This window comes from Agrobacterium sp. a22-2 (genome assembly GCF_012276985.1).
GTDB lineage: Bacteria > Pseudomonadota > Alphaproteobacteria > Rhizobiales > Rhizobiaceae > Allorhizobium.
The window spans coordinates 54,155-110,811 of record NZ_JAAXMM010000009.1; the positions used below are offsets into that span (position 1 = coordinate 54,155).

Genomic DNA, 56,657 nt, shown 5'->3' on the forward strand with positions numbered 1-56,657 from the left:
AGCTTCGGGCACTGACGCTTCGATCGCCAAATCCCGTTTCCCAATGCCGTCACGGCCCACGCCAGACCGGAAAGGAAGACCTATGTTCGTGACACTATCCGTACTTGCGGCGCTGATCAGCGCCATGTTCGTCGCGTCCGTGGCTTCCACGGTTTCGGCTCTCCGCCGCGAACGTGACGATTTCAAAAACCTCGTCGAGCGCAACAAGGCGTTCTGACGGAACTGGCGGACGACCCAGAGCGTCGATCTGCCGGCACGACCTCCCCGCAGGGATCCACACCTGCGAGCTTGACAATCCTTGAAACTGCCCTGCCCTCGTGTCGTCCCCCATGCGGGAGCAGGTATAAAAGCCCGCCGGAAACTCTTCCGGCGGGCTTTTCCTATGGATGGATCACTCCTGCGGCGGTGTGTCGTCGGCTTCCGGCAGATCGGTTTCGCCAGCCTCGGCGACAATGGCCTCGTCTGCCAGCGCTTCGACCTCTTCGTCGCCTTCCGGCTCGCTGATGCGCTCGACCGAGACGACCTTTTCGTCCTTGGCGGTCGAGAAGATCGTCACGCCCTTGGTGGCGCGGCTGGCGATGCGGATACCGTCGACCGGCACGCGGATCAGCTGGCCACCATCGGAGACCAGCATGATCTGGTCCTTGTCCTCGATCGGGAAGGCAGCGACCAGTTCGCCGATCTCGCCGGTCTTCGAGGTGTCGGTGGCGCGGATGCCCTTGCCGCCGCGACCGGAAATGCGGAAGTCGTAGGAGGACGAGCGCTTGCCGTAGCCCTTCTGGGAGACCGTCAGCACGAATTGTTCGCGGGCCTTCAGTTCCTCATAGCGCTGGTCGTCAAGCTGACCTTCTTCCGTCACCTCTTCGCCGACCAGTGCGATATCATCCTCGTCCACGCCGCTGGCGCGCCGTTCGACGGCCGAGCGCTTCAGATAGGCTGCCCGTTCCCATGGCTCGGCATCGACATGGCCGAGGATCGTCATCGAGATGATGCGATCGCCTTCGGCCAGCACGATGCCGCGAACGCCGATCGAATTGCGGCCGGCGAAGACGCGCACGTCATCGACCGAGAAGCGGATGGCCTGGCCGAGCGCCGTGGTCATCAGCACGTCGTCGCGTTCCGTGCAGGTTTCGACCGACAGGATTTCGTCGCCGTCCTCTTCCAGCTTCATGGCGATCTTGCCGTTGCGGTTCACCTGGATGAAGTCGCTCAGCTTGTTGCGCCGCACCGTGCCGCGCGTCGTGGAGAACATCACGTCGAGATTGGCCCAGCTTGCCTCGTCTTCCGGCAGCGGCATGATGGTGGTGATACGCTCGCCGGGTTCCAGCGGCAGCATGTTGATCAGCGCCTTGCCGCGCGAGGTCGGCGTGCCGATCGGCAGGCGCCAGACCTTCTCCTTGTAGACGATGCCACGCGACGAGAAGAACAGCACCGGGGTGTGAGTATTGGCGACGAATAGCCGGGTAACGAAATCCTCGTCGCGTGTCGCCATGCCGGAGCGGCCCTTGCCGCCGCGACGCTGGGCACGGTAGGTCACGAGCGGCACGCGCTTGATATAGCCGAGATGGGAGACGGTCACGACCATCTCCTCGCGGGCGATCAGGTCCTCGTCGTCCATTTCCAGGCCGCCGTCGATGATCTGCGTGCGGCGCGGCGTGCCGAACTCATCGCGCACGGCAATCAGCTCGTCCTTGACGATAGTCTGGATACGCAGGCGCGACGACAGGATATCGAGATAATCGCTGATTTCAGCGCCGATCTTGTTCAATTCCTCGTCGATTTCGTCGCGACCAAGGGCTGTCAGGCGGGCCAGACGCAGTTCGAGGATGGCGCGGGCCTGCTCCTCGGACAGATTATAGGTCATGTCCTCGTTGATGCGATGCCGCGGATCGTCGATCAACTGGATCAGCGCTTCGACATCCGAGGCCGGCCAGCGGCGGGTCATCAACTCCTCGCGCGCCGTCTGCGGATCGGGCGCCTGGCGGATGACGCGGATGACCTCGTCGATATTGGCGACCGCAATGGCAAGGCCGACCAGCACATGGGCGCGGTCGCGCGCCTTGCGCAACAGGTACTTAGTACGCCGGCTAACGACCTCCTCGCGGAAGCTGACGAAAGCCTTCAGCATGTCGATCAGCGTCATCTGTTCCGGCTTGCCGCCGTTCAGCGCCACCATGTTGCAGCCAAACGAGGTCTGCAGCGGCGTATAGCGATAAAGCTGGTTGAGGATCACCTCGGCATTGGCATCGCGCTTCAGCTCGATCACCACGCGGTAGCCCTGGCGGTCGCTCTCGTCGCGCAGGTCGGAAATGCCCTCGATGCGCTTTTCGCGCACCAGATCGGCCATCTTCTCGATCATCGTCGCCTTGTTCACCTGAAAGGGAACTTCGGTGATGATGATCTGCTCGCGGTCGTTGCGCATCGGCTCGATCCGCGCCACGCCGCGCATGATCACCGAGCCGCGGCCCGTCTCATAGGCCGAGCGGATACCGGCGCGACCAAGGATCAGCGCACCTGTGGGGAAATCCGGGCCGGGAATGATCTGCATGAGATCGGCCAGCTCGATGGATGGGTTTTCCATGAGGGCGATACAGCCATCGATCACTTCGACGAGATTGTGCGGCGGGATATTGGTCGCCATGCCGACGGCGATGCCGCCGGCCCCGTTGACCAGGAGGTTCGGGAACTTCGCGGGCACGACGGAGGGTTCGCTCAGCGTGCCGTCGTAGTTTTCGCGGAAATCTACCGTTTCCTTGTCGAGATCGTCGAGCAGCGAATGAGCGGCCTTCTGCAGGCGGCACTCGGTATAACGCTGGGCGGCCGGCGGGTCGCCGTCGATCGAGCCGAAATTGCCCTGGCCGTCGATCAGCGGCAGCCGAAGCGACCAGTCCTGCGCCATGCGGGCCAGCGCGTCATAAATCGCCGAGTCGCCATGCGGATGGTATTTACCCATCACGTCACCGGTGACGCGGGCCGACTTGACGTATTTCTTGTTCCAGTCGATGCCCATCTCGCTCATCGAGAACAGGATGCGCCGATGCACGGGCTTGAGACCGTCACGAACGTCGGGAAGGGCGCGGCTCACGATGACGCTCATCGCGTAATCGAGATACGACCGCTGCATTTCCTCCATGATGGAAATCGGCTCGATGCCTTGCGGGAACTTGCCGCCGGAAGTGTTTTGCTCAGTCAAATCAGGTCACGATCTTTTTTCGGAATCACTGTGAAGTTTATAGCGGAAAGGGCGCGTCAGCGCCAATTTCGCCGGAGGTTTTGAACAGTCTTTTGCGGCAATGCAAAGGCACATCGCCATTTGGCCGGGGCATGCCGGATTGCCACCCTTGCCAAGCGTCAAGCACTGGCCTCACAATAAAGCGCGTCGCGATCTATCCCATACGCTCGTCACGCTTTATCTCTTTTTTGTCGCAGGTCGGTGTCCCGAAACCGGTGCCCCTTTCGGGCGACATGCTGTAGCTATCGGGCAGAGGGCGGATCATGGCAAGTGCCGAAGCACTGATAAACGCATTCACGACAATCCTGGTTACCGTCGATCCGCCGGGACTGGCGCCGCTGTTTCTGGGCCTGACCCAGGGCATGTCGCGGGCGCAGCGCCGGCAGGTGGCGGTGCGCGGCTCGATGATCGCCTTCGCCATCTTGGCGCTGTTTGCCGTCTTCGGGGCCGGCGTGCTCGGCCTGCTCGGCATCTCCATGGGCGCCTTCCGCATCGCCGGCGGCGTCATGCTGTTCTATATCGCCTTCGAGATGATTTTCGAGAAGCGGCAGGAACGCAAGGAAAAGACCACCGACAATGCCATCACCAAGGACCACATCCACAACCTGGCGGTCTTTCCCCTCGCCCTGCCGCTGATCGCCGGGCCGGGCGCCATCTCCGCCACCATCCTGCTGGCCGGCGCCATGCCGGGCGCCGTCGAGCGCGGCCAACTGATCGGCGTGATCGCCGTCTGCCTCGGCCTGGTGTTTGCTGCCCTGGTGATCGCCGACCGCCTCGACCGCCTGCTCGGCATGACCGGCCGCGCCATCCTGACACGGCTGCTCGGCGTGCTGCTGGCCGCCCTTTCCGTGCAGTTCGTCGTCGACGGGGTGAAATCCGCCTTTGCCTGAACGGGCGCGTTCCATCCGATCGAAACAGAGTATTGGAGTGTTCTGAATGTCAGTCTGGCCGGATCTTTTCACGGTTGAAGGCGATTTCGTCTCCGTCGTGCCCCTGACGATGGCGCATCATGGCGACCTTTATGAAGCAGCCGGCGACGGTGAGCTGCATCGCCTCTGGTACACGGTCGTGCCGGCGCCGGCCACAGTCGCGGCCGAGATCGAAAGGCGGCTCAGGCTTCGCGCCAGCGGCTCCATGCTGCCGTTCGCCATCGTCGACAAGGCAAGCGGCAAAGCCGTTGGCATGACGAGCTACATGAACATCGATGCGGCAAACCGCAGAGTTGAAATCGGCTCGACCTGGTATCGCCAGTCCATGCAGCGCGGGCCCCTCAACACCGAATGCAAACTGCTGCTGCTGCAACATGCCTTCGAAAGGCTCGACTGCATCGGCGTGGAGTTCAGGACGCATTTCATGAACCATCAAAGCCGCCGGGCGATCGAGCGGCTCGGCGCCAAGCTCGACGGCGTGCTTCGCTCGCATCTAGTGATGCCCAATGGCACCATCCGCGATACGGCCGTCTATTCGATCATCCCGTCCGAATGGCCCGCCGTCAAAGCCAACCTGCGCTGGCAATTGGAGAAACCAAGGCCATGAGGTCAAACTCCTAGAGAAACACCGGCAAATTCCGGCCGAACACCGTCAGCCGAAAGAAGGTTGCCGGACGCACAGGGGTATCTGGCGCCCCTGCGCGGTCCGCCCCAAAGAGGGGCGGCCTGATCAGAACGGAATGTCGTCGTCGAGATCGCGCGAGAAATTGCCGGCCGGAGGGGCGCTGGCGCCGCCGCGCGGCGCATTGCCGCCGCCGCGGGCCGGCGTTGCCTGGCTGTAATCGTCACCGCCACCATAGCTGCCGCCGAAATCGCCACCGCGGGAAGCGCCCTGCCCGTCGCCGCGACCGCCAAGCATGGTCAGGGTCGAGTTGAAGCCCTGCAGCACGATTTCGGTCGAGTAGCGATCCTGGCCGCTCTGGTCCTGCCACTTGCGGGTCTGCAGCGCGCCTTCGATATAGACCGTCGAGCCCTTCTTCAGATATTGCTCGGCGACCTTGCAGAGACCTTCATTGAAGATCACCACGGTATGCCATTCGGTCTTTTCCTTGCGCTCGCCGGTATTGCGGTCGCGCCAGCTCTCCGACGTGGCGATGCGCAGATTGGCGATCGGCCGGCCGTCCTGGGTGCGGCGGATTTCCGGGTCCGCACCGAGATTGCCAATCAGAATTACCTTGTTCACGCTGCCAGCCATAACACTCACCTTGCTGCCGCCCATCGACGGCGTCTCAAAACAGAATTCAAGCTACCTTAAACCATAACGGCTGCCGAGGGGCTGTCGTTCCTTTGTAATCCACAGCGAAAAATGTTCTTGGTATGTTCTAGCTTTCCGCTATCATCCTGTCAACCGAATCGTCGTCTCCCAGCGATTTCGGCCGACAAACGCGCATTGCGCCTCGACAGGGGCGTTCCCATGACTAAATAAGGACTGACCTCCTCCCAAACGAGCCTTGTCCATGAGCGAACTGAAGACCATTTCCATCCGCGGTGCCCGCGAGCATAACCTCAAGGGGATCGACCTCGATCTGCCGCGCAATTCGCTGATCGTGATGACCGGGCTGTCCGGATCCGGCAAATCGTCGCTGGCCTTCGACACGATCTATGCCGAGGGGCAGCGGCGCTATGTCGAAAGCCTGTCGGCCTATGCCCGCCAGTTTCTCGAGATGATGCAGAAACCAGATGTCGACCAGATCGACGGGTTGTCGCCGGCCATTTCGATCGAGCAGAAGACCACGTCGCGCAATCCGCGCTCGACGGTCGGCACCGTCACCGAAATCTACGACTATATGCGCCTCTTGTTTGCCCGCGTCGGTATTCCCTATTCGCCGGCCACCGGCCTGCCGATCGAGAGCCAGACCGTCAGCCAGATGGTCGACCGGATTCTGGCCTATGAGGAAGGCACGCGGCTGTTCGTCCTGGCGCCGATGATCCGCGGCCGGAAGGGCGAATACAAGAAGGAATTCGCCGACCTGATGAAAAAGGGGTTCCAGCGCGTCAAGGTCGACGGGCAGTTCTACGAGATTGCCGACGTGCCGGCGCTGGATAAGAAATACAAGCACGATATCGACGTGGTGGTCGACCGCGTCGTGGTGCGTGCCGATATCGCCTCGCGACTGGCCGACAGCCTGGAGACCTGCCTCAGGCTCGCCGACGGGCTGGCGATCGCCGAATTCGCCGACAAGCCGCTGCCGGCATCCGACACCTCGGCCGGCGGTTCGGCCAACAAGTCGCTGAACGACACCCATGAGCGGGTGATGTTTTCGGAGAAGTTCGCTTGCCCCGTCTCCGGCTTCACCATTCCGGAAATCGAGCCGCGGCTGTTTTCCTTCAACAATCCATTCGGTGCCTGCCCGTCCTGCGACGGGCTCGGCAGCCAGCAGAAGATCGACGAGGCGCTGATCGTTCCCGAAGCGGAACGGCGCATGAATGACGGGGCGATTGCGCCATGGGCGAAATCCTCGTCGCCCTATTACAACCAGACGCTCGAAGCGCTCGGCAAGGCTTTCGGCTTCAAGATGTCGAGCCGCTGGTCGGAACTGTCGGAAACCGCGCAGAACGCCATTTTGCACGGCACGGAAGACAAGATCGACTTTCATTATGCCGACGGCGCGCGCTCCTATACCACGACCAAGACGTTCGAGGGCATCGTTCCCAATCTGGAGCGGCGCTGGAAGGAAACCGACAGCGCCTGGGCGCGCGAGGAGATCGAACGCTTCATGTCGGCCGCCCCCTGCCCGGCCTGTGCCGGTTATCGGCTGAAGCCGGAGGCGCTGGCGGTCAAGATCAACGGCTTGCATATCGGCCAGGTCACCGAAATGGCGATCCGCAATGCCGGAAGCTGGTTCGAGGCCCTGCCTGCTACGCTCACCGACAAGCAGAACGAGATCGCGGTCCGGATCCTCAAGGAAATCCGCGAGCGCTTGCGCTTCCTCAACGATGTCGGGCTCGACTATCTCTCGATGTCGCGCAATTCCGGCACGCTGTCGGGCGGCGAAAGCCAGCGTATTCGACTGGCGTCGCAGATCGGCTCGGGCCTGACCGGCGTGCTCTACGTGCTCGACGAGCCGTCGATCGGCCTGCACCAGCGCGACAATGCGCGACTGCTGGAAACGCTGAAGCACCTGCGCGATATCGGCAATACGGTGATCGTCGTCGAACATGACGAAGACGCCATCATGACCGCCGATTACGTGGTCGATATCGGCCCGGCGGCCGGTATCCATGGCGGCCATGTCGTGGCCGAAGGCACGCCCGCCGAGATCATGGCCAACCCGAAATCGCTGACCGGCAAATATCTCTCCGGCGAACTGGGGGTCAGCGTGCCCGCGACACGGCGCAAGCCGAAGAAGGGCCAGCAGATCAAGGTGGTCGGGGCGCGCGGCAACAATCTGAAGAATGTCACGGCAGCCATTCCGCTCGGCGTGTTCACGGCGGTGACCGGTGTGTCGGGCGGCGGCAAGTCGACCTTCCTGATCGAGACGCTCTACAAGGCGGCGGCGCGGCGCGTCATGGGCGCGCGGGAGAATCCCGCCGAGCACGACCGCATCGACGGGTTTGAGTTCATCGACAAGGTGATCGATATCGACCAGTCGCCGATCGGCCGCACGCCGCGCTCCAACCCGGCCACCTATACCGGCGCCTTCACGCCGATCCGCGACTGGTATGCCGGCCTGCCCGAGGCAAAAACCCGCGGCTACCAGCCGGGGCGCTTCTCGTTCAACGTCAAGGGCGGCCGCTGCGAGGCCTGCCAGGGCGACGGCGTCATCAAGATCGAGATGCACTTCCTGCCCGACGTCTATGTCACCTGCGACGTCTGCCACGGCAAGCGCTACAATCGCGAGACACTGGATGTGACCTTCAAGGGCAAGTCCATCGCCGACGTGCTGGATATGACGGTCGAGGAAGGGGTCGATTTCTTCTCGGCGGTGCCGGCGGTGCGCGACAAGCTGCAGGGGCTGTTCGACGTGGGGCTCGGCTATATCAAGGTCGGCCAGCAGGCCAATACCCTGTCGGGCGGCGAGGCGCAGCGCGTCAAGCTCGCCAAGGAACTGTCGAAACGCTCGACCGGCCGCACGCTCTACATCCTCGACGAGCCGACCACCGGGCTGCATTTCCATGACGTCGCCAAGCTCCTGGAAATGCTGCAGGAACTGGTCAACCAGGGCAATTCCGTCGTGGTCATCGAGCACAATCTCGAAGTGATCAAAACAGCCGACTATATCCTCGACTTCGGCCCCGAAGGCGGCGACGGCGGCGGCGAGATCGTGGCGATGGGCACGCCCGAGCAGATCGTCAAGGAGGAGCGTTCCTATACCGGGCAGTTCCTCAAGGACCTGCTGGAGCGCCGGCCGATGAAGAAGGCGGAAGCGGCGGAGTGAACCGTCGCTACCAGAGCCTGTCGATGTCAAAGCCATCGAAGGCCCTGTCGGCGCTGATCAGGACGAGGGCGTCGAGGCTGGCTTGGGCGGCCAGAAGCCGGTCGAAAGGATCCTTGTGCTCGCCGGCCAATCGGCCGGCCAAGAGGGCGTGAGACGACGTGATGTCAAGGGTGAGAAAATTGGCTTCGTGGAGGACCGTATCGTAATTTTCGACAATCTCTCTGGCAAATTCCAGTTTTCCAATCCGGAGCTTGTTGGCAATTTCAAAGGGCGTGACAGAACTGACATAGCGGACGGCGTCTGCGTCATCGATGGCGGCTTTGGCCTTGGAACTCAGGTTTGGGTCTGCCAACACCCACCAAAGAAAGGCATGGGTGTCGATCAGGAAACTCATTCGCCATTGTCACCGGGAAAGGAGTATTTGCCTTCCCAGGCATCAAGCTCATCCTGGGACATCGGCTGGAGGAACAGATCCGACGGAATTTTGTCGCGCAGGTGCGCAAAGCGGCCATAGCCGCGAACCGGGTGTTTCGGCGATTGGATCGCCACCAGTTTCGCCACCGGTTCGTCGCCGCGCGCAATGACAATTTCCTCGCCCGCTTCGACGCGGGCGACGAGTTTGGACAGTTCGGTCTCGGCCTGGTGAAGGGTGACGATTGTCATTGTCCGCTCCATAACGTCTTTTACATTAGCCAATCGCCCAGCGCATTTCAACGGGAGGCATTTCATGACCACAGGCACAATTCGCACCGGCATCGGCGGCTGGACCTTCGAGCCCTGGGAAGGCACGTTTTATCCTGACAAACTCACCAAGAAGAAGCAGCTGGAGTTTGCCAGCCGCGAGCTGACGGCGATCGAGGTCAATGGCACCTATTATTCCAGCCAGAAGCCGGCGACCTTCGCAAAGTGGGCCTCCGAAGTGCCGGAGACTTTCGTCTTTTCGCTGAAGGCCAGTCGTTATGTGACGAACCGCAAGGTGCTGGCCGAGGCCGGCGACAGCATGGCAAAGTTTCTTGGCCAGGGGCTGACGGAACTGGGCGATCACCTGGGGCCTATCCTCTGGCAGTTCATGGGCACCAAGAAGTTCGAGCCGGAGGATTTCGAGGCCTTTTTGGCCCTGCTGCCGAAAAGCCAGGACGGTATCCCGCTCAGCCATGTGGTCGAGCCGCGGCATGCCTCGTTCTGCGTGCCCGAGTTCATCGACATGCTGGCGAAATACAATGTGGCGGCGGTGTGCGCCGACCATCACGACTATCCGATGTTTGCCGATGTGACGGCGGATTTCGTCTATGCCCGCCTGCAGAAGGGCAGCGACGATGTCGCCAGCTGCTATCCGAAAGATGATATCAACGCCTGGGCGAAACGCTTCAAGACCTATGCGTCTGGCGGCGTGCCGGACGATCTGCCACTGATCGCCCCTGCCCGCAAGGCAGAGGCAAAACCGCGCGATGTCTTTGCCTTCTTCATCACCGGCGGCAAGGTCAATGCGCCGAACGGCGCGCGGTTGCTGCAGAAATCTGTCGGATAAGTTGCAGCCGCCTTCCCTTTGATACAGCCGCAAGTCGGCAAATTGTGACAATGGCGATTCTGGGATATCCTGAGTCGTGTCTCTGCCTGCATCGCCATCGGATTTGCCGGAGTTTCCCTGCCATTATCAATGGAGATCGCGGCTCTCGCCGCGTTCGTCCGCAGACCGGAATTTTCATGTCAGGCATTGTCGTTTTCATCAATCTCGCCGGTGCGGTGGCGCTGCTCCTCTGGGCGACGCGCATGGTGCGAACCGGGATCGAGCGCGCCTACGGCAATGTCCTGAAGGAAAAGCTGCGGCTGGCGGTGGGCAACCGGATCACCGCGGCGCTGGCCGGCTTTTTCTTCGCCGTCGCCCTGCAGAGTGCGACCGCTGTCGCCCTGATCATTTCGTCCTTCGTGGCCGGCGGTTACGTGTCCTCGGCGATCGGCATTGCCACGCTTTTAGGCGCCGATCTCGGCTCGGCCTTCGTGGTGCGCATCCTGCGCCATGACCTGTCGCTGCTGATCCCGGTTCTGCTGCTGATGGGCACGATCGCCTTTCGGGCCTCCGAGGCGCGCGACCTGCGGCAAGCAGGCCGCATTCTGTTTGGGCTTGGCCTGCTGCTGCTGTCACTGCGGCTGATCGGCGAGGCCTCCGATCCCTTGCGCTCAAGCGAGATCCTGCCGCTGATCTTCAATTACCTGGCGCGCGACTGGATAACCGCCTTCCTGCTGGCCGCCTTGCTCGCCTGGGCCTTTCATTCCAGCGTCGCCACCATCCTGCTGTTTGCCTCGCTGGCCGATCGCGCCTTGTTGCCCGGCGCCCTGATCATCCCCATGGTGCTCGGCGCCAATTTCGGCGCGGCGGTGATCGGCGCCATGCTGACGAAAAATGCCGAGACCAGCGCCCGCATCGTGCCGCTCGGCAATGTCGCCATTCGCGGCTTCGGAACGCTGGTGGCGCTGGGTCTGCAATTTACCTTCGACCTTTCGCCGGCGCTGTTTGCCGACAAGCCGGGCGACGCCGTGGTGCTGGTCCACCTGGCGATCAACGCCGCCGTGCTCCTGCTGGGGCTGCCATTCTGCGGTCTCGTGGCAAAGGTGCTGGAAAGCCTGCTGGCAGCGCCCGCGCCGGTCAACCATGTCGCGGACAAGGACGAGCGTCTGTCTTCGCTGAACACAGCCGATCTTGCCCATCCCCGACAGGCGATCAGCAATGCGACACGCGAAGTGCTGGCGGTCTGCGAAAAGACCGAGATCATGCTGAACTGGATCTTCGAGCTCTACGAGACCTATGACCAAGCCAAGATGCAGAAGATCGCCAAGCTGGATGACGAGATCGACCATATCCACCGCGACATCAAATTCTATCTGGCCCGCATCTCCCAGAGCGAGCTGGACGAGGCGTCGGCCGCCCAGTGTCAGACCCTGCTCAGCACGACAATCAAGATCGAGCAGGCGGCCGATATCATTTCCCAGAACATGCTGACCCGGGCCGCCAAGAAGCACGACCGCAAGACGGTGTTTTCCGGCGAAGGCTGGAGCGAGTTGACCGCCATGCACAACGAGGTGGTGAAGAATGCCCACCTCGCCTTCAACCTGCTGGTCAATCCCGATGTGGAGCATGCCCGCCAGCTGGTGGCGCGCAAGGAGGCCGTGCGCAACCTGGTGCGGCTCAGCGAAGAGCAGCATCTGCAAAGGCTGCGGGCCGGCAATGTCGCCAGCTTCGAATCCAGCTCGCTGCATATCGACACGATGCGCGACCTCAAGGAAATCAACTCGCTGGTGGTGTCGATCGGTTATCCGCTGCTCGAAGGCGAAGGCATGCTCCGCCGCAGCCGGCTGTTATAGAATGCTTCTGTTTTCTTGCGCAGGTCCCGCGTCGCCTCCGATGATCGCTTGAGCGCTACAGAGCCGAAAACGGCTTGCCGGCGGCAGCCAGATCCTCGGCGGTCAGGCCCTCGCCGGCCTGCCGGGCGGCCTCGCCGTGCAGCCAGACGCCGGCTGCGGCCGCCTCGAAAGCCGGCACGCCCTGGGCCAGCAGCCCGCCGATCATGCCGGCCAGAACGTCGCCGGAGCCGGCGGTGGCAAGCCATGGCGGGGCATTGTCGTTGATCAGGGCGCGACCGTCGGGGGCCGCGATCACCGTATCGGCGCCCTTATAGACGATGACCGCATGGGCGCGGGCCGCGGCGGCCTGGGCCTTGTCGACCTTGCCGAGGGAGGTGTCGGCGGCCAGATCGGGAAACAGCCGCGCAAACTCGCCCTCGTGCGGCGTCAGCACCAGACGGGTGTCGCCGCCGGCAAAGGCAACAAACAACGACTGCGGATCCTCCTTGAAGGCCGTGATGCCGTCCGCGTCGAGAACCAGCAGGCGATCCTTCAGGGCCAAGGCAAAATCGCGCGCCTTGACGCCGACGCCGAAGCCCGGACCAAGCACGAAGGCGCCGCGGCGGCCATCCTGCAAATAGGCCTGGAGATCGGGGAGATCATCGACCGGTTTGACCATGACCGCGGTCGTCTGGGCGGCATTGGCGGCCATCGCCTCGTCCGGCGAGGCCAGCGTCACCAGTCCGGCGCCGACGCGCAGGCCCGAAATTGCCGATAGCCGTGCGGCGCCGGTGGCGGCGGATCCGCCGGAAAAGACGGTCAGGTGGCCGCGGCGGTATTTGTGGCTATCGCTCGCAGCCTTGGGGAGCTTGTCGGTCCAGACGCCGGGATGGTTCAGCGTGATGTCTCCGGCATGGGCCTCCACGAGGCGAGCGGGAATGCCGATATCGTAGACCTCGATCGGGCCGCAGAGATCGCGGCCGGGCAGCAGAAGATGGCCCGGCTTGCGGGTCATGAAGGTCACGGTGTGGGTGGCGCGGAACGCGGCACCCCGAACCATGCCGGTGCGCCCGTCGAGACCCGACGGCAGGTCGACGGCGATGACCGGCAGGCCCGCCGTCGCAACACGCTCGACAAGATCCGCTATGGCGGAAGGCACATCGCGGGCAAGTCCGGCACCGAAGACCGCGTCGAGCACCACATCTCCCTGAAGCGGTTGATACGCCTCGACCGGATGGCCGGTCAGGCCGCAGCGCATGTGGGCCTTTTGCGCATCCCCTGTCAGGCGGGCAGCATCGCCAAGGTGATGGAGGACCACGGTGGCGCCGCAGGAAGCCAGCGCGGTGGCCGCCACATAGCCGTCACCGCCATTGTTGCCCGGTCCGCACAGAACCACGAAACGCCGCGCGCCGGGATAAAGCCGCAAGGCTGCAGCCGCCACTGCCTCGCCGGCCTTGATCATCAATCCGAACGAATCGAGGCCGGAGGCCGCCGCGGCGGCATCCACGGCAGCCATGGCGTCAGGGGTCAGCAATAGCATGGGAAGCTCTGGTTTCATGCCGACACTAAACGCAAATTCCTGCGGGAAGACAACGGTTGAAATCACGAGACTTCAGGGCATATTTTATGCATTTGCCTATATTTAATACAGTAAAACCCGGCACCTGTGCAGGCGATCCGAAGGAATTGTGAACGGATTGGCAGATGCACCCCGGCTTCACAAAAATTAGGCAAATGGCTCTAGCCTTTTGCATGGGTTTCAGCGAGATTGCGTGGGGACGCGGAGTTTTTTGCATATTTCTCGCATTTCGCGGACCAAATTGGCACGTTACGTGCATCATTGCAGGGCGAGCGGGGTAGAAATCCTGCCATAATGAGGGAAGCGGAGAGAAATTTTCTCATGAAAAAGATCGAAGCGATCATCAAGCCTTTCAAGCTCGACGAAGTGAAGGAAGCTCTTCAGGAGGTCGGCTTGCAGGGTATAACGGTCACAGAAGCCAAGGGCTTCGGCCGTCAGAAGGGTCACACGGAACTTTACCGCGGCGCGGAATATGTCGTGGACTTTCTGCCGAAGGTTAAAGTTGAAGTCGTGCTGGCTGACGAGAATGTGGAAGCCGTTATCGACGCTATTCGCAACGCCGCCCAAACCGGCCGCATCGGAGACGGAAAGATTTTCGTGTCCAACGTGGAGGAAGTCGTTCGAATCCGCACCGGCGAAACAGGCATAGATGCCATCTAGTTGACTCTGGTTCCGCAACCGGAACCGGGTTCCCACATCGTCATCTCACTCAAGGAATACGATAAATGACGACCGCAAATGATATTCTCAAGCAGATCAAGGACAACGACGTCAAGTTCGTCGACCTGCGCTTTACGGACCCGAAGGGCAAGCTGCAGCACGTCACGATGGACATTTCCTGTGTCGACGACGACATGTTCGCCGATGGCGTGATGTTCGACGGTTCCTCGATCGCTGGCTGGAAGGCGATCAATGAATCCGACATGGTGCTGATGCCGGACCCCGACACCGTCCACATGGACCCGTTCTTCGCCCAGTCGACCATGGTCATCCTGTGCGACATTCTCGACCCGATCTCGGGCGAGAGCTACAACCGCGATCCGCGCGGCACCGCCAAGAAAGCCGAAGCCTATCTGAAGGCGTCGGGCATCGGCGATACGGTCTTCGTCGGCCCGGAGCCGGAATTCTTCGTCTTCGACGACGTCAAGTACAAGGCCGACCCCTACAACACGGGTTTCAAGCTCGATTCCAGCGAATTGCCGTCGAATGACGACATGGACTACGAGACCGGCAACCTCGGCCACCGCCCGCGCGTCAAGGGTGGCTATTTCCCGGTTCCGCCGATCGACAGCTGCCAGGACATGCGCTCCGAAATGCTGACCGTCCTGTCGGAAATGGGCGTCACGGTTGAAAAGCAGCACCACGAAGTGGCCGCTGCCCAGCACGAACTCGGCGTCAAGTTCGACACGCTGGTGCGCAATGCCGACAAGATGCAGATCTACAAGTATGTCGTGCATCAGGTTGCCAATGCCTATGGCAAGACGGCGACCTTCATGCCCAAGCCTATCTTCGGTGACAACGGTTCTGGCATGCACGTGCACCAGTCGATCTGGAAGGACGGCAAGCCGACGTTTGCCGGCGACGAATATGCCGGCCTGTCGGAAACCTGCCTCTACTATATCGGCGGCATCATCAAGCATGCCAAGGCGATCAATGCCTTCACCAACCCGACGACGAACTCCTACAAGCGTCTCGTTCCGGGTTATGAAGCACCGGTTCTGCTGGCCTATTCGGCCCGCAACCGTTCGGCCTCGTGCCGCATTCCGTTCGGCTCCAATCCGAAGGCAAAGCGCGTCGAAGTTCGCTTCCCCGATCCGACCCAGAACCCGTATCTGGGCTTTGCCGCCATGCTGATGGCCGGCCTCGACGGCATCAAGAACAAGATCCATCCCGGCAAGCCGATGGACAAGGATCTCTACGACCTGCCGCCGAAGGAGCTGAAGAAGATCCCGACCGTCTGCGGTAGTTTGCGCGAAGCGCTGGAAAGCCTCGACAAGGACCGCAAGTTCCTGACCGCCGGCGGCGTGTTCGACGACGACCAGATCGATAGCTTCATCGAACTGAAGATGCAGGAAGTCATGCGCTACGACATGACCCCGCATCCGGTCGAATTCGACATGTACTATTCGGCCTGATCGGCCAACCGGCAGGGGCTCATTTACGGCCCTCGGCTAAGACCGAAAAACCGGCAGGAGCTTGATGGCTCCTGCCGGTTCTTTTTTGCGCGATTGACGCCGCAAAGCATTAGATATTTCTGATTTATTGGGACGTTACCGTCACTTCTTCAGGCGCTGCTTGAGCAGATTGAGATATTCCTCGTTGGCGTCGGTCGAAGCCGGCGGTGTGGCGGGAGCCGTACAGGTCGGCTTGTAGTCGACAGCCAGCCCAACCTTCACGCAACTGCCGACCTGCCAGCCCGGCGGCAGCGCGGTCAGATCGACGGATTTCCATTTCGGATGGCCTGTTTCTTCGAGCTCCGTGAGGCCGTTGAGGATCAGGCTCGAGAAATCGGACACCGTCTTGCAGCTGTCGCGGTGATAGGCGTTTTTCTTCGGATCGTAGTCATAGGTCATCAGCACGGCCTTGACGGCGACGAGGTCGACCGGCTGGTCCATGAAGGAATAGGTGCCGGCCGGGATATTGGCAGCATTGTAGGTGGCCAGCAGCGGCGCATCGGTAATCGGCAGCAGATGAAACTTTTCCTTGTCGATCTCGGCATTGGCAAACAGCGCCGCCGGCGCACCGGCCACATAGAAAAAGGCATCGATCTCGCCGGCAAGCAGCTTCGGAAGCGCCTGGTCGGGATTGTCGGGCAGGCGTTCCACCGAGCCGATCTGCAGGATATCGAGCATCAGGGAAGCGGTCAGAAAGGTGCCGCTGTCCTTCTTGCCGACGGCGACCTTCTTGCCCTGCAGATCCTTCAGCGAAACGATGTCCTTGCGCGCCAGCACATGGACTTCCTCGTTGTAGAGAGGAAACATGATGCGCACGCCGCGCACGGCCTGCTGCACGTCCGGATCGTTGGCCTCATAGGTCTTCAGATATTCCAGCACGTCGCTCTGCACGATGCCGAACTGGGTGTTGCGGCGATTGCGCACGCCGACGAAGTTTTCCAGCGATCCCGCACTTTCAACGACATTCAGCGTCTGGCCGCAGGCCTTGCCGAGATTGGCGATATCGCGTCCGAAGCGGATATAGGTGCCGCTCGGGCCGCCGGTCATGATGTTGCGCTCGAATTCCGCGGCCATGGCGGTCAGAGGCACTAGACAGAGGGCGATGACGGCCAGCAGCAGTCGTTTTGCTATTCTAGAGATCATGGTCGCCTCTCCCGGCATTGGCTAACATTTGCTCTTCAGGTCACGCATCAGGTTGCGCAGCGTGATCACCGGCACGCGGTCGAACACGGCCTCCAGGCCGGCAGTGACGCATTGACCGGAAATCAGCATGGATTTCAGCCGATCGTAGTCCGCTTTTGACAGGCGCTCGACACCCGGCGTGTTGTTCAGCGCCTCGATGACCACCTTATCCTGGCGGCGCTTGCGATCCAGCGGAACGGGTGGCCGCTCGCGTCCCGGCTCGGCCGTCGTGTCTCGCGGAGGCTCGGTCGTCGTGTCGCGCGCCGCGGCCAGTTGTCTTTCGAGCGAGGCCATCCTTTTATCGGCGGCCGTCAATTGGTTCTGCAGATCCGCATTGGCCGATTCCAGGGCGGCAGCGTGCTCTTCGGCACGCGCCAGACGGTCGCGCAGGCGCGGCAGTTCGATGTTCGTCAGACGGATCAGCTCCTCCCGGTCGGCGCCGTCGGTTTGCCTGAGTTGCGTCGAAAGCTCCGCGACTCTCTGCTCAAGGACGACGGTTCTGGTCTCTGCCGATGTCAGGGCTTTTTCCTGAGCGGCGAGCGTAGCCTGCAGATCGCGGCGCTCGCTGGCAAGCGCTGCCAGACGCTTCTCATGGGCGTCTGCTTCCTTCTGCTGGGCAGCGCTTGCGGCCGACAGGCTTTCGCTCAGCCGGTCGAGTTCGCGGGTGCGCTCCGCCAGTCTGTCCTGCAGGTCGGCCACGGTGCTGTTGCCGTTCGACGCGCTGGCGCTCAGATCGGCCAGATCGGCCTTTGCCTGGTCCAGCTGCTTTTGCAGGTCGGCCTTTTCAGTGCTGAGCTGCTGCAATGCTTCGGTCTTGTCCTGGCCGCTGAGCCGCACGGCGCCGTAGCCGCCGCCCGCGCCGACGACGAGGCTTGCAAGAACGGCGACGATCAAGCCCATGGACGATCCGCTGCCACCGGCATTCGACGGTTGTTGATCCCTGCCCCAGTTGTTGTTGCTCACGGTCGCTCCTGCCATTGCTTCGTATCATCCCTCACCGTGAGGTAGCGCGAATTATCGGCAGGCGCAAGGAAACGGCGGATCGAGCATCAGCAGTGCTTGCGCCGGCGGCAGGGGGCGATAAGGTTCGCAGATGTTTGCCATATGCCCGAGGGCATCCTTCATTTCGTCACGCAATCCGGATCGGTTCATTTGATGAGTAACAATGGTGGCGCGCCGCGGCCGCTGGACTGGGCGCTGTATTTTCTCGCCCCGGTCTTCTTCTCCAGCAATTTGATCTTCGGACGGGGCATCACCGGCGAGATCGGCCCCTATACCACGGCGCTGATCCGCTGGGCCGGTGCGGCGCTGATCATTTCACCCTTCGTGATCGCCGACCGCAAGGCTGCCCTTGCCTTCGTTCGCCACCATACCGGTCTCTGGCTGCTGCTCGGATTTCTGGGCATGGGCATTTGCGGCGGCGTGGTCTATTGGGCGCTGACCCGGACCACCGCGTCGAATGCAACGCTGATCTACACGACATCGTCGCTGTTCATCATCCTGTTCCAGCGGGTCTTCCAGGGCCGGCCGCTGGCCGCGCGCGAACTGGCCGGTATGACGATCGCCTTTGCCGGGGTGGCCGTCATCGTGCTGAAGGGCGATCTGATGGCCGTGCTGCATTTCCGCTTCAATGTCGGCGATCTCGGCATTCTGGTCGCGGCCATCGCCTTTGCCATCTATTCGATGCTGCTGCGTCATCCAGCGACCGGCCGCGTCAAGCCGCTGGCGATGTTCGGGCTGCTGTCGCTCTCCGGTGCCCTGCTGCTGCAACCGCCTGCCCTCATCGAGTGGACGGCCGGGGCACCGCGGCCCGACAGCCTGGACGACTGGATCAAGCTCGGCGGGATCATCCTGTTTGCCTCGCTAGCGGCCTTCTACTGTTTCCAGCATGCGGTGCGCGTCTTCGGCCCGGCGCTGGCCGGGATCACGCTTTACCTGATGCCGCCGATCTCGATCGTCATGGCGGTCGTCTTCCTGGGCGAGCGGTTCGAACCCTATCACGCGGCAGGAATCGTGCTTGTCATGGGCGGCGTGATCCTGGCCTCTGCACCCATCCCGTGGAAGCGCCGCACCTGACGGGAATCATCACACTCAGCCTTGCAGCCCTTGATGTTGGCCAAGGTCTTTCCCAAATATAGCAAGGAAAGGAAATCGAACCATGAAACAAAGCAGCGCAAAATTTGGAATTGGCGAAGTCGTACGCCACAAGCTTTTTCCGTTCCGCGGCGTCGTGTTTGATGTCGATCCGGAATTTGCCAATACGGAAGAGTGGTGGAACTCGATTCCCGCAGATGTTCGTCCCGACAAGGACCAGCCGTTCTATCATCTCCTGGCCGAAAACTCGGAGACGGAATATGTGGCCTATGTCTCGGAACAGAACCTGGAACATGACGGCAGCGGCGAGCCGCTGAGAAATCCGCATGTCCAGCAGATCTTCGTCGAGGAACAGGCCGGCCGCTACAGGCCCAAGGCCAATTTCACCCACTAACGACTGTCAGCTGACCCTATGCAAAAAAGGCCCGGAGCAATCCGGGCCTTTTCTCGTGAAACCTTGACGTTGAAGGGGCCGGTTATTGGCCTTCCTTGGCCGCCTTCTGAGCGTCTTCCAGAGCCTTCTTGCTCTCTTCGTTCTTCTTCTGCATGGCTTCTTCCAGAAGACGCTGACGTTCCTGCGCCTGGTTCTGGGTGATGGCCTCGCCGTCGTAGATGCCGGTGAAGCCTTCCAGCGACAGCTTGATCGGGTTCGGCGCACGGCGGAAGTTGATCGAAGTGAAGACCACTTCGCCGCCCTTCTTGAGAGCCGCGATCATGGCATCGGTCATCGGGATTTCAGCGGTGCAGCGATCCGGGAAGCAGACGGCGTAGTCGATCTTCTGGCCCTTGCCGCCGTCGATCTGCATCATGACACCAGGCGGGATCAGACGGGCCGACGGAACCGAAACCTGCATGAGCTTGCGGTTGATCTTGCCCTCGATCGAGATCAGGCCGACGGCGATGATCATCTGGCGGTTCTGCGCGACCTGGATGTTCTGCACGGTGCAGATGTCATTGTCTTCCTGCTTGGAGCAGGTCTTGAACCAGCCCTGCGGCGGCGCATCCGGTGCGGCGGCCTGCTGCGCATGGGCGGCGCCGGAAGCGGCGATGGTGAAGGCGAGTGCGGACATGGCCGCGCGCGCTGATCTGGCTTTTTTGAACATCATAACGAAATCCGTCTCCTGAAATCCACTGTCGAACCGCGGTTCCGATCCGAGATTGCTTGGCCCCTTTGCCCACCCCCTGTGGTTCAAATAAGGCAAATAGATGACCTCGGTCTATGGGCCATCCTGTTACATTGCGGCGTCCGGAATATCCAGCACTTCTTTTGGTTCCATTTCTTAGAAAGGCCGCGAATATGGGTTATTTGACCCTCACTGTGTTGGTTTTAAGGAGGTTCATGATAATTTGCGCGCGAATCTGCAGTCTCCTCGAAAGGATCTGATGTGCGGCGTCTTCTCTTGAGCCTCCTGTTCTTGCCCCTCTGCAGCCTTGCCCAGGCCGAGCCGGTGCACGGCATCGCCATGCATGGCGAAGCGGCGCTGCCAGCCGATTTCACGCATTTCCCTTACGTCGATCCGGACGTCAAGAAAGGTGGCAACATCGCTTATGGCGTGGTCGGCACCTTCGATGCGCTGAACCCGTTCGTCCTGAAGGGTATGCGCACCACCGCGCGCGGCATGTGGGACCCGGAATACGGCAACCTGTTTTATGAGACGCTGATGCAGCGCTCCAGCGACGAGCCCTTTTCGCTTTATGGCCTCTTGGCCGAAAGCGTCGAATGGGACGATGCCCGCTCCTTCGTGCAGTTCAACCTCAACCCGAAAGCCCGCTGGCATGACGGCCAGCCGGTGACGCCCGAGGACGTGATCTTCTCCTTCAACCTGCTGCAGGAAAAGGGGCGTCCGCCGTATAACCGCCGTCTGACCGTCGTCGACAAGCTGGAGAAGGTTGGCGAGCATAGCGTGCGCTTCACCTTCAACGACAAGGCCAACCGCGAGACGCCGCTCATCCTGGCGATGGGCTCGCCGATCCTGCCGAAACACGCGATCGATCCCGAGACGTTCGAGCAGACGTCGCTGGCGGTTCCGGTTGGATCCGGTCCCTACAAAATCAAGTCGATCAGCCCGGGCGAGAAGATCGTCTACGCCCGCGATCCCGATTACTGGGGCAAGGATATTCCGACCAAGGTCGGCTTCGACAATTACGACGAGATTTCCGTCACCTATTTCCTGCAGGACAGCACGCTGTTCGAGGCCTTCAAGAAGGGCGATGTCGATATCTATCCAGAAGGTGACGCGAGCCACTGGACGCGGGCCTATGATTTTCCGGCAGCGAAAAGCGGCGACGTGGTGCGCGAAACCTTCCAGCCTGGCCTGCCCTCGGGCATGCTCGGCTTCGTCTTCAACCTGCGCCGGCCGATCTTTGCCGACGAGACCGTGCGCGAGGCCCTGACGCTGGCGCTCGATTTCGAGTGGATGAACAAGAACATGTTCGGCGGCGCCTTCAAGCGCACCCAGAGCTACTGGCAGAATTCCAAGCTCGGCGCCTATGGCAATCCGGCCGACCAACGCGAACTGGCCCTGCTTGGCCCCGCCAAGGACCGCATCGATCCTGCTATCCTCGCCGGCACCTATCAGATGCCGGTGGCCGATGGCAGCGGCGCCGACCGCAAGATCCTGCGCGAAAGCGTCGGGCTTCTGGCCAAGGCCGGCTACACGATCAAGGGCGGCAAGATGGTGGATGGCGCCGGCAAGCCGCTCGCCTTCGAGGTGATGACGCAGACCCCTAGCCAGGAAAAGATGGCGCTCGCCTATCAGCGGGCGCTGGCGCTGATCGGCATCGGCATGTCGATCCGCACGGTGGACGATGCCCAGTACCAGGCGCGCTCCAACAGCTTCGACTATGACGTGATCATCAAGGCCTATCCGTCGTCGCTGTCCCCGGGCGCCGAACAGGTGCAGCGCTGGCACAGTTCCTCGCGCGACAACCAAGGCAGTTTCAACTATGCCGGCGTCGCCGATCCGGATATCGACCGGATGATCGACGCGCTGGTCAATGCACGCAGCGACGAGGATTTCCAGGCCTCCGTGCGTGCTTTGGACCGCCTGCTGGTCAATGGCCATTACGTGGTGCCGCTCTACCATATCGGCGAGCAGTGGGTGGCCCGCTGGACACGGATCGGCCGGCCGGAGACGACCCCGCTCTACGGCTATCAACTGCCGGTCTGGTTCGACACGCGGGCGCAGTGATCGGCCGGTTGCAGGCTCTCTCCCCGGCGGTTCCCTTTTGGTAACCGGTTGAACTGATGCACCATTGCTCTTAAGTGGCGGGAGTTCGCTCACCCGCTGCCGCGCCCGGCCAGGAAAGGAAGACCCCCATGAAGCACATCACCATCGACCTCGTCTCCGATGTGGTTTGCCCCTGGTGCTATCTCGGCAAGGCGCGCCTCGACCTTGCCGTGGCCGAGATCCAGGACGAGATCGGCGTGGACATCAACTGGCGCCCTTATCAGCTCAATCCCGACTACCCGCCGGAAGGCGTCGATCACCAGGTGGCGCTGGCGGCAAAGCTCGGCGGCAAGGGTAACATGGACCGCGCCCATGCGCAGCTGAAACAGCTGGGCGCCGAGGTCGGCATTGCCTTCGATTTCGAGGCGATCAAGGTCGGACCGAACACGCTCGACGCGCACCGGCTGCTGCATTGGGCCGCCACCGAAGGCCGCGAGATCCAGAACAGGGTGGCAGCCGCCCTGTTCAAGGCCAATTTCGAAGAAGGCCGCAATGTCGGCGACCCCGCTGTATTGCTGGACATTGCCGAGACGAGTGGGCTCGAGCGTCCGGTGATTGCAACGCTTCTGGCCGGCGATGCCGACAAGGACTTGGTGCGCGGCGAAATCGATGCGGCACGGCAGATGGGCGTCAATGGTGTGCCCTTCTTTATCGTGGACCAGCAATATGCCGTCAGCGGCGCGCAGCCGACCGAGGTGCTGGTCAATGCCTTCCGCGAAATTGCCGCGGCCAAAGCCGAGGAATTGCAGAAACTCAATTGACGGAGACGGACTTCACTCCTAAAGCGTATCGCGATCTTTCAGATTCGCTCCTTACGCTTTTATCTCTTTGTTTTATTGCATGTCGTTGTCCCGAAACCGGTGGCCACTTTCGGGACAACGACATGCTTTAAGCACGACGGTCTCCCGCCTTCTCCCAGGATGTGCTGCCTTGTCTCCCGATATGACCCTTAAGGGTGTTCTGCTGGCCTTCGCGGCCTTCCTTGCCTATTCCATCAGCGACGCGGCCGTGAAAATGATCGACGGTCGCATCAGCCCTATCGAATCAGCCTTCTTCGGCGCCTGTTTCGGCATTGCCGCCCTACCCTTCCTGCTCAAGCGCACCGACCGTTGGGTCGACGTGGTCAAGACCACCAACCGGCCGCTCTGGCTGTTGCGGTTCTTCTCCAGCGGCGCCGGATCGATCGGCAGCGTCACGGCCTTTACCCATCTGTCGATGGCCGAGGCCTTCTGCCTGATCTTCCTGCTGCCTTCTTTCGTCACCATCATGTCGGTGGTGTTCCTGAAGGAACAGGTCGGGATCCGGCGCTGGAGTGCGGTGATCATCGGCTTCATCGGCGTTCTGGTCGTGCTCAGGCCCGGTTTCCGCGAGTTGTCGATCGGCCATGTCGGGGCGGTGTTTGCCGGCCTGTCGGGCGCGATGTCGATCGTCATCTTCCGCGCCATCGGCCCGTCGGAAAAGAATATCTCGCTCTATGGCGCCGGCCTGCTCGGCACGCTGCTGCTCTGTGGCGTCGCCATGCTGCCGTCCTTCGTGCCGCCAAGCGGCGAGGAATGGCTGATGCTGGCCGGCTACGGTCTGCTGGGGGCGCTCGGCAGCGTGCTGCTGATGTATGCCGCCTTCTATGCGCCGGCCGCCGTGCTCGGGCCGACGCAATATAGCCAGATGCTGTGGGGCATCCTGCTCGGCTACCTGTTCTTCAACGATATCGTCGACATGCCGATGCTGGTCGGCATGGCACTGATCGTCGGCTCGGGCCTTCTGACCATCCTGCGCGAACGCACCCGCGGCGTCGCCCTGCCACCGCCGCTCGCCGCCGCCGACAGCCAGGCGGCTCTGGCAGGCAAGCCGGAAGATGAGAGCGCGGGCTGAGGCGCGCGGCTGGGTCGCCGACAAGAGTCACATATCCTGAATAGGTTCGCCTAATCTTGCTGTATGTCACATAAGCGGGACGTCTGCTGCCTGTCTTCTCCCCAGCGGGGAGAAGAGGGAGACCTACCGCCGCCGATCGTTCCGGTCTTAAACTGTCCCGATCGCTATAGTCCCGCCATCAAGGCAGGCGGGCGAGTTCCGCCAGCTGCGTCATAACCACGGCCGCGCCCTGTAGCCGCTTTTCCGGCGTCGGCAGGTCGCGGGTCAGGAAGACGCTGTGGTCGCTGCGGATTTTTGCCATCGAGCCCTGCTTGGCGATATAGCCTACAAGGGCAGCCGGGTTGGGGAATTCGCGGTGACGGAACTGCACGACGACGCCCTTGGGACCCGCTTCCAGCTTCTCGACATTGGCCTTGCGGCACAGCGCCTTGATGTAGACGACCTTCAGCAGATGCTGGACCTCGACCGGCATGGCGCCGAAGCGGTCGATCATCTCGGCGCCGAAGGCGTCGATATCGTTGAGGTCGGTGATTTCGCCGAGGCGGCGATAGAGGCCGAGGCGCAGGTGCAGGTCGGGCACATAGTCGTCGGGGATCATCACCGATGTGCCGACCTGGATCTGCGGCGACCAGCCGGTGTCGCGCACCTCGTCATCGCCCTTGACCTCGGCGACCGCCTCTTCGAGCATCTGCTGGTAAAGCTCGAAGCCGACTTCCTTGATATGGCCGGACTGTTCTTCGCCAAGCAGATTGCCGGCGCCGCGGATATCGAGGTCGTGGCTGGCGAGCTGGAAGCCGGCGCCGAGCGTGTCGAGCGACTGCAGCACCTTCAGGCGGCGCTCGGCCGTGGTGGTCAGCACCTTGTTGACCGGTAGCGTCAGAAGCGCGAAGGCGCGCACCTTGGAGCGGCCGACGCGGCCGCGCAGCTGGTAGAGCTGGGCGAGACCAAACATGTCGGCGCGATGCACGATCAGCGTATTGGCGGTCGGCACGTCGAGGCCGGATTCGACGATGGTGGTCGACAGCAGAACGTCATAGCTGCCGTCGTAGAAGGCATTCATGATGTCTTCCAGCTCGCCGGCCGGCATCTGGCCGTGGGCCACGGCGACCTTCAGCTCCGGTACATCGGATTGCAAAAACGCCTGGATATCGGCGAGATCGGCGAGCCGCGGGCAGACGTAAAAACTCTGGCCGCCGCGATAATGCTCACGCATCAGCGTCTCGCGGATCACCAGGGGATCGAAGGGCGAGATGAAGGTGCGCACCGCCATGCGGTCGACGGGCGGCGTGGTGATCAGCGACAGTTCGCGCACGCCGGTCATGGCGAGCTGCAGGGTGCGCGGGATCGGCGTGGCAGACAGGGTCAGCACATGCACGTCGGACTTCAGCTCCTTCAGGCGCTCCTTGTGCTTGACGCCGAAATGCTGCTCCTCGTCGATGATCAGCAGGCCGAGATTGGCAAAGGAAATGCCGGCGCCGAGCAGCGCATGGGTGCCGACGACGATATCGGTCTTGCCTTCGGCCACTTCCTTCTTGGTCAGCGCCAGTTCCTTGGAGCCAACCAGGCGCGAGGCCTGGGCGATGCGGACGGGTAGCCCGCGGAAGCGCTCGGTAAAGGTCTTGAAATGCTGGCGAGCGAGCAGCGTGGTCGGCACGACGACGGCCACCTGGATGCCGTTCATGGCGGCGACAAAGGCGGCGCGCAGCGCCACTTCGGTCTTGCCGAAGCCGACGTCGCCGCAGATCAGCCGGTCCATCGGCCGGCCAGCGGAGAGGTCACCGCGCACGGCCTCAATGGCGTTCATCTGGTCTTCCGTCTCGTCATAGGGGAAACGGGCGGCGAATTCGTCGTAGAGGCCTTCCTGGGTGGCCAGAACCGGTGCCGAGCGCATCATCCGCTCGGCGGCAATGCGGATCAGGCCGCCGGCCATGTCGAGCAGGCGTTTCTTGAGCTTCGCCTTGCGCATCTGCCAGGCGCCGCCGCCGAGCTTGTCGAGCTGCGCGTCGCTGTTTTCCGAGCCGTAGCGCGACAAGAGCTCGATATTCTCGACCGGCAGGAAGAGCTTTGCCTCGTCGGCATACATCAGCTCGAGGCAGGCATGCTGGCCGCCGGCCGCCTGAATGGTGCGCAGGCCGATGAACCGGCCGATGCCGTGTTCGGCATGCACGACGATGGAGTTTTCATCGAGGCCGGCCACCTCAGAGATGAAATCGGCGGCGCGCTTGCGGCGCTTGGAACGGCGCACCATGCGGTCGCCGAGAATGTCCTGTTCGCCGACGATCACCAGATCGCCCGCCTCGAAGCCTGCCTCGAGGCTGAGCACCGCGGTGGCGGCCTGCCCCTTCTTCAGCGTGTCGAGATCCGCAAACGAGGCGACCGGCTTCAGCCGCTCCAGACCATGTTCGTTCAGCACCTGCAGCAGGCGGTCGAGCGAGCCTTCCGACCAGCCGCAGATCAGCACGCGCGCGCCGGCGGCGCGTTTTTCGGCGATATATTTGACCGCCTGGTCGAAGACGTTGCGGCGGCCTTCGTCGGCGCTCTCGGTGGCGTTCTTGGCCCAACGCGGGCCGGAACGCGCCTGGATCTCGATGACCTTTCGGGTCTCGCCGTCATGTTCGGCAAAGGGCGTCAGCCGCAGCGGATTGACCGCATCGAGCGCCTTGCCGAATTCGGCAGCGCCGAGATAGAGATGCTCCGGCGGCACGGGCTTGTAGGGCGTGCCCTGGCTGAGGTGGCCCTTGCCGGGAGTGGCGGAGTTGAGGCGCGCTTCATAGTAGTCGCGCACCAGCTTGGCGCGTTCCTGGGCGGCCTCGCGCACAGTATGATCGGTGACGATCATAAAGCCGTTCAAATAGTCGAAGACCGTCTCCAGCCCGTCGTAGAACATCGGCAGCCAGTGTTCCATGCCGGCATAGCGTCGGCCTTCGGAGACGGCGGCATAAAGCGCGTCGTCGCGGGTCGTGGCGCCGAACAGCGACAGGTAGTTTTTACGAAAACGCCCGATGGTTTCCGGCGTCAGGGTCACCTCGCTCATCGGGTTCAAGTCGAGCGAGCGGGCCTGGCCGGTGGTGCGCTGGCTGGCCGGATCGAAATAGCGGATGCTTTCCAGCGTATCGCCGAAAAAGTCTAGCCGCACCGGCTCTTCGGAGCCGGGTACGAAGACATCGAGAATGCCGCCGCGCACCGCGAACTCGCCGACCTCGCGCACGGTCGCCACCCGGTCGAAACCGTTGCGCTCCAGCCGTGCGGCAATATCGTCCATGCGGACCTGATTGCCGGGCCGGGCGGAAAAGGCCAGGCTCTCGATGATCTCGGCCGGTGCCAGGCGCTGCAGCAGGGCATTGACGGTGACCAGCACGATGCCGGCATGAGGCTTTTTGGCATGGGCAATCAGCCCGGTCAGGGCGGCAAGACGGCGGGCCGAGACATCGGCGCTGGGCGACACCCGGTCATAGGGCAGGCAATCCCAGGCGGGCAGCGTCAGGACCGGGATTTCGGGTGCCGCAAAGGACAGCATCTGCTCGATATCGGCCATGCGCTGGCCATCCGACAGCACATAGGCGACGGGCCGCCCCTGGCGGGCGAGATCCGCCAGCAGGAAGGCGTCCATGCCGTCGGGCACATTTGCGAGCGTCAGCGCGGCGTCAGTCCGCGCGATTGTCTTGGCGTCGAAGAAGGATGTCATCAGGCCTTACCGAGTGCCTCGACCGTGACCGGGGAAAAATCCGGCTTGTAGGAGGCGATACGTGCAAAAAGTGGGGTGCGGAAGCGTTCCGGCAAGGGGTCGGCGCCGGTAATCCAGCGCACCAGGTCGTTGTCTTCCTCGGCCATGATCACTTCCAGCTCGTCGAGGTCGGCGTCCGACAGGCCGGCAAGCTCGGCTTCGGAAAATTCGCCGAGTACCAGGTCCATTTCGCGGATGCCGCGATGCCAACAGCGAAACAGGATACGCTTGCGGCGGGGATCCAGATCGGAACTGCTACGGGTCAATCCAGTCATTGCCATGCCACCTTCCTGTTGATGCGCCTCTATAACGCTTCACTCCCGCCTTGTCAGCCTTGCCAAGAGCGTAATTCTCGTCGCATTTTGCCAGCCATCATGCGTCCCACCCTGCTCGATCCCCTGTTCTCGCCCATCGCGTCCTTGTCCGGCGTCGGGCCGAAGCTTGCGCAATTGCTGGCAAGTCTCTTGGGGCGCGAGGATGCCGAGGATTGCCGGGTCATCGATCTCCTGTTCGTGGCGCCGCACCGGCTGATCGACCGGCGCAACCAGCCGGGCATTGCGCTGGCCCAGCAGGGCGCCATCGTCACCGTCACCGGACGGGTCGACCGCCACCAGCCGCCGCCGCGCGGCAAGAGCAACCTGCCCTATCGGGTTTTCCTGCATGACGAGACCGGCGAACTGGCGCTGACCTTCTTCCGCGCCAAGGCAAACTGGCTGGAAAACGCCCTGCCGATCGACGAGACGGTCATGGTGTCGGGCAAGGTCGACTGGTTCAACGGCCGGCCGTCGATGGTCCATCCCGATTACATGGTAAAGGCGAGCGAAGCGGGCAACCTGCCGATGGTCGAGCCGGTCTATCCGCTGACGGCAGGCCTGTCGCCCAAAGTGCTGCGCAAGGCCATCGAACACGCCGTGGAGCGGGTGCCGGAGTTTGCCGAATGGATCGACGGGCCGCTGGTCGAGCGTCAGGGCTTTCCCAGCGCCCGCGACAGCCTGATCGGGCTGCATCACCCGCGCGACGAGATGGATATCGACCCGCAGGCGCCGGTGCGGCGCCGACTTGCCTATGACGAATTCCTAGCCGGGCAACTGTCGCTGGCGCTGGTGCGCCAGAAGCTGCGCAAGGTGGCAGGCACGCCCGTCAGAGCCACGGGCACCCTATCGGCCCAGATTCTGGCCGCCCTGCCCTTTTCGCCGACCGCCAGCCAGGCAGCGGCCGTGGCCGATATCCTGAAGGACATGGCAAGCGACCAGCGCATGCTGCGGCTGCTGCAGGGCGATGTCGGCGCGGGCAAGACGCTGGTGGCGCTGCTCGCCATGGCAGCCGTCATCGAAAGCGGCGGCCAGGCGGTGCTGATGGCGCCGACCGAGATTCTGGCCCGCCAGCACCATGCAACGATCTCGACCTATGCGGCGGCGGCCGGCATCACGGTCGAGGTGCTGACCGGGCGCACCAAGGGCCGCGAGCGCGAGGCGATTACCGAGCGCATTGCCTCTGGCCAGGCGCAGATCGTCATCGGCACCCATGCGCTGTTCCAGGACTCGGTCACCTACCACAACCTGATGCTGGCCGTGGTCGACGAGCAGCATCGGTTCGGCGTGCATCAGCGGTTGCGACTGACGGCCAAGGGCATCTCGCCGCATATGCTTGTGATGACCGCGACGCCCATTCCCCGCACCCTGGTGCTGGCCGCCTTCGGCGACATGGACGTGTCGAAGCTCACGGAAAAGCCGGCCGGCCGCAAGCCGATCCAGACGGTGACGGTGCCGAGCGAACGCACCGGCGAGATCGTCGAGCGGCTGCGGGCTGCCGTCGCCGATGGCAAGAAGGCCTATTGGATCTGCCCGCTGGTGGAAGAATCCGATGTCTCCGACCTGATGTCGGCGGAAGAACGCCACGCGGTGCTGACCCAGGCGATCGGACCGTCTGTCGGGCTGGTGCATGGCCGGATGAGCGGCCCGGAAAAGGATGCCGCGATGATGGCGTTCAAGACTGGCGAGACGCGGTTGCTGGTCGCCACGACCGTGGTCGAGGTCGGCGTCGACGTGCCGGATGCGACGATCATGGTGATCGAGCATGCCGAGCGCTTCGGCCTGGCCCAGCTGCACCAGCTGCGCGGCCGGGTCGGGCGCGGCGCCGATGCCTCGACCTGCATCCTGCTCTACAAGGGACCGCTCAGCGAGACCGGCCGGGCGCGGCTGTCGATCCTGCGCGACAGCGAGGACGGTTTTCTGATCGCCGAGGAGGACCTGAAACTGCGCGGCGAAGGCGAGCTGCTCGGCACACGGCAATCGGGCACGCCGGGCTTCCGCATTGCCAGCCTCGAGGCCCATGGCGATCTGCTGGAAATCGCCCGCAAGGATGCCGCCTATCTGCTTGAGCGCGATCCCGACCTGATGTCGGAGCGCGGCCAAGCCATGCGCGTCCTGCTCTACCTGCACCGTCGCGACGAGGCGATCAGGTTTCTGCGGGCGGGATAGGGGGAGCCGCAGCCTGCGGCAGCTTGTAATTCGGCACGATCAATCCGCCTGAAATCAGCAGCTTGGCGCCCTCTTCCGGGGTCATGTCCAGCAGTTTCAGCTTGTGGCGCGGCACGAACATCAGGAAGCCGGCGGTCGGCACCGGGGTCGGCGGCAGGAAGACGGCGACCATTTCCTGGCCATCCTCATTGAGCCGCGCCGCGATCTCGCCGGTGGCATCGGTGGCGATGAACACCAGAACCCACATTCCGGGGCTGGGGAACTCGACAAGCCCGACCTTCTTGAAGGACGAGGACTGGTCTTTCAATACCGATTCGAAGATCTGCTTCAAACTCTTGTAGAGCGTACGCACCAGCGGCATGCGGTGAAAGATCTGCTCGCCGAAGGTGACGATCGAGCGGCCGATCAGGTTCTTGCCGAGAAAGCCGATGGCCGTGATGGTGACCACTGCAATCAGCAGGCCGAAACCGGGCACCGCGAACTTCAGATAGCTTTCGGGATTGTAGCGATCGGGAATGTAGGGTTTCACCCAGCTGTCGGCCCAGCGGATAAAGGACCAGGTCAGCCAGATGGTGATGGCGATCGGCGCGCAAATAATCAATCCCGTCAGGAAATTGTTCCGGAGGCGCGTCGCCACGGAGATTTTCTCTGGGCTGTCGTTCATCGTACCGCCGTTATGCTGCACTGCCATAAAACGCAGGATGGAAGGCGACAATGCCGGATGGCACAGACCCTCGCAAGGGCAAAATCATGAAATATTCGGCCGGCAAATCCGGATAGGTCAAACTGGCGTGATGACCGAACCCGAACTTGGGGTAAAGCTGCGGGCTGCCGACCACGACGCAGCCCTCAGCTCCCAGATCCCGCAGGCGGTCCAGACCCTCGCGGATCAGCTTGGCGCCGATGCCCTGACCCTGGCGATCCGGACGCACGGATACCGGTCCGAGCCCGAACCAGCCGCGCTCGCCACCCGACAGCGTCGCGGGCGAGAAGGCGATATGGCCGATGATGCCGTCCTCGTCTTCGGCCACAAGGGAGATGGTCAAGCCATGGGCGGCGCGCAGGCGCGTCACGATCAGGTGTTCGGTCTGGTCGCTGTAATCCTTGCCGGCAAAGGCTGCCTCAGTGATTTCGCCGATCGCCTCTTCATCGCCCGCTTGCTCGGCGCGGATCATCATTCCACCGTGACCGATTTGGCCAGATTGCGCGGCTGGTCGACATCGGTGCCCATGAAGACGGCGGTGTGATAGGCGAGCAGCTGGATCGGCAGCGAGAAGACCATCGGCGAGATGATTTCCGCGACATTCGGCAGAACGATGGTCGCCATGGTCGGCAGCTTGGAGGCGGCCGCCCCCTTCTCGTCGGTGATGAAGATGATGCGGCCACCGCGGGCGGCGACTTCCTGCATGTTCGATACGGTTTTTTCGAAGAAGCGGTCATGGGGGGCGATGACGATGACCGGCATGTTCTCGTCGATCAGCGCGATCGGACCATGCTTCAATTCGCCCGCCGCATAGCCTTCGGCATGGATATAGGAAATCTCCTTCAGCTTCAGCGCGCCTTCCATGGCGAGCGGATAGCTGGTGCCGCGGCCGAGATAGAGCACGTCCTTGAACTTCGACAGTTCGCGGGCAAGGCTCTCCATCTGCGGCTGGATATCGTTCAGCACCTTGCTCATGATGCGCGGCATTTCGGCAAGGCTGCGCACCAGCTGCCTTTCATCGGCGGGGGTCACCGTGCCGCGCGCCTTGCCGGCACCGATGGCCAAGGCCGCCAGAACCGCCAGCTGGCAGGTGAAGGCCTTGGTCGAGGCGACGCCGATCTCCGGGCCAGCCAGGATCGGGAACACCGCGTCGGCCTCGCGGGCAATGGTCGATTCCTTAACATTGACGATGGCGCCGATCTTCAGGCCCTCGTCCTTGCAATAGCGCAGGCAGGCCAGCGTATCGGCGGTTTCGCCGGACTGCGAGATGAACAGGGCTGCCTGATCCGTGGACAGCGGCATTTCGCGGTAGCGGAACTCGGAGGCGACATCGATCTCGACCGGCAGGCGGGCATAACGCTCGAACCAGTATTTGCCGATCAGGCCGGACAGATAGGCAGTGCCGCAGGCCGAGACGGCAAGACCCCGCAAGGCCTTGAAATCGATGGCCGAGACATTCGGCTTGATCGAATGGTCCTGGAAATCGACATAGTGCGACAGCGCGTGGGAAATGACTTCCGGCTGCTCGTAGATTTCCTTTTCCATGAAATGGCGGTGATTGCCCTTGTCGACCATGAAGGCGGTCGCCTGGGAGATCTGGTGCGGGCGTTTCACCGGCTTGCCGGAGAAATCCATGATCTCGGCGCCGCCGTGATGGATGATGGCGCAGTCGCCATCGACCAGGTAGGCGATCTCGTTGGTAAAGGGGCTGAGGGCAATGGCATCGGAGCCGAGGAACATTTCGCCCTTGCCGAAGCCAATGGCCAGCGGCGGGCCGAAGCGGGCCGCCATGATCGTATCCGGGTCGTCCTGAAACATCACCACCAGCGCATAGGCACCGGTCACCTGGTTGAGCATGGCGAGCATGGCGGCGCGGTTGTCGAGGCCCTGGCGGCGATACTTGGCGAGCAGCTGGGCGACGACTTCGGTGTCGGTCTGGGTGGTGAATTCGGCCCCTTCCGCCGTCAGCGCATCGCGCAGCTCGGAAAAATTCTCGATGATGCCATTGTGCACGACGGCGACGCCCTCGACGAAATGCGGATGGGCATTGGTCTCGTTGGGCACACCATGGGTAGCCCAGCGGGTGTGGGCAATGCCGATCGTGCCGGCCAGCGGTTCGTCGGACAGTTTCTTCTCAAGATTGAACAGCTTGCCTTCGGCACGGCGGCGCTCCATGGCGCCGTCGTGGATGGTGGCGACGCCGGCGGAATCATAACCGCGATATTCGAGCCGCTTCAGGGCGTCGACAAGACGCTCCGCCACCGGCCTGTTACCGACAATACCGACGATGCCGCACATGAAATTCTCCGTCTGGCTTTACTCTGTGGCGCCAGTCCTAATGATTTTCGCAAATTCCGCAATCGCGAAGGCGGTCACATTCGGTATCGTACGGTTACGCTTTCCGGACGAACTCAGTGTCCGGTTTTCTTCGCTGCCTTGGCTGCCAGGTTGCGAGCGCGGATCTCCTTGGCGCGGCCCGGCTTGATCTCCTGACGGGCGCGGCCGAGCGCCAGCGCATCGGCTGGCACGTCGTCAGTAATGACGCTGCCCGAGGCAACGAGGGCGCCGTCGCCGATCGACACCGGGGCTACCAGCGACGAGTTGGAGCCGATGAAAGCCCCCTCGCCGATCCGGGTGATGTGCTTGTTCACGCCATCGTAATTGCAGGTGATGGTGCCAGCGCCGATATTGGTGTCAGCCCCCACGAAGGCGTCGCCGATATAGGTGAGATGATTGACCTTGGCGCCCCTGCCGATCTCGGCCTTCTTGACCTCGCAGAAATTGCCGACCTTGGAACCCTCGGCCAGATTTGCGCCGGGCCGCAGCCGCGCGAAGGGGCCGACCGTTGCGCCGCTTGCCACATGGGCGCCTTCCAGATGGGAGAAGGCATGGATGACCGCGCCGGCTTCGATCACGACGCCCGGACCGAAGACGACGTTGGGCTCGATCAGCGCGTCCTGGCCGATCACCGTATCATAAGCGAGAAAGACGGTTTCGGGCGCGATCATGCTGACCCCGGACAGCATCAGCTCATGGCGGCGGCGCTCCTGCCAGACCCGCTCGATCTGTGCCAGTTCGGCGCGGTTGTTGCATCCGGCAAGCTCGGCCTCCGGCGCATCGACAGCGACGGCCTTGCCGCCGGCCGAGCGGGCGATTTCGACCAGATCGGTCAGATAATATTCGCCCTTGGCATTGGCATTGCCGATGCGCTGCAGCAGGTCGAGAGCCTTGCGGCCGTTGATGGCCATCAGTCCGCTATTGCACCAGGTGACCTGGCGCTCGGCGTCGGTGGCGTCCTTTTCCTCGCGGATGGCGACCAGTTCGCCATTGTCGACGAGCAGTCGTCCATAGCCGGTCGGCCGGTCGGTGTGAAAACCGATCACCGCGATGTCATTGCCGGCGGCAAGGGCGGCCCGGGCGGCCAGAAGCGGGCCTTCGGTGATCAGCGGCACATCGCCATAGGCGACGAGAATTTCGTCATAACCCTGGGCGATCACGTCGCGAGCGGTCAGCACGGCATGGCCGGTGCCAAGGCGCTCAGTCTGCAGGACGGGCGTCACCTGCAGGCCATCGACTCTAGCGGCCTTGGCCACGGCCTCGGCGTCGCGGCCGACGACCAGCGCCACGTCCGCGATACCGGCTTTGGCGATGGCCGCCATGACATGGGCGATCATCGGCCGGCCAGCGACCGGATGCAGCACTTTCGACATCGAGGATTTCATGCGCGTGCTGTCGCCCGCGGCAAGAATAACGGCCAGACAGCTGCGGTCCATGTCACACTCCCGAATATGCGTCGTCAAAAAGGTGGGATCAGCTACCACGCAGAACCGCCTTTCGGCAAGGCACGGCGAAGAGCGGCTCGCCTTGGGCAGATCAAACGATGAGGGGACGGAAGGATCAGCCGCGCTGCGCGGCAAAGCTTGCCTGCGCCCGGTCCCGGCCGACCAGGATGACCTTTTCCATGGCGGCACGTGCGCCGGCCGCATCGCGGGTCTCGATCGCCGCGACGATGGCCATGTGCGAGGCCTTGACGTCGGAGACCCGCATTCTATCGGCGGGTGTCGAGGACAGCTTGAAGGCGCCGACCAGCGCCGCCTTGATCAGGCTGCCGAGCGTGCGCATGAACGGATTGCCGGACGCATTGGCAAGCGCCATATGGAAGCGCAGATCGGCGATCGCCAGGCTTTCGGTGGTGTGGTCGGGATTGCCGAGATCCTCGGCCAGACGCCGCAGGATGTCGATCGCCTCCGGGGTTGCCTTTTCGGCGGCAAGGGCGGCCGCTGCCGGCTCGAAGGCCAGGCGGATTTCATAAAGACTGAGCAGGAATTCCTCGCTGACGCCGCATTCGAAATGCCAGGTCAGCACATCGCCATCGAACATGTTCCAGAATTGCCGGTCGGTGACGCGAGTGCCGATACGGGCTTTCGGCACGACCAGCCCCTTGGCGGCCAATGTCTTCATCGCCTCGCGCAGCACCGTGCGCGATACGTGGAAGCGTTGCGCCAGCTCCAGATCGCCCGGCAGGACGCTGCCGACCGGAAACTCGCCGCTGATGATCGCCGTACCGATCTCATCGACGACCTGGCCGTGGCTGGTGCGCGAGCCGGTTATCGTCACGGGTCCGAGCAATCCGTTGTACAAGATGAAGCCCCTTCTCTCTCGTCATCCACTGCCTTTGCGCGACAGGGCGAGGATGCCCTTCTGCAACAGGATGAAGGCAAACAACAGTAGGCCGATGAGGATTTTCGTCCACCAACTGGAAAGGGTCCCGTCAAAGGTAATGTAAGTCTGGATCAATCCCTGGATGAGAATGCCAATGAATGTGCCGGCGATGAAGCCAGACCCGCCGGTCAGCAGCGTTCCGCCGATCACCACGGCTGCGATCGCGTCCAGTTCGACGCCGACCGCCGAGAGCGGATAGCCGGCCGAGGTGTAGAGCGAGAAGACGATGCCGGCCAGACCGGCCAGCAGGCCCGATAGCGCATAGGTGAGGATCGTCGTGCGGCCGACCGGAACGCCCATCAGCCGTGCCGTCTGCACACCGCCGCCCAGCGCATAGACATTGGCGCCGAAGCGGGTGCGGTGGGCAATCAGCGCGCCGACGATGAAGACCAGGATCATGATGCCGCCGATCAGCGTCAGGCGCCCGCCGCCCGGCAGCTTGTAGAAGGTCTTGCGCATCACCGAGTAGAAGTCGTGGGCAATCGGGATGCTGTCGATCGACAGCACGAACGCCATGCCGCGCGCCAGAAACATGCCGGCCAGCGTCACGATGAAGGACGGCATTTCCAGATAATGGATCACCGCCCCCATCAGGGCGCCGAAGGCCGTGGTGATGACCAACAGCAGCGCAAAGGCGACGACGGGATGAACGCCGGTGTTTTCGAGCAGGACCGCCAGAAACACGCCGGCAAAGGCAATCACCGCGCCGACCGAGAGATCGATGCCGCCCGACAGGATGACGAAGGTCATGCCGACGGCGGCAATGCCGAGGAAGGCGTTGTCGGTCAGGAGATTGCTGATCACCCGGACCGACAGCATGGCCGGGAACTGCAGGGCGCAGACCGCATAGGCGGTGATGAAGATGACGACGGTGGCCAGGACCGGAAGATAGCGGGCATTCAGGGTCATCGGCATCACTCCCCGGCACCGCTTGGCGCACGCCGGACATAGGCGCCGAGCTGCTGCAGGGCGGGCGACTGGATGACGAGAATGATCACGATAATGGCGGCCTTGATGATCAGGTTGAATTCCGGCGGGAAGCCGGAGAGCAGGATGCCGGTGTTGATCGACTGGATGATCAGCGCGCCGAGCAGCGAGCCGGCAATGCTGAACCGGCCGCCGAGCAGCGAGTTGCCGCCGACCACCACGGCCAGGATGGCATCGAGTTCCAGCCAGAGGCCGGCATTGTTGGCGTCGGCGCCCTTGATGTCGGCGGCAACGATCAGGCCGGCGATGGTAGCGGCCAGGCTGCAGAGGCCATAGACGACGATCAGCAGGACGGGCGTGCCGACCCCCGACAAGGTGCTGGCGCGACGATTGATGCCGACCGATTCGACCAGCATGCCGAGCGCCGTGCCGCGCACCAGAAAGGCAATGGCGATGGCAAAGGCGATGAAGATCAGCACCGGCATGGGCAGCAGAAACAGTGCGCCGCTGCCGATGAACACCAGGCCCGGATCGGTGAAGGTCAGGATCGTGCCCTCGGTGATCAGCTGCGCAATGCCGCGGCCGGCCACCATCAGCACCAGGGTGGCGATGATCGGCTGGATGCCGAGCACCGCGACCAGCACGCCGTTCCACAACCCGCACAACAGGCCGGTGACCAGAACGAGACCAAGCGTGTAAAGAAGCGACGCGCCGCCGGAGATCGTCGCGGCAGCCACGGCACCGGTGATGGCAATCACCGCGCCGACGGAAAGGTCGATGCCCTTGGTGGCGATGACCAGCGTCATGCCGACGGCCAGCAGCGCCACCGGCGCACCGCGGTTCAGCACGTCGATCAGACTACCATAGAGCCGGCCGTTCTGGATCTCGATGTCGAAGAAGCCTGGAAAGGCCAGCACATTGAGGGTCAGGATGACGGCCAGCGCGATCAGTTGCGGGGCCAGACGGCCGGCGAGCGGTTTCAGATGCTGGATCATGCCGCACTCCCTTCGACCGCCTGCGCGGCAATGGCCTCGACGATATGCGCCGTGGTCATTTCCGGTCCCGACAGTTCGGCCACATGGCGCCGGTCGCGCAGCACCACGACCCGCGAACTATAGGCCAGCAACTCCTCGAGTTCGGAGGAAATGACCAGCAGCGACAGGCCCTTGGCGCACAACTCCTCAATCAGCTTGATGATTTCGGCGTGCGCCCCGACATCGATGCCGCGGGTCGGCTCGTCGAGGATCAGGAATTGCGGATCGGTGGCCAGCCAGCGGGCCAGGATGACCTTCTGCTGGTTGCCGCCCGACAGCAGACGGATCGGCTTTTCGCGATCCGTGGTGCGGATGTCGAGGGCGGCGATATAGTGATCGGCGAGTTCCACCTGTTCGCGCATCGACATGGGCTTCAGCCAGCCGCGCCGCGCCTGCAGGGCCAGCGCGATATTCTCGCGGATCGACAGGTCGCCGACGATGCCGTCGATCTTGCGGTCTTCCGGGCAGAAGCCGAAGCCGAGGCGGATGGCCTCGCGCGGACTGCCGATCCTGGCCGGCTTGCCGTCAATTTCCGCCGTGCCGCTATCGGAGGGGCGCACGCCGAACAAGGTCTCGGCGGTCTCTGTCCGTCCCGAGCCGAGAAGGCCGGCCATGCCGACCACTTCGCCGGCGCGGATCGAGAGATCGAAGGGTTGGACGCGCCCTCGCCGGCCAAAGTTGCTGAAACTGTAGCGGATGGGGCCGTCCGGCTCCGTGGTAGCGTGGTGGCCGGCCTCGATGGCAGCCAGTTCACGGCCGAGCATCATCGAGATCAGTGCCTTGCGGTCCAGCGACGCGGTTTCCGCCGTGCCGACCAGGCAGCCGTTGCGCAGCACCGTGACACGGTCGGCGACTTCATAGACCTGGCCGAGGAAATGGGTGATGAAGACGATGCCAAGGCCCTTCGCCTTGAGATCGCGCATGATGCGGAACAGCATCTCGACCTCCTGCGCATCAAGGCTGGCGGTCGGCTCGTCGAGGATCAGCACCTTGCCGGAGAGATCGACAGCACGGGCGATCGCCACGACCTGCTGGATGGCGACAGAATAGACCGAGAGTTCGGCCTTCACATCGATGTCGATGCCGTAGCCTTCCAGCAATTGCCGGGCCTGTTCGTTCATGCGGCGGGTGTCGATCAGGCCGAAGCGGCGCGGCTGGCGGCCGAGATAAAGGTTTTCGGCGACCGTGAGGTTACCAAGCAGATTGACCTCCTGGTAGACGGTGCCGATGCCGAGCGATTGGGCGGCGTGGGTGTCTTTCGGGTCGATTTCGGCGCCGTCGAGCACGATCCGCCCGTCATCGCGCCGATAAGCGCCGGTCAGGCATTTCACCAGGGTCGATTTGCCGGCACCGTTTTCGCCGAGCAGCGCATGGATCTCGCCGCGTCGAAGATGGAAATCGACATGGTCGAGGGCGGTCGCACCGGGGAAATACTTGCACACCCCGCTGGCCGCGAGAATAGCGTTCGAAATTTCTGTCATGCTTGCCTCAGCCACCACTTCAACTGGCCCGCCGGAGGCTTTCGCACTCCGGCGAGTTATCTCTGTTCAGGGTCGGCTTCTCCTGCGAACAGCTAACCCTGACGGGAAATGAAGTCTTAGTAGCCGAGGCCCTTCTTCTCTTCGTAGACCTTCTTCGGATCGTCGGCCTGGGTGTAGAGCTTCGATTCGGTCTGGATCCACTTCGGCGGCAGGGTGCCGTCCTTCTTGAAGGCTTCGAGCGCATCGAAGGCCGGGCCTGCCATGTTCGGCGTCAGCTCGACGGTGGCATTGGCTTCGCCGGCCGCCATGGCCAGGAAGATGTCCGGAACGGCGTCGATCGACACGACCAGGATGTCGGTGCCCGGCTTCAGGCCGGCTTCCTTGATCGCCTGGATGGCGCCCACGGCCATGTCGTCGTTATGGGCGTAGAGGGCGCAGATGTTCTTGCCGCCGTCTTCGGCCTTCAGGAAGCTTTCCATGACTTCCTTGCCCTTGGTGCGGGTAAAGTCGCCGGTCTGGCTGCGGACGATCTTGAGGTTCGCCTTGCCGGTGATGCCCTCTTCAAAGCCCTTCTTGCGGTCGATGGCCGGCGAGGAGCCGGTGGTGCCCTGCAGTTCGACGATGTTGCAGGCCTTGTCGCCCACCGTCTTGGCCAGCCATTCGCCAGCAACCTTGCCTTCATGCACGAGGTCGGACGTGACCGCCGTCATGTAGAGTTCCTTGTCGGCATCGACGGTGCGGTCGAGCAGGATGACCGGGATTTCGGCTTCCTTGGCTTCTTCCAACACTTCGTCCCAGCCGGTGGCAACGACCGGCGCGACCAGGATCGCGTCAACGCCCTGGGCGATGAAGGAGCGCAGCGCCTTGATCTGGTTTTCCTGTTTCTGCTGGGCATCGGCGAATTTCAGGTCGATGCCGCGCTTTTCGGCCTGCTGCTTGGTCAGCGTGGTTTCCGCCGCGCGCCAACCCGACTCAGAACCGATCTGCGAAAATCCGACGACGAGGCCTTCGGCCTGGGCCGTGGCGAACATGCAGCCAGCAAGCATCGTGGCGCTGGCAAGCGCTTTAAAAAACTTCATGATTTCCTCCCTAAGTGTCACCTCCCGTGACACGCCCCATTAATCATACAATATGACTTTTGTAAATGTGGCCTTGCGGGGAATTACCAGAAATCAATTGGGAAAAACAAAAAGGGCGCCGCCGGGACGCCCAGTTCCTGGCTGAAAGCTGGAATCCCCTTTGTCGCAAAAAGCCAATCGCGACATTCGGACTTTTGTACCTGGTTTTCGCGACAGTTAGACCCAGATATCGTTCTGGGCTGTGCGGTCGCCGCCAGCATGACCGGTGTTAAGGACGCCGCGTGGTTCGATTAGGAGAAGGTGAACTTCCCTCTCCGCGAAAGGCTTATGCTCGACTCCCTTCGGAACAACGAACATTTCGCCGGGGCCTATCGACACCGAGCCATCGCGAAAATCAATCCGTAACTGACCGCTAAGAACGATGAATGTTTCGTCCGTATCGGCATGCTGATGCCAGATGAAATCCCCTTCGATACGCACCGCCTTGAACTGGTAGTCGTTCATTTCCGCTATGACACGCGGTTGCCAAAGATCGGTGATCTTCGCAAGCTTTTCCGAGAAGTTGATGGCGTGGTGTTGTGTTACCATTTTATCTTGCTCCATTGTTCAATGAGCAACACTAGGAATTTACGCCGCTCTGATCTTGAACGATTGTGCAGCGCTCAACCGGGTCAGTTTCCCCCAGCGGCTAGGTGTAAGGCCGAAAGCGTTGCGGACATGCCTCGTCAAGTGCGCCTGATTTCGATGCCCAATAGCCCGAGGCGGCGTTGTTGGGCGTTTTGAGATGGGCTATTTGGTTCAAAAAGTGCAACGTTTCGAGCATAAGCAGCAGTGGGCGCGACCTGTTGCTGAGAGGTCTGCCATGGCATAAACCCTCATGGACGCGGCCGGGTTTGGATCACATGGCATTTGCCGGAGGGTAAGCAGATGACCGCACAACCGCGCCTCTTCGGAGCAGATTACAGCGTTTACGTGCGAATTGCGCGACTATGCCTGATGGAGAAAGGCATCGAATATCACCTTGTTCCGCTCGATATCTTTGCAGACGGCGGTCCTCCAACCGACTACTTGGCGAAGCACCCATTCGGACGCATTCCTGCATTCGAGCATCACGAGTTTAGCCTCTATGAGACCGGTGCCATCGCTCGATATATTGATGAAGCGTTCGAGGGGCCGCAACTTCAGCCCTCAGATCCGGTGCAGCGTGCACGATGCAATCAGTTGATCAGCATTGCTGACAACTATGCCTATCCTCACCTGGTGTGGGGTGTTTACGTGGAGCTGATATCGAAACCCGGCAGAGGTGTTCCCACTGACGAGGACAAGCTCGCGGCAGCTCTCGCGAAAGCACGAAACTGCCTGGCGGCGATGTCCCAACTGATGAGAGACGGTCCATGGCTGGTTGGCGAGCAGCTAACGCTAGCCGATTTGTACGCCGCGCCCATGTTTGACTATTTCCTGATGACATCCGAAGGGGCGGAACTCATCCGTCAATACGGAAATCTCCAGGATTGGTGGACCCGTATGGCGCTACGGCCTTCAATGGCAGCAACCAAACCGTCCTAGTTTTCAGACAGTCTGTCCGACCGACGCGACGGTTCTGCGACTGAGTGGATCCTGCCATCGCTTCGCCAAAAGCAAAGGGCGCCACCGGGGCGCCCTCGTCATTCTCGTCGGGTTCAATACAGAACCGCTTACTGCGGCAGCTTGTCGTCGACGCCTTCGACGTAGAAATTCATGCCCAGCAGCGTGCCGTCGTCGGCCTTTTCGCCGTCCTTCAGCCATTCCGAGCCGTCCTGCTTCTTGATCGGGCCGGTGAAGGGATGCAGCTCGCCCGACTTGATCTTGGCTTCGGTGGCTTCCGCCATCGCCTTCACGTCGTCCGGCATGTTGGTATAGGGCGCCATGGTGAGAATGCCGTCCTTCAGGCCGTCCCAGCTCTGCTGCGACTTCCAGGTGCCGTCGAGCAGGGCCTGGGTCCGCTTGATGTAATAGGCACCCCAGGTATCCTTGATGGCGGTCAGCTGGGTGTTCGGGCCGGCGGCGATCATGTCGGAGGCCTGGCCGAAGGCCTTGATGCCGCGTTCCTGCGCGACCTGCATCGGCGCTGTCGTGTCGGTGTGCTGGGTCAGGATATCGACGCCCTGGTCGATCAGCGCCTTGGCGGCGTCGGCTTCCTTGCCCGGGTCGAACCAGGTGTTGACCCAGATGACCTTCATCTTGAAATCGGGATTGACCGACTTCGCGCCGAGTTCAAAGGCATTGATGCCCATGACGACTTCCGGGATCGGGAAGGAGGCGATGTAGCCGGCGACGCCCTTGGCAGACATTTTTCCGGCGATCTGACCGGCGATATAACGGCCTTCATAGAAACGCGAATTGTAGGTGGCGACATTGTCGGCCGATTTGAAGCCGGTGGCATGTTCGAACTTCACATCCGGGAATTTTGCGGCAACCTTGATAGTCGCATCCATGAAGCCGAAGGAGGTGGTGAAGATCATCGCGCAGCCCGAACGGGCCAGGCGCTCGATGGCCCGCTCGGCATCCGGGCCTTCCGGCACGCTTTCGAGGAACGGCGTTTCGATCTTGTCGCCGAAATGGGCCTGCAGCTCCTGGCGGCCGATATCATGAGCCTGGGTCCAGCCGCCATCGGTCTTGGTGCCGACATAGATGAAGCAGACCTTGGTCTTTTCCTGGGCCTCGGCCCCGACGGTGAACCCGCCGAGCGCGGCCGTCGTCGCAACGAGTGCTATGAGCAGTTTCTTCATGGTAACCCCTATCCGTTTTCGTTGATATCCAGGTGTTTTAGCGGTCCGGCACAAAGGGCTTGCCCAGGGATGCCGGTGTGTTGATCAGCGTGGTGCGCCGATTATGGGAAATTATGATCAGCACGACAATGGTCGCGACATAGGGCATTGCCGAGAGGAATTGCGACGGCAGGCCGATGCCGAAGGCCTGGGCATGCAGCTGGCCGATCGACACGGCGCCGAACAGGTATCCACCGGCCAGAACCCGCCAGGGACGCCAGGAGGCAAAGACCACCAGCGCCAGCGCGATCCAGCCGCGGCCGGCCGACATGTTCTCCACCCATTGCGGCGTATAGACCAGCGACAGCTGCGCACCGGCAAGTCCCGCGCAGGCGCCGCCGAACATCACGGCGAGATAACGGGTGCGGATGACCGAGATGCCGAGGGCATGGGCCGAACTGTGGCTGTCGCCGATGGCCCTAAGCTTCAGGCCGGCCCGGCTCTTGAACAGGAACCAGTTGACGCCGACGACCAGCGCGATCGACAGGTAGAAGACGATATCCTGGTGAAACAGCAGCGGTCCGACAAAAGGAATATCGGACAACAGCGGAATGACGATCGGCTGCAGCTTGACGCCGGGAATGCCGACAAAGCTCTCGCCGAGCATGCCGGATATACCAAGGCCGAGAATGGTCAGCGCCAGGCCTGTCGCCACCTGGTTGGCCACCAGCGTCAGAGTGAGAAAGCCGAACAGCAGCGAAAAGGCAGCGCCCGACACGATGCCGGCCAGAAGGCCGACGAAGGGCGAGCCGGACAGCTGGGCGGCGGCGAAGGCGCAGACCGCGCCCATGATCATCATGCCCTCGACCCCGAGATTGAGAACGCCCGAGCGCTCGGTCACCAGTTCGCCGACCGAGGCGATGACCAGCGGCGTGGCGGCGGTGATGACGGTCAGGAGAATGGCTTCGATGATCATCTTGCATCTCCCTTCAGAAGGCGACGGCTCTTGTCGAAGACGATGCGCACCTTGTAGAGGATCAGCGCGTCGCAGGAGAGCACGAAGAACAGCAGCAGCCCCTGGAAAACGCGGGTCACCTTGTCGGAGACACCGATCGACAGCTGTGCGCCCTCGCCGCCAAGATAGGTCAGCGCCAGCACAAGGCCCGAGGCGATGATGCCCAGCGGGTTGAGCCGGCCGAGGAAGGCGACGATGATCGCCGTGAAGCCGTAACCCGGCGAAATGCTCGGCTGCAGATGGCCGATCGAGCCGGACACTTCGGAAATGCCGGCAAGGCCCGCCAGCGCGCCGGAGACCAGCATGGAGAACCACACCATGCCCTTCGACGAGAAACCGGCAAACCGCCCTGCCCGTTCGGACTGGCCGAGCACCACGACTTCGAAGCCCTTCAGCGTATAGCGCATCAGGAACCAGACGCCGATGGCGGCGATAATGGCAAAGGCAAAGCCCCAATGGGCGCGGCCAGAAGCCAGCATTTCCGGCAGCACGGCCTCGGTGACATAGGAGCGGCTCTGCGGGAAATTGTAGCCCTGCGGATCGCGCCAGGGTCCGCGCACCAGCCAGTCGAGCAGCAATTGGGCGATATAGACCAGCATCAGGCTGGTGAGGATCTCGTTGGTATTGAACCTTGTCTTCAACAGCGCCGGGATCGCGGCATAGAGCGCGCCGCCGGCCATGCCCATCAGCAGCATCAGCGGCAGGAGCAGCGGCGAATGCCATTCGTAGAACAGGATCGGCAGGATCGACCCCGTCATCGCGCCGACGGTGAACTGGCCCTCGGCGCCGATGTTCCAGTTGTTGGAGCGATAACAGAGGGACAGACCGACGGCGATCAGGATCAAAGGTGCCGCCTTGATCGCCAGTTCGTGCAGCGACCAGACTTCCAGCAGCGGCTCGATGAAGAAGCTGTAGAGGGCCGACACCGGGTCCTTGCCGAGCAGCGCGAACATGATGCCGCCGAACAAGACCGTCAGCGCCAATGCCAACAGCGGCGACAGCACCTGGAACAGGCCCGATGTGCGGCTGCGTTTTTCCAGCTCAATGCGCATGGGCAGCCTCCCCGGCATGCATGCCGCCCATCAGGATGCCGATCCGCTCGCGGGTCATGGTCTTGGCGGGATAACTTTCCGACAGCCGGCCTTCGGAGATCGCGGCAATGCTGGTCGCCACTTCGAAGATCTCGTCGAGATCCTGGCTGATGACCACGACAGCCGAGCCGCTGCGGGCCAGATCGACCAGGGCCTGGCGGATGCGGCTGGCAGCGCCGGCATCGACGCCCCAGGTCGGCTGGTTGACGACCAGGACGGCGGGTTGGCGGTCGAGTTCGCGCCCGACGATGAATTTCTGCAGATTGCCGCCCGACAGGGAGCCTGCCGCAGGGTCAACGCCGCTCTTGCGCACGTCCATGGCTTCCGAAATACGGGCGGCGGCCGTGCGGACGGCGTCGTGGCGGATCAGTTTCAGAAAACCGCCGCCGAGAAAGGCCTTGCGATCCGACTGGTTGCGCGCCAGCAGCAGGTTGTCGGAGAGGCTGAGCGCCGGAACGGCGGCATGGCCATGGCGCTCCTCGGGCACGAAGCCGGCGCCCATCAACCGACGCGCCGAAATGCCGAGCCGGCCAACCGCCTTGCCGCGGATGCGGATGCGCTCGTTGTCTTCGACGGGATATTCGCCGGACAGCGCGTCGAACAGTTCCGACTGGCCATTGCCGGCCACGCCGGCGATCGCCAGCACCTCGCCTGCCTTGACCGACAGGGACAGTTTTTTCAGCGGCATGGCAAAGGGCGAGCGCGGCCGGACGGTGAGATCGGTAATCTCCAGCTGCACGGCGCCAAGCGGCGCGTCTTCTTCCTGGTAGACACTGGCGACTTCGCCGCCGACCATCATGCGGGCGAGCGACGCCGGCGTTTCCTGGCGGGGATCGCAGGCGCCGGTCACCCTGCCGTGACGCAGCACCGTGGCGCGGTCGCAGATGCGCTGCACCTCTTCAAGGCGGTGGCTGATATAGAGAACCGAGCGGCCCTCGCTCCTCAGCTTTTCCAGCGTCTCGAACAGCCGGTCGGCTTCCTGCGGCGTCAGGACCGAGGTCGGTTCATCGAGAATGATCAGCTTGGGGTTCTGCAGCAGGGCGCGGACGATCTCGATGCGCTGGCGTTCGCCGACCGACAGATCGGCCACATGGGCGTCGGGATCGAGCGGCAGGCCATAGGCCTTTGACAGTTCGGCGGCCTTTTGCGAAATGGTGCCGATCGATGTCTTGCCGTCGAGCGACAGGGCGATATTCTCGGCCACCGTCAGCGCTTCGAACAGGGAGAAATGCTGGAAGACCATGCCGATGCCGAGCTGGCGGGCCGCTCCCGGCGAGGCGATTTCGACGGGCCTGCCCTGCCAGACGATCCGGCCGGATGTCGGCGCCAGCACGCCGAACAGCATTTTCACCAGGGTCGATTTGCCGGCGCCGTTCTCACCCAGCAGCGCGTGAATTTCGCCTGGCCGGATGTCCAGGTCGATGGCATTGCAGGCCGTGAAGGCGCCGAACATCTTGGTAAGCTGGCTGACCGAAAGCAGCGCGTCCGGTACTGCTGTTTGCGACACATATCCCCCTTGCCACGCAGTCTCCGGGCGATGACCGCCCGATCCCCATGCGTGGTCGTTACCGATACTCATTGCCCCGACCGGCTTGCCGCTTGCGACCGGTCCGGGCTCATTTCCCACTATTGATACCCGGATTGCTGCCACGCACAACAGTCAACCGACCATTTTTTGTGCATGCCCAAGCTTTCCTCGCCTGAAGGCCCAGAGAGGCGGTGCTTACGACTTACCGAGCGCGGGAACGAACTGCAGCACACCGCCGATCACATAGAGGTAAATCCCTGTTACGACGAAGGGAATGACCAGCCAGGACGGGCTGTCGAAATGCATCAGCAGGGCCGCTCCGCCTAACCCGCACCACAGGAAGAAGACAGCCAGATTGAGCGGCCGCAGGCGCTTGACGCGCACCGGATGGAGAAAATTGATCGGCAGGAAGGTCAGGAACACCGAGACGGTGACGACGGTCATCGCCGTGGTCGCCGAGGCATCGATGACGAACAGCGTGAAGACGATCATGTTCCAGACGACGGGAAAGCCGGAGAAGAAATACTCGTCGGTCTTCATGCCCATGTCGGCATAATAGATGGCGCTGGACACCACGATCATGCCGGCCGCCACGAAGGACAGGGGTTCGCCGATCATGCCGCTCTGATAGAGCGCAAAGGCCGGCAGCAGCACATAGGTGACATAGTCGATAATATTGTCGAGCGTATCGCCGGACCAGTTCGGCAGCACCTCCTTGACGCGCACCTTGCGGGCGATCGGACCGTCGATGCCGTCGACCGCCAGCGCCAGGCCGAGCCACCAGAACATGTCGACGAATCGATGCTCGGCCGCCGCCACCACACCGAGGAAGGCCAGGAACGAACCGGACGCCGTCAGGATATGAACCGAGAAGGCGCGGATTTCCGCATAGGGCACGCGCCTGTAGTTGAAAATCTTCATATCGGTCCGACCGTCCCTCATTGCTCCCGGTGCAGGGGATATTCCCCGAATCCGTTCGTTTTGCAACAACGCAGCCGCGGCAATACAGTATTGGCCCGCCGAGTCCCGATTGTCGTGGCGCGATGACTGCGCCAATTCAACCCATGGATTTCGATCGGCGGACGCACTAGATTGCCGGCAGAAAACAATGGATCCCCATGATGAGACAGTTTGACATAGCGGTAATCGGTGCAGGCCTGGCCGGGAGCGTGGCGGCCTTGGCGATGGCGCGCGGCGGGCGTTCGGTGGTGCTGGTGGCCGGCGCGCGGACGGTTGCCGATGGGCGCACGACGGCGCTGATGGACCAGTCGATCGGCTTCATGGCCCGCCTTGGCCTGTGGGAAGAGATCGCGCCCTTTGCCGCCGCTCTGTCGACCATGCAGATCATCGACGGCACCAAGCGCCTGCTGCGGGCGCCGCCGGTGGCGTTCCGCAGCGCCGAGATCGGCATCGACGCCTTCGGCTACAACATGGCCAACCGCGATCTGATGGCTGTTCTGGAAAAGGCGCTGGCGCACGAACAAGGCGTCAGCATTCTGACCGCACAGGCCGACAGCGTGTCGTTCGACGATGGTGGCGTGACGATCACGCTGGATACGGGCGAGACGCTCGCGGTCGATTTCGTCATCGGCGCGGACGGACGCAAATCGAAGACCCGCGACAGCGCCGGCGTCGCCGTGCGCAACTGGTCCTATCCGCAATCGGCCCTGGTTCTGAATTTCGCCCATACCGTGCCGCATCACAATGTCTCGACGGAATTCCACACCGAGACCGGGCCTTTCACACAGGTGCCGCTGCCCGGCCAGCGCTCCAGCCTGGTCTGGGTGGTCGAGCCGGCGGAGGCGACGCGGCTTGCGGCCCTGCCGCTTAAAGACCTCAGCCGATTGGTCGAAACGCGCATGCAGTCATTGCTCGGTAAGGTGACCGTCGAGGACGGCGTGCAGTGCTGGCCGCTGTCGGGCATGACGGCGCTACGATACGGCAAGGGGCGTGCCGCCTTTATCGGCGAGGCCGCGCATGCCTTTCCGCCGATCGGCGCGCAAGGGCTGAACCTCAGCCTGCGCGATGTCATGACGCTCGAAGACATCCTGTGTGCCGATCGCCACAAGCCGATTGCCGCGGATGCCGGCGATGTCTTCGACCGCCGTCGGCGGATCGACGTCATCAGCCGCACGGCAAGCGTCGACATTTTGAACCGCTCGCTGCTGTCGAGCTTCCTGCCGGTGCAGATGCTGCGGGCGGCGGGCCTGCATCTGTTGAATTCGGTGGCGCCGCTGCGCCATCTGGTCATGCGCGAAGGCGTCGAGCCCGGCCGCGGCTTCGGTTCGTTTCCGGCCTTGTTAGGGAAAAAGATCCGCCGGCAGGCGCCCGGTGGTGATGGCGAAAAGCAGGCCGGATACGGTCAGGACTGAAAACACCGTGGTCAGCAGGATGGTGGCCGAGGCCCGCTCCTGCCAGACGCCGTATTGCTGGCCGATGACGAAGACATTGGTGGCGGTCGGCAGGGCGGCCAGCAGCACGGCGGTATAGATCCACAGCGGATCGAAATTGCCGACGGCGCCCAGCACGACGTAGACCACCAGCGGATGCAGCATCAACTTGATCGGCACGATATAGACGATCTCGGCCGGAATGCGCGTAAGCGGCCTGAGCGCCAGCGTCACCCCCATGGCAAACAGCGCGCACGGGGCGGCAGACTGGGCGAGATAGTCGATGAGGCGCTGCAGGGCGAGCGGCGGTTCGAACTGACCGGCCGCCGCCACGAAGCCGGCAGCCGTGGCCAGAATGAAGGGATGGAAGGCGATCTTCTTCGCCACATCCAGGACCAGCAGCCCGCGCGGCCGGGAATCGCCGCCGGCCAGCGCCATCATCGCCGGCGCCACCATGAAATGCACGGCATTTTCAAAGCAGAAGACCAGCGCCACGGGTACGGCAGCTGCCTCCCCGAACGCCAGCAGCGCCAGGCCGGGGCCCATATAGCCGATATTGCCATAAGCGGCCCCGAGCGCCTGCATGGTGCTGTCGGCCAGGCTGTTGCCGCGCCACAGCCGACCGATCAGGAAGACCAGCAGAAAGATCGTATACGTACCGGCAAGACAAGCCAGAATGAAATCGATACGGGTCAGTTGCTCGATCGGTGTGCGCGACACCAGCTTGAAGAACAGCGCCGGCAGCGACACATAGATGATGAAGACATTGAGCCAGCCCAAGGCACCGGCCGGCTGGTGGGTGAGCCTTGCGGCGACATAGCCGATCAGGATGAGCCCGAAAAACGGCAAAACCAATGCGACAATGTCGGCCATGTGTTGCGGCTCCGCCTCAATATGCCGAACCTCACGAAGACCCAGCCACTCTTCCCTCCTTCGGCCTTAGCCGATTTGTGACAGGATTGGAAAGGTCTGCTGGAACCAAATCGCCAGATCGCTGACGAAACCGAAGATGAAGGCAAGGCCGGTCAGCACGAGAAGTCCGCCCATCAGCTTTTCGACCAGGCCGAGATGGCGGCGGAACCGGGTCAAAAAGCGCATGAAGGCGCCGGAAAATCCGGCGGCGATCCAGAACGGCACGGCTAGGCCCAGCGAATAGACGGCGAGCAGCAGGGCGCCGTCGCCGACCGTTTCGCGCGACGCCGCAACGCCCAGAATGGCGCCCAGCACCGGACCGATGCAGGGTGTCCAGCCAAAGGCGAAGGCAAGGCCCATGACATAGGCGCCGGTCAGCGTCGCCGGCTTGCCGCTGCCTTGAAACCGCATTTCGCTCGACAGCAAGCCGATACGGAACACGCCAAGAAAATTCAGCCCCATCAGGATGATGATCAGGCCGCCGAGCTTGGACAAGAGATCGAGATGCTGGCGCAGCAGCACGCCAATGGTGGAGGCCCCTGCCCCGAGCGCCACGAAAACGGTGGCAAAGCCGAGCGTGAAGAGCAGCGAGGACAACAGCACGGCGCGGCGCGTATCGGCGGCGGCCTTGGCCGTCTCGCCGCGGAACTGCTCGACCGATATGCCGGCCATGTAACAGAGATAGGGCGGCACCAGCGGCAGCACGCAGGGCGACAGGAAGGACAGCGTCCCGGCCAGGAGCGCGCTGAAGAAGGATATATCGGCAATCGACACGGCGCAGGCTCCACTTCACCACCTAAAGCATGCCGCGATCGTTCGGATCCGCTCGTCACGCCTATCTCTTTATTATGCTGCATGTCGTCATCTTGAAAACCGGTGCCCACTTTCGGGCGACATGCTTTAAGCGGCCCTTCCTATCGCCCGGCTGGCCGCTCTGCCAATCACCTTTTCGCGCACGTGACGTAAAACCGCAGGAGACACGCATTTTCGACGTTTTTTGGGTTGACCCGCCGGGGTCACCTGCCTATGTTCCGCGCACTTCCAGGGGAGCTGATTTGCTCGCCTCTCGGGAGAGCGTAGCTCAGCTGGTAGAGCAACTGACTTTTAATCAGTAGGTCCCGGGTTCGAACCCCGGCGCTCTCACCATGAAATCAATACCTTAACTGTTGAATTTGAGTCCTAAAAGGGCTGGAATTGCGTAGATGTATTGCACGGTATCCCGCCGGATGATCACCATGGAAGCTTTGCGCCAAATCGTGTAAGCTATGATCATGAACAGAAGCGAGGCCATTCAGAAGCTCCAACGGCATGCCGATGCCATAAAAAGCATGGGCGCAACGGCTCTGTACCTTTTCGGATCGACGGTCCGCGACGAAGCTCAGAGGTCGAGCGACCTCGACCTGTTCATTGACTATGATCCGGCCAAACGGTTCTCGCTCCTCGACCTAGTCGGGATAAAGCAGTTTCTGGAGGAAGAGCTTTCCGTAGAGGTTGACGTCACGACCCGTAGCAGCCTGCACCCGATGCTGCGCACCGATATCGAACAATCCGCCATTCGTGTTTTCTGATGGTCAAGCGCAAGGTCGGTCCGGTTCTGGCTGAGATTATGGATGCCATCGAAGGCATCGAAGCCCACACCGCCGGAAAGTCCCTTGCAGAGTTTAAAAACGACTGGCTGCTGCGCCTCGGCACCCAGCGGGCACTGGAAATTGTGTCGGAAGCTTGCCGCCACATACCTGACGAGCTTTTGAATCTCGCTCCCGATGTCCCGTGGAAGAAGATTCGCGGGATCGGCAATGTCTTGCGCCACGAGTACCATAAGATTGCGGATGACGTGATCTGGGTTGTCGTAACGGAAAACACCCTTCCTCTGAAGGCCGCCATCAAGACCATCCAGCAATGCATCGAGGATGAGAGCCAGCCCTAGGAGGTGCGGAAACGGGCCGGTTCGAACCCCGGCGCTCTCACCATTTTTCAAGCCGAAGACATAAAGATATCCAGCGGCGTTCACGGCGCGCGGCGTCCACATGCTGCAGTCTGCCGGTGAAGGAGCCCACCTGGTCGGGCGGGCTCTCGTGTTGCGGCTTTCTCAGGTCTCGTCGTCGCATTCGGTGATTTCGCAGACGGAATCTTCCGTGGTGCGGGCGGCGCATTCGTTGAGCGCTTTTTCGCGGGCGCTGCCTTCGTTGTCGTAGTTGTAGCTATAGCCATAGCTGCCTTCATCGGACACGGCGATGCAGCCCCAGGCGAATGCCGAGCTTGTCGATGCGGTGAGCGAGGCGGAGAGAACGAGGGCCGCAAGGCCCAGTCGAGATATTGAAGTCATGGAACCTATTCCCCTGAGGATTAAGGAGCGCGCCTGCGCCGTTATGGGGTGGACCTCCTGCAAGACGTGAAGGAGGCCACATCGATTTGATGACGGCATTTCCGGCAGGGGACAAGAGCCGTTGGACAATCGTCAAAAATAGTCCGTCAGCCCAGGCGGCAAACAGGGACACGGCCGTGCGGGGCTCGCTCTGCACGATCGTCCTGATCATTTTAGGGAACTGTTTCCCCAGGCCTTGCGTTCAGGGGAGATCATGCCATAGCTCGGCATTGATTGGAGACGCCATGACCCGTAAATCCCTGATTTCCTTTGTTGCCATCGGCCTTTCGAGCCTGACCCTTGCCGGGTGCGTCAGCGAAGGCGAACCTTACAGATCCCGCCCGCCGGTCTATCGGGAGCCCATCGTCGAAGACCGCAACTATTACCGCACGAACGACTATCGCCCGCGGCGCCCGGTCAATCCCGACCGTTACGACGCAGACCGGGACGATCGGTACCGTCCTCGCGGCGATGACCGCCCGATCTGCAACGAGCGCGGCTGCATCGATCCGAACGACTCCCGCTTCCGAGGCTGACCTGCCGGGCAAATGATCGGGCGATCCCTGTTGCGGTTGGCCCGATCCGAACATGGTTAACGATTGCTCAACCACCCCTTGGTTAGACTGGGAACCAATCCGCGGCTGAGCCGTTTTTGCAGCCATAGGGAGGGACCATCATGTTCGCACTGCTGACCGCCATTCGCCAGATGACACTCGAGACGCCGGACACCGGCACCTTTGCCGATGGGGTGACGAGCGTTCCCTCGCTCGACCTGCAGGCCCTGTCGCGCCAGGACCGGCGCAGCAATCCGCATGGACGCGACTACGGCATGGAGCGCAAGGTCAATCCTGACGTCATCGGCTACGTCTAATCGTCTCCAACCCGGCTGCGGTCCAGGGGATTGGAATTCATTCAGACGTAAACGAACCCGTCGCGCATGCAGGGCATCCCCATTGTGGCGTTTGCCCGCCTGTGCAGCACCTGTGCCAACAACCTCAGACCTCTATGCCTGCGCGCCTCCTGGCGGCGTCATTGTTGGGAACCGATTCTGCCGATCCGTGCGGATCGGCAGAACCTGCAGGACGTTCCCCTTCCGGGATTTCTCGATCAGTGCAGATACGATGATCGAGCCAAGCGGAAGGCCACCCGCAACGATGTCGACTCCCCTTGCACCAAGCCGCTGATTTTGTTGTATTTCATAATTTGTTGGGCGAAGCCGGCTCGGCGGTTTGCGTCGGCGCCCTATCTGCCGGGCGCCCGTGCATTACGATTATTTCACTTTAATTTCAAAGCGATATGTGGGAGTTTACCGTCGCGTCGGCCTATCGTACTCCTTTCGGCCACTGCGCATTTATTTGTGTTTTCGTCGTTGGAAATTGACTACGGTCAATCCATTCCGGATCGATCCCGCCGATAAGAGCAAGCAAGTCAAGACGACAACCCAACATGGATTCCCAATGAGCAGCACTGGCGACATGCCCCCCTCTCCGGCACCCAAGGTCGAAACCGTCGACCTTGCCACGCTACTGGCGACGGCCAAGAAGCGTGGCGGCGGATCGCGCTGGCTGTGGCGGATTCTGAGCCTCGGCGCCATTGTGGCGATCGGCAGCGCCTATTACCTCTACAGCACCGGTGCGACCAACTACAGCTATACCACCTCCGCCGCCAAAACAGGCAATCTGACCGTGATCGTGACGGCCACCGGTTCGGTGGAGCCGACGGTGCAGGTTGACGTGTCCAGCGAACAATCGGGCACGGTGCGCGAGGTTCTCGTCGACTATAACAGCATGGTCAAGGAGAACGAGGTCGTCGCCCGGCTCGACACCGCCAAGCTCGAAGCCGACGTCAAGAGCAATCGGGCCAAGCTGCTGGGCGCCAAGGCGGCCGTCTCCAAGGCCGATGCCGACATGAAATCGGCCAAAGCCACCTTCGAGCGCCTGAAGACCCTGGTCGGCAGCCGCGTCTCGACACAGCAGGACCTCGACGCCGCCGAGTATACCTATCAAGCTTCGGTCGCCACCAAGGAAAGCGCGGAGGCCGATGTGCTGTCGGCGGAAGCCGACCTGGAACTGGCCGAAGTTAATCTGTCCAAGGCGACGATCGTCTCGCCGATCGACGGTATCGTGCTGTCCAGGGATGTCGATCCCGGTGCCACGGTGGCCGCATCGCTGGAGGCGCCGACCCTCTTTACCATTGCCGGCGACCTCCGGCACATGGAGTTGCAGGTCGACATCGACGAGGCCGATGTCGGCCAGGTTGCCGTCGGTCAGAAGGCGACCTTCACGGTCGACGCCTTTTCCGACATGCGCTTTCCCGCCGAAATCACCTCGATCCGCTATGCCTCCGAGACGGTCAACGATGTCGTCACCTATATGGGCATTCTGGCCGTCGAGAACGACAAGCTGCTGTTGCGCCAGGGCATGACGGCAACGGCCGACATCACCGTGCAGGCCATCGAGAACGCCCTTCTGATCCCCAATGCGGCGCTACGCTATTCGCCGCCCGATGCTGGGACGGCAGAGGGCGAGAGCCGCGGCGGTGGCGGCATGTTCAGCCTGTTTCGTCCGCCGCGCACGGGTTCGATCTCGGCGCCCGAGCCGGAAGGCAGTGAGCGGACGGTCTGGGTGCTGCGCAATGGCGTGCCGACAGCCGTCAATATCGAGATCGGCTCCAGCGACGGGCAGAATACGGTCGTTACCAAGGGCGAGCTTGTCGAGGGCGAACTTTTGATCACCGATGCCTCGGAAAAGAGCGGCTGATCGCCATGGCACCCCCTCCCCTTATCGAATTGCAGCAGGTCTCGAAGGTCTATGGTACCGGCGAGGCGACCATTCATGCGCTCGACCGGGTCGACCTGGTGATCGAGAAGCACGAATTCGTCGCCATCATGGGGCCATCCGGCTCCGGCAAGTCGACCGCGATGAACATTATCGGCTGCCTCGACGTGCCGTCGTCCGGCGAATACCTGTTCCAGGGCATCAAGACTTCCGAGTTCGATCGCGGCCAGCATACGCTGCTGCGCCGGCATATGCTCGGTTTCGTGTTCCAGGGGTTCAATCTTCTGGCCCGCACCTCGGCGGTCGAGAATGTCGAACTGCCGCTGGTCTATCGCGGCATGGAGGCGCGGGAACGACGGCGGCTGGCGACCATCGCGCTGGCGCAGGTCGGCCTTGCCGGCCGCGAAAACCACACGACGCAGCAGCTGTCCGGCGGTCAGCAGCAGCGCGTCGCCATTGCGCGGGCAATCGTCACCAGCCCGGCCGTGCTGCTCGCCGACGAGCCGACCGGCAATCTCGACACCAAGACCAGCAAGGAAATCATGGAACTGATCACCGGGCTCAACCGCGACCATGGCATCACCGTGATCATGGTGACGCATGAGGACGACATTGCCGCCTATGCCAGGCGCAACCTGCGCTTCGTCGATGGGCGCCTGCAGTCCGACAGCCAGAACGACAAGGTCGCAGCCCATGTTCTATGAGACGATCAAGCTGGCGCTGCGCGCCATCAGCCGCAACATGCTACGCTCCTTCCTCACCGTGCTCGGCGTGGTGATCGGCGTGGCTGCGGTCATTGCCATGGTGACGATCGGCAATGGCACGACGGCGCAGGTTTCGGCCGAAATCTCCAAGCTCGGCACCAATCTGCTGTTCGTGCGGCCCGGGCAGTTCGGGCCGGGGCGCGCCAGTACCGAAGCCAAGAAATTCACCGAGCGCGACATCGAGGCGGTCAAGAACCAGATCAACGGCCTGCGCGCCACCGCCGGCGTCAACCAATCGACGCAGACGGTCATTTTCGGCGGCGAGAGCCATTCGACGACAGTGACCGGCACGACCGGCGACTATTTTATCGCCCAGGATTGGACCATCAAGAGCGGTCGGACGTTCCTGGCATCCGAGGAGCGCGGCGGCCAGGCCGTCTGCGTGATCGGCGAGACGGTCAAAAGCGAGCTCTTCGGCTCGACACCGGCCATCGAGCAGAACCTGCGGGTCGGCAGCGTCTCCTGCGAGGTGATCGGCATTCTGGCGGAGAAGGGCCAGAGCAGCATGGGCAGCGACCAGGACGATATCGTCGTCATGCCGCTCAAGGTCTTTCAACGGCGGATCGGCGGCTCGAACGAGGTGTCGAGCATGGTGCTGTCTGCCAATGACGGCGTTTCGACCTCCAAGGTGCAGGCCGACGTGGAACGGCTGCTGCGCGAGCGGCGCAAGATCATCGCAGGCCGCGAAGACGATTTTACCGTCAACGACATGACCCAGATGGCAGCAACCCTGACCGGCACCACGACGCTGATGACCGGCCTGCTCGGGGCAGTGGCCGCCGTCAGCCTGCTGGTCGGCGGCATCGGCATCATGAACATCATGCTGGTCTCGGTGACCGAGCGCACCC

General features: G+C 62.3%; 52 protein-coding genes and 1 tRNA gene (2 of these 53 running past the window's edge). 25 read left to right on the top strand and 28 right to left on the bottom strand.

Features of this window, described 5'->3' with window-relative positions; translation table 11 throughout:
- Together HFC70_RS15100 and HFC70_RS27140 are read left to right on the top strand one after the other, a co-directional pair.
- Positions 1-15, top strand: partial view of a hypothetical protein gene (locus HFC70_RS15100; protein WP_168474095.1) — the end only. 138 nt of this gene lie to the left of the window's left edge; only the last 15 of its 153 coding nucleotides appear in the window; its start codon lies off the left edge, out of view; its stop codon occupies positions 13-15.
- 73 nt (positions 16-88) lie between these two features.
- On the top strand, positions 89-217 hold the full coding sequence (locus HFC70_RS27140; RefSeq protein ID WP_256368926.1) for a hypothetical protein: 129 nt from the start codon (positions 89-91) through the stop codon (positions 215-217).
- A gap of 174 nt (positions 218-391) precedes the next feature.
- Here the strand turns inward: HFC70_RS27140 and gyrA are convergent, their stop codons facing one another.
- Entirely contained in the window at positions 392-3,193 is a 2,802-nt protein-coding gene (gyrA, locus tag HFC70_RS15105; RefSeq protein WP_168474096.1) for a DNA gyrase subunit A, read from the bottom strand.
- A gap of 302 nt (positions 3,194-3,495) precedes the next feature.
- Here gyrA and HFC70_RS15110 point away from each other — a divergent pair, with 302 nt between their 5' ends.
- Together HFC70_RS15110 and HFC70_RS15115 are read left to right on the top strand one after the other, a co-directional pair.
- Positions 3,496-4,122: a MarC family protein gene (locus HFC70_RS15110; protein ID WP_168474097.1), complete on the top strand. Its 627-nt coding sequence runs from the start codon at positions 3,496-3,498 to the stop codon at positions 4,120-4,122.
- 109 nt (positions 4,123-4,231) lie between these two features.
- Positions 4,232-4,768 (top strand): GNAT family N-acetyltransferase, encoded by a 537-nt coding sequence (locus tag HFC70_RS15115; RefSeq protein WP_246735812.1) that lies wholly within the window; start codon positions 4,232-4,234, stop codon positions 4,766-4,768.
- 123 nt (positions 4,769-4,891) lie between these two features.
- On the opposite strand, the gene HFC70_RS15120 is transcribed toward HFC70_RS15115, so the two are convergent.
- Positions 4,892-5,416 (bottom strand): single-stranded DNA-binding protein, encoded by a 525-nt coding sequence (locus HFC70_RS15120; RefSeq protein WP_168474099.1) that lies wholly within the window; start codon positions 5,414-5,416, stop codon positions 4,892-4,894.
- 262 nt (positions 5,417-5,678) lie between these two features.
- On the opposite strand from HFC70_RS15120, the gene uvrA reads away from it, so the two are divergent.
- The gene (gene uvrA / locus HFC70_RS15125; RefSeq protein WP_168474100.1) at positions 5,679-8,600 is read left to right on the top strand and encodes an excinuclease ABC subunit UvrA; all 2,922 of its coding nucleotides are present in this window, start codon (positions 5,679-5,681) and stop codon (positions 8,598-8,600) included.
- 7 nt (positions 8,601-8,607) lie between these two features.
- Here the strand turns inward: uvrA and HFC70_RS15130 are convergent, their stop codons facing one another.
- Positions 8,608-8,994 (bottom strand): type II toxin-antitoxin system VapC family toxin, encoded by a 387-nt coding sequence (locus tag HFC70_RS15130; protein ID WP_168474101.1) that lies wholly within the window; start codon positions 8,992-8,994, stop codon positions 8,608-8,610.
- The gene (locus HFC70_RS15135; RefSeq protein WP_168474102.1) at positions 8,991-9,263 is read right to left on the bottom strand and encodes a type II toxin-antitoxin system Phd/YefM family antitoxin; all 273 of its coding nucleotides are present in this window, start codon (positions 9,261-9,263) and stop codon (positions 8,991-8,993) included. Before HFC70_RS15135 ends, HFC70_RS15130 begins: the two co-directional genes overlap by 4 nt.
- Positions 9,264-9,327: 64 nt before the next feature.
- Between HFC70_RS15135 and HFC70_RS15140 the strand changes: the two genes are divergently transcribed.
- Together HFC70_RS15140 and HFC70_RS15145 are read left to right on the top strand one after the other, a co-directional pair.
- On the top strand, positions 9,328-10,128 hold the full coding sequence (locus HFC70_RS15140) for a DUF72 domain-containing protein (protein WP_168474103.1): 801 nt from the start codon (positions 9,328-9,330) through the stop codon (positions 10,126-10,128).
- Between the two features lie 176 nt (positions 10,129-10,304).
- Positions 10,305-11,960: a Na/Pi cotransporter family protein gene (locus HFC70_RS15145; RefSeq protein ID WP_168474104.1), complete on the top strand. Its 1,656-nt coding sequence runs from the start codon at positions 10,305-10,307 to the stop codon at positions 11,958-11,960.
- 55 nt (positions 11,961-12,015) lie between these two features.
- Here HFC70_RS15145 and HFC70_RS15150 read toward each other — a convergent pair whose 3' ends face one another.
- Entirely contained in the window at positions 12,016-13,497 is a 1,482-nt protein-coding gene (locus tag HFC70_RS15150) for an NAD(P)H-hydrate dehydratase (RefSeq protein ID WP_168474105.1), read from the bottom strand.
- Between the two features lie 342 nt (positions 13,498-13,839).
- Here HFC70_RS15150 and HFC70_RS15155 point away from each other — a divergent pair, with 342 nt between their 5' ends.
- Together HFC70_RS15155 and glnA are read left to right on the top strand one after the other, a co-directional pair.
- The gene (locus HFC70_RS15155; RefSeq protein ID WP_006727717.1) at positions 13,840-14,178 is read left to right on the top strand and encodes a P-II family nitrogen regulator; all 339 of its coding nucleotides are present in this window, start codon (positions 13,840-13,842) and stop codon (positions 14,176-14,178) included.
- 65 nt (positions 14,179-14,243) lie between these two features.
- Positions 14,244-15,653, top strand: coding sequence for a type I glutamate--ammonia ligase (glnA, locus tag HFC70_RS15160; RefSeq protein ID WP_168474106.1), 1,410 nt, complete (start codon positions 14,244-14,246; stop codon positions 15,651-15,653).
- Positions 15,654-15,794: 141 nt separating this feature from the next.
- Here glnA and HFC70_RS15165 read toward each other — a convergent pair whose 3' ends face one another.
- Together HFC70_RS15165 and HFC70_RS15170 are read right to left on the bottom strand one after the other, a co-directional pair.
- Positions 15,795-16,835, bottom strand: a complete 1,041-nt coding sequence (locus HFC70_RS15165) for a TAXI family TRAP transporter solute-binding subunit (protein ID WP_168474107.1) — start codon at positions 16,833-16,835, stop codon at positions 15,795-15,797.
- Between the two features lie 21 nt (positions 16,836-16,856).
- Positions 16,857-17,837 (bottom strand): hypothetical protein, encoded by a 981-nt coding sequence (locus HFC70_RS15170; RefSeq protein WP_168474108.1) that lies wholly within the window; start codon positions 17,835-17,837, stop codon positions 16,857-16,859.
- 192 nt (positions 17,838-18,029) lie between these two features.
- Here HFC70_RS15170 and HFC70_RS15175 point away from each other — a divergent pair, with 192 nt between their 5' ends.
- Both HFC70_RS15175 and hspQ read left to right on the top strand, forming a co-directional pair.
- Positions 18,030-18,950, top strand: a complete 921-nt coding sequence (locus HFC70_RS15175; RefSeq protein ID WP_168474109.1) for a DMT family transporter — start codon at positions 18,030-18,032, stop codon at positions 18,948-18,950.
- An 82-nt stretch (positions 18,951-19,032) separates the two neighbouring features.
- On the top strand, positions 19,033-19,362 hold the full coding sequence (gene hspQ / locus HFC70_RS15180) for a heat shock protein HspQ (RefSeq protein ID WP_168474110.1): 330 nt from the start codon (positions 19,033-19,035) through the stop codon (positions 19,360-19,362).
- Between the two features lie 82 nt (positions 19,363-19,444).
- On the opposite strand, the gene HFC70_RS15185 is transcribed toward hspQ, so the two are convergent.
- Positions 19,445-20,074, bottom strand: coding sequence for an invasion associated locus B family protein (locus HFC70_RS15185; protein ID WP_168474111.1), 630 nt, complete (start codon positions 20,072-20,074; stop codon positions 19,445-19,447).
- A gap of 279 nt (positions 20,075-20,353) precedes the next feature.
- Here HFC70_RS15185 and HFC70_RS15190 point away from each other — a divergent pair, with 279 nt between their 5' ends.
- The 3 genes from HFC70_RS15190 to HFC70_RS15200 all read left to right on the top strand — a co-directional run bounded on the left by HFC70_RS15190 (position 20,354) and on the right by HFC70_RS15200 (position 24,070).
- Positions 20,354-22,159, top strand: coding sequence for an extracellular solute-binding protein (locus HFC70_RS15190; protein WP_168474112.1), 1,806 nt, complete (start codon positions 20,354-20,356; stop codon positions 22,157-22,159).
- Positions 22,160-22,287: 128 nt separating this feature from the next.
- Positions 22,288-22,959, top strand: coding sequence for a DsbA family oxidoreductase (locus HFC70_RS15195; RefSeq protein ID WP_168474113.1), 672 nt, complete (start codon positions 22,288-22,290; stop codon positions 22,957-22,959).
- Positions 22,960-23,140: 181 nt separating this feature from the next.
- Complete coding sequence (locus tag HFC70_RS15200) at positions 23,141-24,070, top strand: DMT family transporter (RefSeq protein WP_168474297.1); 930 nt, start codon at positions 23,141-23,143, stop codon at positions 24,068-24,070.
- Positions 24,071-24,248: 178 nt separating this feature from the next.
- Here HFC70_RS15200 and mfd read toward each other — a convergent pair whose 3' ends face one another.
- Both mfd and HFC70_RS15210 read right to left on the bottom strand, forming a co-directional pair.
- Complete coding sequence (gene mfd, locus HFC70_RS15205) at positions 24,249-27,755, bottom strand: transcription-repair coupling factor (protein ID WP_168474114.1); 3,507 nt, start codon at positions 27,753-27,755, stop codon at positions 24,249-24,251.
- A complete protein-coding gene (locus HFC70_RS15210; RefSeq protein ID WP_168474298.1) occupies positions 27,755-28,069 on the bottom strand; it encodes a succinate dehydrogenase assembly factor 2 in 315 nt (104 codons plus the stop codon). Before HFC70_RS15210 ends, mfd begins: the two co-directional genes overlap by 1 nt.
- 99 nt (positions 28,070-28,168) lie before the next feature.
- Between HFC70_RS15210 and recG the strand changes: the two genes are divergently transcribed.
- Positions 28,169-30,274: an ATP-dependent DNA helicase RecG gene (gene recG / locus HFC70_RS15215; protein WP_168474115.1), complete on the top strand. Its 2,106-nt coding sequence runs from the start codon at positions 28,169-28,171 to the stop codon at positions 30,272-30,274.
- Here the strand turns inward: recG and HFC70_RS15220 are convergent.
- The 10 genes from HFC70_RS15220 to HFC70_RS15265 form a co-directional block, all read right to left on the bottom strand.
- Positions 30,252-30,938 (bottom strand): DUF502 domain-containing protein, encoded by a 687-nt coding sequence (locus HFC70_RS15220; RefSeq protein ID WP_168474116.1) that lies wholly within the window; start codon positions 30,936-30,938, stop codon positions 30,252-30,254. The genes recG and HFC70_RS15220 overlap by 23 nt on opposite strands.
- Positions 30,939-30,948: 10 nt before the next feature.
- Complete coding sequence (locus HFC70_RS15225) at positions 30,949-31,452, bottom strand: GNAT family N-acetyltransferase (protein ID WP_168474117.1); 504 nt, start codon at positions 31,450-31,452, stop codon at positions 30,949-30,951.
- Complete coding sequence (gene glmS, locus HFC70_RS15230; RefSeq protein WP_168474118.1) at positions 31,449-33,275, bottom strand: glutamine--fructose-6-phosphate transaminase (isomerizing); 1,827 nt, start codon at positions 33,273-33,275, stop codon at positions 31,449-31,451. Before glmS ends, HFC70_RS15225 begins: the two co-directional genes overlap by 4 nt.
- Positions 33,276-33,388: 113 nt before the next feature.
- Complete coding sequence (glmU, locus tag HFC70_RS15235; protein ID WP_168474119.1) at positions 33,389-34,750, bottom strand: bifunctional UDP-N-acetylglucosamine diphosphorylase/glucosamine-1-phosphate N-acetyltransferase GlmU; 1,362 nt, start codon at positions 34,748-34,750, stop codon at positions 33,389-33,391.
- A gap of 124 nt (positions 34,751-34,874) precedes the next feature.
- Positions 34,875-35,618: a FadR/GntR family transcriptional regulator gene (locus HFC70_RS15240; RefSeq protein ID WP_168474120.1), complete on the bottom strand. Its 744-nt coding sequence runs from the start codon at positions 35,616-35,618 to the stop codon at positions 34,875-34,877.
- A 21-nt stretch (positions 35,619-35,639) separates the two neighbouring features.
- Positions 35,640-36,602 (bottom strand): galactofuranose ABC transporter, permease protein YjfF, encoded by a 963-nt coding sequence (yjfF, locus tag HFC70_RS15245; RefSeq protein WP_168474299.1) that lies wholly within the window; start codon positions 36,600-36,602, stop codon positions 35,640-35,642.
- 11 nt (positions 36,603-36,613) lie between these two features.
- Positions 36,614-37,621, bottom strand: a complete 1,008-nt coding sequence (locus tag HFC70_RS15250; protein WP_168474121.1) for an ABC transporter permease — start codon at positions 37,619-37,621, stop codon at positions 36,614-36,616.
- Complete coding sequence (gene ytfR, locus HFC70_RS15255) at positions 37,618-39,141, bottom strand: galactofuranose ABC transporter, ATP-binding protein YtfR (protein WP_168474122.1); 1,524 nt, start codon at positions 39,139-39,141, stop codon at positions 37,618-37,620. Before ytfR ends, HFC70_RS15250 begins: the two co-directional genes overlap by 4 nt.
- Positions 39,142-39,257: 116 nt before the next feature.
- Positions 39,258-40,220 (bottom strand): galactofuranose ABC transporter, galactofuranose-binding protein YtfQ, encoded by a 963-nt coding sequence (ytfQ, locus tag HFC70_RS15260; protein ID WP_168474123.1) that lies wholly within the window; start codon positions 40,218-40,220, stop codon positions 39,258-39,260.
- A gap of 216 nt (positions 40,221-40,436) precedes the next feature.
- On the bottom strand, positions 40,437-40,808 hold the full coding sequence (locus tag HFC70_RS15265) for a cupin domain-containing protein (protein WP_168474124.1): 372 nt from the start codon (positions 40,806-40,808) through the stop codon (positions 40,437-40,439).
- 339 nt (positions 40,809-41,147) lie between these two features.
- Here HFC70_RS15265 and HFC70_RS15270 point away from each other — a divergent pair, with 339 nt between their 5' ends.
- Positions 41,148-41,786 carry a glutathione S-transferase family protein gene (locus HFC70_RS15270; RefSeq protein WP_168474125.1) on the top strand — a complete coding sequence of 213 codons (639 nt, stop codon included), beginning with the start codon at positions 41,148-41,150 and terminating at the stop codon, positions 41,784-41,786.
- Positions 41,787-41,914: 128 nt separating this feature from the next.
- Here the strand turns inward: HFC70_RS15270 and HFC70_RS15275 are convergent, their stop codons facing one another.
- The 5 genes from HFC70_RS15275 to pcsA form a co-directional block, all read right to left on the bottom strand.
- Positions 41,915-42,988 (bottom strand): BMP family ABC transporter substrate-binding protein, encoded by a 1,074-nt coding sequence (locus HFC70_RS15275; protein WP_168474126.1) that lies wholly within the window; start codon positions 42,986-42,988, stop codon positions 41,915-41,917.
- A gap of 37 nt (positions 42,989-43,025) precedes the next feature.
- Positions 43,026-43,943: an ABC transporter permease gene (locus HFC70_RS15280; protein WP_168474127.1), complete on the bottom strand. Its 918-nt coding sequence runs from the start codon at positions 43,941-43,943 to the stop codon at positions 43,026-43,028.
- Positions 43,940-45,034, bottom strand: coding sequence for an ABC transporter permease (locus HFC70_RS15285; RefSeq protein WP_168474128.1), 1,095 nt, complete (start codon positions 45,032-45,034; stop codon positions 43,940-43,942). Before HFC70_RS15285 ends, HFC70_RS15280 begins: the two co-directional genes overlap by 4 nt.
- Entirely contained in the window at positions 45,024-46,580 is a 1,557-nt protein-coding gene (locus HFC70_RS15290; RefSeq protein ID WP_168474129.1) for an ABC transporter ATP-binding protein, read from the bottom strand. Before HFC70_RS15290 ends, HFC70_RS15285 begins: the two co-directional genes overlap by 11 nt.
- Before the next feature lie 216 nt (positions 46,581-46,796).
- Positions 46,797-47,522 (bottom strand): phosphatidylcholine synthase, encoded by a 726-nt coding sequence (pcsA, locus tag HFC70_RS15295; RefSeq protein WP_168474130.1) that lies wholly within the window; start codon positions 47,520-47,522, stop codon positions 46,797-46,799.
- 200 nt (positions 47,523-47,722) lie between these two features.
- Here pcsA and HFC70_RS15300 point away from each other — a divergent pair, with 200 nt between their 5' ends.
- Entirely contained in the window at positions 47,723-48,973 is a 1,251-nt protein-coding gene (locus HFC70_RS15300) for a UbiH/UbiF family hydroxylase (RefSeq protein WP_168474131.1), read from the top strand.
- Here the strand turns inward: HFC70_RS15300 and HFC70_RS15305 are convergent.
- Together HFC70_RS15305 and HFC70_RS15310 are read right to left on the bottom strand one after the other, a co-directional pair.
- Positions 48,902-49,864 (bottom strand): AEC family transporter, encoded by a 963-nt coding sequence (locus HFC70_RS15305; protein ID WP_168474132.1) that lies wholly within the window; start codon positions 49,862-49,864, stop codon positions 48,902-48,904. The two genes, HFC70_RS15300 and HFC70_RS15305, sit on opposite strands and share 72 nt — an antisense overlap.
- Positions 49,865-49,930: 66 nt before the next feature.
- Complete coding sequence (locus HFC70_RS15310; protein ID WP_168474133.1) at positions 49,931-50,677, bottom strand: cytochrome c biogenesis CcdA family protein; 747 nt, start codon at positions 50,675-50,677, stop codon at positions 49,931-49,933.
- A gap of 296 nt (positions 50,678-50,973) precedes the next feature.
- Here HFC70_RS15310 and HFC70_RS15315 point away from each other — a divergent pair.
- The 3 genes from HFC70_RS15315 (at position 50,974) to HFC70_RS15325 (ending at position 51,830) form a co-directional block, all read left to right on the top strand.
- Positions 50,974-51,049, top strand: a tRNA-Lys gene (locus tag HFC70_RS15315).
- A 125-nt stretch (positions 51,050-51,174) separates the two neighbouring features.
- The gene (locus HFC70_RS15320) at positions 51,175-51,471 is read left to right on the top strand and encodes a nucleotidyltransferase family protein (protein WP_168474134.1); all 297 of its coding nucleotides are present in this window, start codon (positions 51,175-51,177) and stop codon (positions 51,469-51,471) included.
- Complete coding sequence (locus HFC70_RS15325; protein ID WP_168474135.1) at positions 51,471-51,830, top strand: DUF86 domain-containing protein; 360 nt, start codon at positions 51,471-51,473, stop codon at positions 51,828-51,830. Before HFC70_RS15320 ends, HFC70_RS15325 begins: the two co-directional genes overlap by 1 nt.
- 162 nt (positions 51,831-51,992) lie before the next feature.
- Here HFC70_RS15325 and HFC70_RS15330 read toward each other — a convergent pair whose 3' ends face one another.
- The gene (locus tag HFC70_RS15330) at positions 51,993-52,229 is read right to left on the bottom strand and encodes a DUF4189 domain-containing protein (RefSeq protein WP_168474136.1); all 237 of its coding nucleotides are present in this window, start codon (positions 52,227-52,229) and stop codon (positions 51,993-51,995) included.
- 284 nt (positions 52,230-52,513) lie between these two features.
- Between HFC70_RS15330 and HFC70_RS15335 the strand changes: the two genes are divergently transcribed.
- The 5 genes from HFC70_RS15335 to HFC70_RS15355 form a co-directional block, all read left to right on the top strand.
- Complete coding sequence (locus tag HFC70_RS15335) at positions 52,514-52,804, top strand: hypothetical protein (RefSeq protein WP_168474137.1); 291 nt, start codon at positions 52,514-52,516, stop codon at positions 52,802-52,804.
- Between the two features lie 140 nt (positions 52,805-52,944).
- Positions 52,945-53,139 (top strand): hypothetical protein, encoded by a 195-nt coding sequence (locus tag HFC70_RS15340; RefSeq protein WP_168474042.1) that lies wholly within the window; start codon positions 52,945-52,947, stop codon positions 53,137-53,139.
- 586 nt (positions 53,140-53,725) lie between these two features.
- The gene (locus HFC70_RS15345) at positions 53,726-55,027 is read left to right on the top strand and encodes an efflux RND transporter periplasmic adaptor subunit (protein ID WP_168474138.1); all 1,302 of its coding nucleotides are present in this window, start codon (positions 53,726-53,728) and stop codon (positions 55,025-55,027) included.
- Between the two features lie 5 nt (positions 55,028-55,032).
- Positions 55,033-55,749, top strand: coding sequence for an ABC transporter ATP-binding protein (locus HFC70_RS15350; RefSeq protein WP_168474140.1), 717 nt, complete (start codon positions 55,033-55,035; stop codon positions 55,747-55,749).
- On the top strand, positions 55,739-56,657 hold the 5' portion of the coding sequence (locus tag HFC70_RS15355; RefSeq protein WP_168474141.1) for an ABC transporter permease. The gene runs 287 nt beyond the window's last position; 919 of the gene's 1,206 nt are visible here — the first part of the coding sequence; it begins with the start codon at positions 55,739-55,741; its stop codon lies off the right edge, out of view. Before HFC70_RS15350 ends, HFC70_RS15355 begins: the two co-directional genes overlap by 11 nt.

Bases quoted from the DNA above. Each gene is read 5' to 3' on its own strand.
- HFC70_RS15130 (WP_168474101.1), bottom strand. From the start codon at position 8,994: ATGAGTTTCCTGATCGACACCCATGCCTTTCTTTGGTGGGTGTTGGCA.
- HFC70_RS15250 (WP_168474121.1), bottom strand. From the start codon at position 37,621: ATGATCCAGCATCTGAAACCGCTCGCCGGCCGTCTGGCCCCGCAACTG.
- HFC70_RS15340 (WP_168474042.1), top strand. From the start codon at position 52,945: ATGTTCGCACTGCTGACCGCCATTCGCCAGATGACACTCGAGACGCCG.
- HFC70_RS15225 (WP_168474117.1), bottom strand. From the start codon at position 31,452: ATGATGATCCGCGCCGAGCAAGCGGGCGATGAAGAGGCGATCGGCGAA.
- pcsA (WP_168474130.1), bottom strand. From the start codon at position 47,522: ATGAAGATTTTCAACTACAGGCGCGTGCCCTATGCGGAAATCCGCGCC.
- mfd (WP_168474114.1), bottom strand. From the start codon at position 27,755: ATGACATCCTTCTTCGACGCCAAGACAATCGCGCGGACTGACGCCGCG.
- HFC70_RS15145 (WP_168474104.1), top strand. From the start codon at position 10,305: ATGTCAGGCATTGTCGTTTTCATCAATCTCGCCGGTGCGGTGGCGCTG.
- HFC70_RS15210 (WP_168474298.1), bottom strand. From the start codon at position 28,069: ATGACTGGATTGACCCGTAGCAGTTCCGATCTGGATCCCCGCCGCAAG.
- HFC70_RS15220 (WP_168474116.1), bottom strand. From the start codon at position 30,938: ATGAACGACAGCCCAGAGAAAATCTCCGTGGCGACGCGCCTCCGGAAC.
- glmS (WP_168474118.1), bottom strand. From the start codon at position 33,275: ATGTGCGGCATCGTCGGTATTGTCGGTAACAGGCCGGTGGCGGAGCGT.
- HFC70_RS15150 (WP_168474105.1), bottom strand. From the start codon at position 13,497: ATGAAACCAGAGCTTCCCATGCTATTGCTGACCCCTGACGCCATGGCT.
- HFC70_RS15305 (WP_168474132.1), bottom strand. From the start codon at position 49,864: ATGGCCGACATTGTCGCATTGGTTTTGCCGTTTTTCGGGCTCATCCTG.
- hspQ (WP_168474110.1), top strand. From the start codon at position 19,033: ATGAAACAAAGCAGCGCAAAATTTGGAATTGGCGAAGTCGTACGCCAC.
- recG (WP_168474115.1), top strand. From the start codon at position 28,169: ATGCGTCCCACCCTGCTCGATCCCCTGTTCTCGCCCATCGCGTCCTTG.
- HFC70_RS15175 (WP_168474109.1), top strand. From the start codon at position 18,030: ATGAGTAACAATGGTGGCGCGCCGCGGCCGCTGGACTGGGCGCTGTAT.
- glnA (WP_168474106.1), top strand. From the start codon at position 14,244: ATGACGACCGCAAATGATATTCTCAAGCAGATCAAGGACAACGACGTC.
- HFC70_RS15165 (WP_168474107.1), bottom strand. From the start codon at position 16,835: ATGATCTCTAGAATAGCAAAACGACTGCTGCTGGCCGTCATCGCCCTC.
- HFC70_RS15320 (WP_168474134.1), top strand. From the start codon at position 51,175: ATGAACAGAAGCGAGGCCATTCAGAAGCTCCAACGGCATGCCGATGCC.
- HFC70_RS15285 (WP_168474128.1), bottom strand. From the start codon at position 45,034: ATGCGCATTGAGCTGGAAAAACGCAGCCGCACATCGGGCCTGTTCCAG.
- HFC70_RS15265 (WP_168474124.1), bottom strand. From the start codon at position 40,808: ATGGTAACACAACACCACGCCATCAACTTCTCGGAAAAGCTTGCGAAG.
- HFC70_RS15270 (WP_168474125.1), top strand. From the start codon at position 41,148: ATGACCGCACAACCGCGCCTCTTCGGAGCAGATTACAGCGTTTACGTG.
- HFC70_RS15155 (WP_006727717.1), top strand. From the start codon at position 13,840: ATGAAAAAGATCGAAGCGATCATCAAGCCTTTCAAGCTCGACGAAGTG.
- HFC70_RS15195 (WP_168474113.1), top strand. From the start codon at position 22,288: ATGAAGCACATCACCATCGACCTCGTCTCCGATGTGGTTTGCCCCTGG.
- HFC70_RS15325 (WP_168474135.1), top strand. From the start codon at position 51,471: ATGGTCAAGCGCAAGGTCGGTCCGGTTCTGGCTGAGATTATGGATGCC.
- HFC70_RS15185 (WP_168474111.1), bottom strand. From the start codon at position 20,074: ATGATGTTCAAAAAAGCCAGATCAGCGCGCGCGGCCATGTCCGCACTC.
- HFC70_RS15140 (WP_168474103.1), top strand. From the start codon at position 9,328: ATGACCACAGGCACAATTCGCACCGGCATCGGCGGCTGGACCTTCGAG.
- HFC70_RS15335 (WP_168474137.1), top strand. From the start codon at position 52,514: ATGACCCGTAAATCCCTGATTTCCTTTGTTGCCATCGGCCTTTCGAGC.
- HFC70_RS15135 (WP_168474102.1), bottom strand. From the start codon at position 9,263: ATGACAATCGTCACCCTTCACCAGGCCGAGACCGAACTGTCCAAACTC.
- HFC70_RS15300 (WP_168474131.1), top strand. From the start codon at position 47,723: ATGAGACAGTTTGACATAGCGGTAATCGGTGCAGGCCTGGCCGGGAGC.
- HFC70_RS15115 (WP_246735812.1), top strand. From the start codon at position 4,232: ATGGCGCATCATGGCGACCTTTATGAAGCAGCCGGCGACGGTGAGCTG.
- uvrA (WP_168474100.1), top strand. From the start codon at position 5,679: ATGAGCGAACTGAAGACCATTTCCATCCGCGGTGCCCGCGAGCATAAC.
- HFC70_RS15350 (WP_168474140.1), top strand. From the start codon at position 55,033: ATGGCACCCCCTCCCCTTATCGAATTGCAGCAGGTCTCGAAGGTCTAT.
- HFC70_RS15275 (WP_168474126.1), bottom strand. From the start codon at position 42,988: ATGAAGAAACTGCTCATAGCACTCGTTGCGACGACGGCCGCGCTCGGC.
- glmU (WP_168474119.1), bottom strand. From the start codon at position 34,750: ATGGACCGCAGCTGTCTGGCCGTTATTCTTGCCGCGGGCGACAGCACG.
- HFC70_RS15110 (WP_168474097.1), top strand. From the start codon at position 3,496: ATGGCAAGTGCCGAAGCACTGATAAACGCATTCACGACAATCCTGGTT.
- HFC70_RS15280 (WP_168474127.1), bottom strand. From the start codon at position 43,943: ATGATCATCGAAGCCATTCTCCTGACCGTCATCACCGCCGCCACGCCG.
- ytfR (WP_168474122.1), bottom strand. From the start codon at position 39,141: ATGACAGAAATTTCGAACGCTATTCTCGCGGCCAGCGGGGTGTGCAAG.
- ytfQ (WP_168474123.1), bottom strand. From the start codon at position 40,220: ATGAAGTTTTTTAAAGCGCTTGCCAGCGCCACGATGCTTGCTGGCTGC.
- HFC70_RS15330 (WP_168474136.1), bottom strand. From the start codon at position 52,229: ATGACTTCAATATCTCGACTGGGCCTTGCGGCCCTCGTTCTCTCCGCC.
- HFC70_RS15345 (WP_168474138.1), top strand. From the start codon at position 53,726: ATGAGCAGCACTGGCGACATGCCCCCCTCTCCGGCACCCAAGGTCGAA.
- HFC70_RS15120 (WP_168474099.1), bottom strand. From the start codon at position 5,416: ATGGCTGGCAGCGTGAACAAGGTAATTCTGATTGGCAATCTCGGTGCG.
- HFC70_RS15200 (WP_168474297.1), top strand. From the start codon at position 23,141: ATGACCCTTAAGGGTGTTCTGCTGGCCTTCGCGGCCTTCCTTGCCTAT.